Source organism: Agromyces atrinae, assembly GCF_013407835.1.
Classification (GTDB): domain Bacteria; phylum Actinomycetota; class Actinomycetes; order Actinomycetales; family Microbacteriaceae; genus Agromyces; species Agromyces atrinae.
The window spans coordinates 2,232,430-2,288,568 of record NZ_JACCBI010000001.1 but is presented as its reverse complement, the minus strand read 5'-3'; the positions used below and the strand labels follow the sequence as shown (position 1 = coordinate 2,288,568).

Sequence of the window (56,139 nt, the reverse complement as noted above, 5' to 3'; positions counted from 1 at the left end):
GCGCGCCCATCATCATCCAGTCGGCGATCGTCGCCGGTATCGCCATCGCGATCCAGTCGGGCCTCGAGTTCCTCGGTCTCGGCGACCTCTCAGTGCCGACCTGGGGAAGCATGCTGAGCGACGGCTTCACGAACATCTACAAGGCGCCGCTGCTCATGGCGTGGCCGTCGCTCGCGATCGCCCTCACCTGCATCGCCCTGACCCTGCTCGCGAACGTCATGCGTGACGAGCTCGAGCGCACGGTCGTCGTGCGCCGCAAGCGGAAGCGCGCCGTCGCCACCGCGACCGGCTCGATCGCCGCGGTCACCGAGTCGATCGGCGCCGTCGGCTTCGACGACGACCTGATCGTGGGTGTCGACCCGATCCGGCACGAGGATGACGCGCACGCGTCGTCTCGCGTCGGCGACGAAGTACTCCGGGTGCGCGACCTGCGCGTCGCGTACGACAAGGAGGGCGGAAAGTCGATCGAGGTCGTGCACGGCGTCGACCTCGACATCCGCCGCGGCGAGGTGCACGGCCTCATCGGCGAATCGGGTTCGGGCAAGACGCAGACCGCGTTCGCCGTACTCGGCCTGCTACCCCGCGGCGGCCACGTCTCGGGCGGAAGCGTCGAGTACGAGGGCACGCGCCTCGACGAGCTCGGGGAGCGCAAGTACACCGCGATCCGCGGCCGTCGCATCGGGTACATCCCGCAGGAGCCGATGTCGAACCTCGACCCCGCGTTCACGATCGGCAGCCAGCTCGTCGAGCCCCTGCGCGTGAGCCTCGGCCTGTCGAAGAAGGACGCCCGCGAGAAGGCGCTCGCGCTGCTCGAACGCGTCGGCATCCCCGACCCGAAGCGCACGTTCGCCGCCTACCCGCACGAGATCTCGGGCGGTATGGCCCAGCGCGTGCTCATCGCCGGTGCGGTGTCGACCGACCCCGACCTCATCATCGCCGACGAGCCCACGACGGCCCTCGACGTCACGGTGCAGGCCGAGGTGCTCGACCTGCTCCGCGACCTGCAGAACGAGCGCGGCATGGCTCTTCTGCTCGTCACCCACAACTTCGGCGTCGTCGCCGACCTGTGCGACCGCGTCTCGGTCATGCAGTCGGGACTCATCGTCGAGACCGGTCCGGTGCGCTCTATCTTCCAGCACGCCGAACACCCCTACACGAAGTCGTTGCTCGGGGCGATTCTCGACGAGGGCCCCGCACGGCCCCCGCTCGGAACCACCCGGACGGGAGGAAACCGATGACCGCCGCACTCCTCGACGTGAAGGACCTCGAGGTCTCCTACCCCGGGTCGGGATTCCGCGCCCAGCCGTTCCGTGCCCTCAAGGGCGTCTCGATCGACATCAAGCCCGGCGAGACCGTGGGTCTCGTGGGCGAGTCGGGCTCAGGTAAGACGACGCTCGGTCGCGCCGTGCTCGGCCTCGCGCCGGTCACGGGCGGCAGCATCCTCTACCGCGACCGCGAGATCGGTCACCTGAACCGCGCCGAGCGGCGGGAGCTCAGCTCCGAGATCCAGGTCGTCTTCCAGGACCCGTACTCGTCGCTCAACCCGTCGATGACGATCGAGCAGATCCTCATCGAACCGCTCACGGTGCGCGGCGTCTCGGCGGCCGACTCGAAGAAGCGCGTCGGCGACCTGCTCGACCAGGTGCAGCTGCCGACGGATGCCCGTCACCGTCTTCCCCGGGAGTTCTCGGGCGGTCAGCGTCAGCGCATCGCCATCGCGCGGGCCCTGGCGCTCGACCCGAAGCTCATCGTCTGCGACGAACCGGTCTCGGCTCTCGACCTGTCGACCCAGGCGCGCGTGCTCGACCTCTTCATCGACATCCAGGAGCAGACGGGCGTCGCCTACCTCTTCATCTCGCACGACCTCGCCGTGGTGCGGCACATCAGCCACCGCGTCGCGGTCATGTACCACGGCGAGATCGTCGAGTCGGGCGACGGCGACCAGGTCACCGCGCGCCCTCAGCACCCCTACACGCAGCGGCTCTTCATGGCCGCGCCGATCCCCGACCCCGATCGTCAGGGCGAGCGTCGCGCCCTGCGTCGCCGTCTCATCGACGAGCAGGCCGCGGCGACCGGCGCTGCCTGACCCGTTCACTCCGACATCCGCACCTCTCTTAAGGACCACCATGACCCGCTCCTCGGCTGAGCTCCGCGCCCTGCTCGACCAGCTCACCCTCGACGAGAAGGTCGCGCTCATCTCGGGCGCCGACTTCTGGACGACCGTTCCCCTTCCGTCGATCGGGCTGCGGGCGATGGTGCTCTCCGACGGGCCCGCCGGTGTGCGCGGCCCCGTGTGGGACGAGCGCTCGCCGTCGATCAACCTCCCGTCGGCGACGGCGCTCGCCGCCTCGTGGGACACCGACCTCGCCCACCGCTACGGAGCGGTCGCGGCGAGCGAGGCCCGCCGTAAGGGTGTCGACGTCGTGCTCGGCCCGACCATCAACCTGCACCGCTCGCCGCTCGGCGGACGCCACTTCGAGTGCTTCAGCGAGGACCCGTTCCTCTCGGGCGTGCTCGGTGCGGCGTATGTGCGGGGTCTCCAGGACAACGGCGTCGCCGCGACGCCCAAGCACTACGTCGCGAACGACTCCGAGACCGACCGCTTCACCGTCGACGTGCGCGTCGACGAGCGGGCGCTCCGCGAGCTGTACCTGCTGCCGTTCGAGCACACCGTCGAGGCGGGCGCGTGGGCGATCATGAGCTCGTACAACTCGGTCGACGGCGTCACCCTCACCGAGAACGACCTGCTCGAGACGCCGCTCAACTCCGAGTGGGGCTTCGACGGCGTCGTCGTCTCCGACTGGACGGCCGTGCGCAGCCTCGCGTCGGCATCCGCGTCGCAGGACCTCGCGATGCCCGGCCCGGCTCCCGCGTGGAGCGGCGACCTCGTCGAGGCCGTGCGGTCGGGGGATGTCTCTGAGGCCGACGTCGACCGCAAGGCGCTGCGTCTGCTCGCGCTCGCCGACCGCGTGGGTGCGCTCGGCGGCGACGAGCCCGTCGCGCCCGCCCCCGTCGACGGTGTCGCGTTCGCCCGCGAGGCCGCCGCGGCCGGCACCGTGCTGCTCACGAACGACGGAGTGCTTCCGCTCGAGGCATCCAGTCTCGGCCGCGTCGCCGTCATCGGCCACAACGCCCGCGAGGCCCGCACGCAGGGCGGCGGCAGCGCGACCGTGCTCCCCGAGCACGTCGTGAGCCCGCTCGAGGGAATCCGCGCGGCTCTGCCGGGTGTGACCGTCGACTACGCGGTCGGCGCCGTCGTGCAGGAGGGCGTGAGCGAGATCCCGCTCGAGCGCCTCACGAACCCCGTCACGGGCGAGCCCGGCCTCATCGCGCGCTTCGAGGCCGAGGACGGCACCGACCTCTTCTCGGAGGACCGCCGCTCGACGGCACTCGTCTGGTTCGGCGGCGACGCCCCGGTCGCTGCCGCCCACCGCCTCGTGCTGCACACGACGTACACGCCCGACGCGACGGAGAACGTCAAGCTCGGCTTCGCGACGTCGAAGCATGGCCGCGTCTTCGTCGACGGCGAGCTGCTCGTCGACGAGTCGCCCGTCGCCCTGGGCACCGACCTCGGCGCCGCTTTCCTCGCCCCGCCGTCGGCCACGGGCGCGATCGCCGTGACCGCGGGCGTTCCCCTCGACATCCGTGCCGAGTTCGACCTGCGCTCGTCGGGCGACGCCCTGCAGAACGCCTTCGCCGTCACCCTCGGGTTCGCGCCCGACGACTCCGACACCGACGCCCTGCTCGCCGACGCCGTCACCGCGGCGACCGGGGCGGATGTCGCGATCGTCGTCGTCGGCACGAACTCGCGCGTCGAGTCGGAGGGTTACGACCGTTCGTCGCTCGACCTCCCCGGCCGTCAGGGCGAGCTCGTGCGCGCTGTCGTCGCCGCGAACCCCAACACCATCGTGATCGTCAACGCCGGTTCGCCCGTCGCGCTGCCGTGGGTCGACGCTCCTCGTGCCATCGTGCTCGGCTACTTCGGCGGCCAGCAGATGGGGTCGGCCGTCGCCGACGTGCTCTTCGGAGCCGTCGAGCCGGGCGGTCGCCTCACGACCACGTGGGCCGCCGAGCTCGACGACGTGCCCGTCGTCGACGTCACCCCGACCGACGGTGTGCTCCGCTACGAGGAGGGCATCCACATCGGCTACCGCGCGTGGCTCCGCGGTGACATCGCCCCGCTCTTCCCCTTCGGACACGGTCTCGGCTACACGACGTGGTCGATCGACGAGGCCGCCGTGCACGGTTCGATCGCCGCGGGCGACGCACGCTTCGTCGGAACCGCGACGAACACGGGCGACCGTGCCGGCAAGCACGTCGTGCAGGTCTACGCCGAGCGCACCGATTCGGCGATCGAACGCCCCGAGCGCTGGCTCGTCGGCTTCGCCGTCGTGCGTGCCGGAGCGGGCGAGACCGTCGAGTGGGAGGTCGCGCTGCCGAAGCGCGCCTTCGCCCACTGGGCCGACGGCTGGCAGTACGAGGAGGGCACCTTCACCCTCTTCGCCGGCTCGTCGGTCGTCGACCTCGCCCGCACCGCGAGCATCGACGTCTGAGGTTCGCGATGACGACACCGACATCCGCTCGCATCGGCCGGCTCCGCGCGGAACTCCGCGACGACAGTGCGCTCGTCGCGACCCCGACGCCGCGTCTCACCTGGACCGTCGTCTCCGACGAGCCCGGCTGGACGCAGGCTGCGGTTGAACTCCGCTCGGGCGACGCGGTCGTGCGTCTCGACGGGGCCGACTCCGTGCTCGTCGACTGGCCCTTCGCCCCGCTCGAGGCGAGCGAGGTGCGCGAGATCGCGGTGCGTGCGTTCTCGGTCGACGGTCGCGAGACCGCGTGGAGCGCTCCCGTCGCCGTCGAGGCGGGCTTCCTCGCCGACGGCGCGTGGGTCGCCCGGCCCATCGGTCTCGCGAATCCTCAGCGCCCCGCGCAGCCCGTGCTGCTGCGACGCTCCTTCACGGTCGACCGGCCCGTCGCGAGCGCGCGCTTCTCCTGGACAGCGCTCGGCGTCGCCGAGCCCGAGGTCAACGGCATGCCGATCGACGACAGCGTGCTCTCGCCGGGGTGGACGAGCTACCGCGACCGCCTCGTGCACGAGAGCGTCGACGTCACCGACCTCGTCGTGCAGGGCGAGAACGTCGTCGGCGCGACCCTCGCCGGCGCCTGGTACACCGAGAAGTACGGCTTCTTCGCCTTCGCGGAGCGCGTCTACGGCGACCAACCCGCCTTCCTCGGCCAGCTCGTCATCGACTACGCCGACGGGTCGAGCGAGACGATCGCGACGGATGACGCGTGGAGCGCCACCGGCGACTTCGACGTCGTCGACAGCGGCATCTACGCGGGCGAGCACCAGGACGCGCGCCGCGCCGTCGAGGGCTGGAGCCGCGCAGGAACACTGCACGGCACGTGGACGCCCGCCGCCGTGCTGCCGATCGAGACCCCCGTGCCCGAGGCCCGCGTCGCGCCGCCCGTACGCCGCATCGACGAACTGTCGGTCGTGGAGGTGCTCGCCTCGCCCTCCGGCGGCACGATCCTCGACTTCGGACAGAACCTCGTCGGCCGGCTGCGCCTCCGCGTGACCGGGCCTCGGGGTACACGGCTCACCCTCCGTCACGCCGAGGTGCTCGACGAGGGCGAACTCGCGCTCCGGCCCCTCCGCAATGCGGCCTCGACCGACGTGTTCGAGCTCGCGGGCGACGGCGAGGAGGTGCTCGAGGCGCGCTTCACGTTCCACGGGTTCCGCTACGCCGAGATCGAGGGCTGGCCGGGAGCGTTCGACGCGTCATCCGTCACCGCCGTCGTTCTGCACACCGACATGACCCGCACCGGCTGGTTCTCGTCGTCGCACCACCAGCTCGACCGCCTGCACGAGAACGTCGTGTGGGGCATGCGCGGCAACTTCCTCTCGATCCCGACCGACTGCCCGCAGCGCGACGAGCGCCTCGGCTGGACGGGCGACCTGCAGGTGTTCAGCCCCACCGCGTCGTTCCTCTACGACTGCGCGGGCTTCCTCGAGTCGTGGCTGCGCGACCTCGCGCTCGAGCAGACGCACACCGACGGCAACGTGCCGATGGTCGTGCCGTCCGTGCTGCCGGGCTTCGCGGGCCCCGGTGCCGTCGCCGCGTGGGGTGACGCCGCGACCGTCGTGCCGTGGGTCATGCACGAACGCTTCGGCGACCGCGGCATCCTCGCCGCCCAGTACCCGAGCATGCGCTCGTGGGTCGACGCCGTCTTGCGCGTCTCGACCGACGGGCTCTGGTCGAACACCTTCCAGCTCGGCGACTGGCTCGACCCGGCCGCACCGCCCGACAAGCCCGGCGACGCGAAGGTCGACTCCGACATCGTCGCGAGCGCGTACCTCGCGCGATCGCTGCGCATCGTCGCCGACACAGCGGCCCTCCTCGGCGAGACGGCCGATGCCGCGCACTACGGCGAGCTCGCCGAGACGAGCCGTGCGGCCTTCGCCGCCGAGTACGTCACGCCCGCGGGCCGCATGATGTCGGACGCACCGACCGCGTACGCGCTCGCCCTGCGCTTCGACCTCGTGACGGATGCCGCCCAGCGCGCAGCCCTCACGAAGCGCCTCGCCGAGCTCGTGCGCAGCGGCGGCTACCGCATCGGCACGGGATTCGTCGGAACCCCGCTCGTGACCGACGCGCTCGCCGACGGCGGATACCTCGACGCGGCCGCGCGCCTGCTGCTGCAGACCGAGAATCCGTCGTGGCTGTACCCCGTGACGATGGGCGCGACGACCGTCTGGGAGCGCTGGGACAGCCTGCTCGAAGACGGCTCGGTGAACCCCGGCGAGATGACGTCGTTCAACCACTACGCGCTCGGAGCCGTCGCCGACTGGCTGCACCGCACGGTCGCCGGGCTCGCGCCCGACGCGCCGGGCTACCGCCGCCTCCGCATCGCGCCCCGGCCGCTGACGGAGCTCGACCACGCCGAGGCGACGCACGAGACGCCGTACGGACTCGCGTCGGTCGCGTGGCGCCGTGACGGGTCGACCATCGCCGTGACGGCGACCGTGCCCGCGAACACGACGGCCGTCGTTTCGCTCCCGGGCCTGCCCGAGACGATCATCGGCGCCGGCACCCACGAGTGGTTCATCGAGGATGTCGCGAGCGAGGCGCCGCGCGGCCCCTACGGACTCGACTCGACGACCGCCGCGATCATCGACGACCCGCGCGCCTACCGTGCGCTCCTCGACGCCGTCGCCGTGCACGACGCAGCGAAGGCCGACACGGTGCGTCGCGAGACGGTCTGGGCCGAGAGCCGCACCGTGCGCCAGTCGCTCATGTTCACCCCGCCCGATCTGCTCGCCGACGTCGAGGCCGCCCTCGCCGCCGTCGACCCCGCCTGACCGCTCACCCCGAGGAGACCCCGATGTTCGACCGCAGCTCCACCTTCGGAGAGACCCTCGACAGCCCTGCCGGGCGCGCGGTGCTCGAGACCTACCTGCCGGGAGTCGCGGCGTCGCCCATGGCGGTGCAGTTCCGCACGGCGCGTCTCGGTCAACTGAGTGCGATCGTGCCGACGCTCCGCGACGACCCCGAGACGGCCGAACGATTCTGGGCGGCCCTCGCCGAAGTGGGCGACGGCGTCGATGCGCGACCGCCGTACGCCCCCGCCGTCGAGGCCGACCCGGCGTATGAGAGCGACGACGTCGAGCGCGGCTCGGCGACCGTCATCCTGCCCGGTTCGACCCCGCGCTGGGGTGTCGTCGAAGTGAGCTTCGACGGCCCGTCGCACGGCAATCCGTACGTCGACGTCGAGCTCTCGGCTCGGTTCAGGAAGGGCGACCGAGAGCTCGTCGTGGGCGGCTTCTACGACGGGGACGGCACGTACCGCGTGCGGCTCCTCGCCGAAGAGGAGGGGGAGTGGGCGTTCGAGACGACCTCGACCGCGCGCTCGCTCGACGGCATCACGGGTGTCGTGCAGGTCGGCGCGCCCGCCGCCGGTGCGCACGGGCCGGTCGGAGTCGACGGATTCCACTTCACCCACGCCGACGGCACACGGCACCGGCCGCTCGGCACGACCGCCTATGCGTGGACCCACCAGCCGGCCGAACTGCAGGAGCAGACGCTCCAGACCCTCGCCGCCGCGCCCTTCACGAAGATGCGCATGTGCCTCTTCCCCAAGTCGTACCTCTACAACGCGAACGAACCCGAGCGCTTCCCGTTCGTCGGCTCGCTCGCCGACGGCTTCGACCTCGAACGCTTCGACCCCGAGTACTGGGCGAACCTCGAGCAGCGCATCGATGAGCTCGGCGCCCTCGGCATCGAGGCCGACCTCATCCTCTTCCACGCCTACGACCGCTGGGGCTTCGCCGATCTCGGGCCCGCCGTCGACGAGCGCTACCTCCGCTACGCCGTGCGCCGCCTCGCGGCCTTCGCGAACGTGTGGTGGTCGATGGCGAACGAGTACGACCTGCTGTGGGCGAAGGTGACGGATGACTGGGAGCGACTCGCCGCGGTCGTCGGCGAGGAGGACCCGCACGGGCACCTCAACTCGATCCACAACTGCCACGGGTTCTACGACTACTCGAAGCCGTGGATCACGCACGTGAGCGTGCAGCGCGTCGACGTGTACCGCACCTCGGAGAACACCGACGAGTGGCGCGAGCGCTGGGGCAAGCCGGTCGTCATCGACGAGTGCGCCTACGAGGGCGACATCGACCAGGGCTGGGGCAACATCACCGGCGAGGAGATGACGCGCCGCTTCTGGGAGGGCGCGATCCGCGGCGGCTACGTCGGCCACGGCGAGACGTACCTCAACGACGCCGAACAGCTCTGGTGGTCGAAGGGCGGCGTGCTCGAGGGGTCGAGCCCCGAGCGCATCGCGTTCCTCGAGCGCATCTCGGCCGAGTCGCCCACGGGCGTGCTCGACCCGCTGCCGTCCGACTGGGACGTGCCGTGGGGCGGCGTCGCCGGCGAGTACGTCATCGGATACTTCGGCTTCAACCGCCCGCGCTTCCGCAACGTCGTGCTGCCCGAGGGCCGCTTCGCCGTCGACGTGCTCGACACATGGAACTGCACCGTCGAGACCCTGCCCGACGTGCACGAGGGCACCGTGCGCGTCGATCTCCCCGGTCGTCAGTTCATGGCGGTGCGCCTCCGTCGCGTCTGAGGTTTCCTGTGCACGGATGCTGCGGATTGGCGTGACACGCCGCCCGTGGCGTCCGCCGCGCCGGTGGACGCCTCGTTTCGCAGCATCCGTGATCGCTCGGCGTCGCGTACGTGCCGACCGATAAGGAGATCCGGCCCGACGCGCCGCTCGCCGTCATCCGCCGCGCCGTGCGCGAGCCGATTTCTCCTTATCCGCCGCAGTGCGGAGAGGGCCCAGCGGAGGACGGGGAGGGGCGGATGACGCAAGGGATGACGATCAGAGGCGGATGACGGTGCGGGGCGTCACCGCCCGCGTCAGAGCAGGCCGGTCGAGACCGCGAGGTCGTCGAAGGCGATGAGGGCCGCGGGGTCGACACCCTCGTGGCGCCAGCGACTGACCGGAGCGAACGCGAGACCCGAGCGGTGCGCCACGAGCAGCTTCGCGGAGTTCGGGTATGCCGGGCCGACGACCTTCTCGGCGACCGTCAAGAGTCGCTGGGCCTCGTCGAGGCGCGCGTCATCCGCTCCGCTCGCGACCCGCGCCGCGAGGTCGGGGTAGGCGTTGACGGCCCAGCCCGAGACGCCGGCGCCGCCCGCGGCGATGACCTGCTGCGTGATCCCGGGCGCGGCGGCGAACACCTCGAGAGGCGTGCCGGATGCCGCGGCGACGCGCTCGGCGATGACGTCGATGCGACCGGTGGTCTCCTTGAAGAAACCGAAACGCCCACTCTCGGCGAGGCGCGCGACGGATGCCGTCGAGAGCGTGCGCGCGAACGGCAACGGACACTCGTAGATGCCGAAGTCGATCTCGGGGGCGAGGTGCGCGATGTCGAGCGCGATGTCGGTGGCGTCGGTCTCGGGTACGCCGGCCGGTGCGAGGAGCGGCGTGACGAGCACGACCTGATCGACTCCCGATTTGGCGAGGCGCTGAGCGGCATCCGCTTGCTCGCGCGCCGTGCCCGTCGTGATCGACGCGGCGACGACGGGAACCCGGCCGGCGGCGCGGGCCACGACGCGGCGCGCGACCTCGATGCGCTCCGCCTCGGTGAGCTCGTACATCTCGCCCGAGAGCGCGACGGGGAAGAGCCCCGCCGACCCCTGCTCGATGAGCCAGTCGGTGTATCCGTCGAGCGTGTCGAGGTCGATGCTGCGGTCGTCGTGGAACGGCGTGAGCATGACGGGCCAGGCGCCGTGCGGGGTGTTCATGTGACTCCTTCGTCGTGATGCGGTGTGCGCGGATGCTGCAGTCCGGCCCGACACGCCGGCGGTCGGGGTGCGACACGCGGGTGGCGGGCCGAACCGCAGCATCCGTGAACGGGTGCGGCGGGGGATGCCGCGGGCGGGGTTACTTCGCGGCCACCGGCTTCTTCGCGCGGGGTGCACGGGGCTTCGCGGGAAGGGCCTCCGCGGCATCCGTCGCCACCTTCGCGATCGGCGTGAGGCGAGCGAGCTGCGTGACGTGCTGCGGGCCGAGCTCGTCGAGCGTCGAGACGCCGAGGAGGCGCATCGTGCGCGTGATCTGCTCGCCGACGATGTCGATCATGCGGTCGACGCCCTCGCGTCCGCCGGCCATGAGGCCGTAGAGGTAGGCGCGGCCGAGCAGGGCGAAGTCGGCGCCGAGGGCGACGGATGCCACGATGTCGGCACCCGACATGATGCCCGTGTCGATGTGCACCTCCATGTCACGGCCGACCTCGCGCGAGACATCCGGAAGCAGGTGGAAGGGGATGGGCGCGCGGTCGAGCTGGCGGCCCCCGTGGTTCGAGAGCGTGATGCCGTCGATGCCCATCGAGGCGAGGCGCTTCGCGTCGTCGAGGTTCTGCACACCCTTGACGACGACCTTGCCGGGCCACTGGTCGCGGATCCAGGCGAGGTCGTCGAAGTCGACGGTCGGGTCGAACATCGTGTCGAGCAGCTCGCCGACGGTGCCCGACCACTTCGAGAGCGACGCGAACGCGAGGGGCTCGGTCGTGAGGAAGTCGATCCACCACCACGGGCGCGGGATGGCGTTGACGACGGTGCCGAGCGAGAGCTGCGGCGGGATCGAGAAGCCGTTGCGCTTGTCGCGGAGGCGCGCGCCCGCGACGGGCACGTCGACCGTCACGAGGAGCGTGTCGAACCCGGCCTTCGCGGCGCGGTCGACGAGCGCCATCGAACGCTCGCGGTCCTTCCACATGTAGAGCTGGAACCAGTTGCGACCCGTCGGGTTCGCGGCCTTGACGTCCTCGATCGACGTCGTGCCCATGGTCGAGAGCGAGAAGGGGATGCCGGCGGCTCCCGCAGCGCCCGCACCGGCGATCTCGCCCTCGGTCTGCATCATGCGCGTGAAGCCCGTCGGCGCGATTCCGAACGGCATCGACACGGGAGCACCGAGGATCTCGCGGCTCGTGTCGACCTTCGACACGTCGCGGAGGATCGACGGGTGAAACTCGATGTCCTCGAACGCCTGGCGTGCGCGGGCGAGCGACAGCTCGGCCTCTGCCGCTCCCTCGGTGTAGTCGAAGGCGGCCTTCGGCGTGCGGCGCTGCGCGATGTCGCGCAGGTCGTACACGGTGAGCGCGCCATCGAGGCGTCGCTTCTTGCCGTTGAGCTCGGGCTTCTTGAACTGCATCAGGGGGATGAGGTCGCGAGGGTTCGGAATCTGGCGCTTGACCATGGGGGCCTCCTAGGCGTCGGGGGTCGTCTCGGCGTAGTAATCGGTGATGTGGTGGTGGATGGCGCTCTGCGCGGCGGTCACGTCAGAGCGGCTGATGGCGGCGACGATGCCGCGGTGCTCGCCGCGGAGCCGTGCGGCTGTCGCATGCCAGTCGGCGACGGCGGCCGCGCCCGCGAGCGCGTAGCCCTCGATCGCCGAGCGCAGGCCTGCCATCGTCGCGACGACGACCTGGTTGCCCGCGGCCTCGGCGAGGCTCAGGTGGAACTCGGCGTCGAGCGCGAGGAACTCGGCGGGAGTGAGGGCTTCGTCCTCCATCGCGTCGAGCAGGGCCTCGGCTCCGTCGAGCGGGGCGGATGACGCGGCGAGACGACCCGCGACGGATGTCTCGAGCAGTAGTCGAGTGGCGACGACGTCGTCGACGGGAAAGCCCTGGGCGGCGACCTGGAGTCGCATGAGCACCGACATTCCGCCGCGGGGAGTCGCGATGATGATGGCGCCCGCGTTCGGGCCGGAACCGGTCTGCGTGCGCACGAGCCCGAGCACTTCGAGGGCGCGTACGGCCTCGCGCACGCTCGAGCGGCCGACGCCGAGGTCGAAGGCGAGCATGCGCTCGGGAGGCAGGTGATCGCCGGGCTTCAACTGTCCGTCGAGGAGAGCGCTTTCGATGTGGGAGAGCACGACCTGCCAGGCGCGCGGCGACGTCTCTGTCACGCTCCACCCTCGCTTCCTGTGGTCAGACCACACCGTCGCACGAGACTCTACCCTGTGGTCAGACCACATTCAAGCGGGGGTACGGGGTTTCGTGGCGCGCGCGATCGCGGCATGCTGGGGGTCATGAGCGGATACTCGAACCCCGAACGGCCCGACGAACGCTTGAGTACAGCGGAACGCGACGCCGCGGTCGGCCACCTCGCCGAAGCGCAGTCGGCCGGTCGCCTCACCGCGGCCGAGTTCTCGGAACGATCGGCGGCCGCACGCGCGGCGGTGACGCGCGCCGATCTCGTGCCCCTCTTCGCCGACCTCCCCGAGTCGGCGCCCGCCGAGGCTCAGCTGCCGCCCGCCGGGGCGATTCCCGGAGCGGGTTTCACCTCGGGCCCGGGTGCGCCGTACGGCTACGGAGATGCGTCCGTCCCGTCATCCGGTCGGGGCGGCACACGAGCGCTCGGCGGTGCCGTCGGGGCGACGATCATGGCGCTCGTGCCGATCGTCGCGTTCGCGCTCTTCATGATCTTCGGCTTCGTCGGGAGCTTCACCTGGTCGTGGGTGTTCTTCCTGCTGGTGCCGATCGCGGGCATCGTCATCTACGGCCCGGGCTCGGCGGAGCGACGCTCGCGCTGACTCTGGGGTCAGGTCCGGGGGTCGGGCCTGGGGGTCGGGCCTGGGGCTCAGGCCTTGGTGTCGGGCCGCAGCCGCATCATGCGCGACGATGACGACTCGTCGAGCTCGACGCGCGCCGACTGCGACTTCACGAATCCGCTGAACGACGAGAACCCGAGGGCGCGCTCTTCGAACGTCGGGTCCATGCGGAGCATCTGGTTCTTGACGGCGCCCGAACCCTGCCACTCCTCGTCGTTCTTCGCGACACCGAGACGGATAGCCCGTTCGAGAAGATCGCCCGCGGCATCCTGCGCCGAACGCTCCTTGCGCGTCTTCGGGGCGCGCTTGCTCGGCTCGGAGTCTGTCGTCGGAGCGGGCGAGGCGGCCGGCAGCGGCTCGACGCCGGGCAGGGCGTCGTACGAGGCGAACTCGTTGCAGGCCGAGGCGAGGGCACGGCTCGTCGCGCCGGCGACACCGATGCCGATCACGTAGCGGCCGAGCACCTTCGCGCGCTGCGCGAGCGAGATGTAGTCGGAGTCGCCCGCGACGATCACCACGTGCGTGAGGTCGGGCAGGCGCATGAGGTCTTCGATGACGTCGACGGCGAGACGGATGTCGGCGCCGTTCTTCATCGAGGCGACGACGGGGAAGAGCTGCACGAGGTCGACCGCGCGCTCGACGAGCTGCTTGCGGTAGTTCGCGTTGATCGGTGCCGACCAGTCGGCGTAGGCGCGACTGATCGCGACCGTTCCGAACGACGAGGCGTAGTCGAGCACCGCCCCGAGGTCGACCGTCGCCTCTTCGACGCGTTTGCCGAGGTCGTCGGCCGGCTTCGCCCCGGTCGTCACGCTGCGGGCGCCGTCTTTCTGGAAGGCGCCGCGGCGGTGCACCTGGTCGTATCGGGAGATGACGATGTTGTCGAAGTCGATGTAGACGGCGACACGTGCTTCGGCTGATCCGTTCATGGCGGCCCTTCTCGCTGGCTTCGATCCTACGGGGCGCCCCTGACACGGGGCCTGTCAGTTGTTTACACCGGCAACTTCCGCATGATTCCGCGGTTCGAACTTCATGCGACACGCGGTGACTGCAAGCGCTATCATCGTCGAAGTGGGCCGCGCGCGGGCCACGACAACCCTGAGGAGGAACTCGTGGGCATCGCTGATGACGTCGCCACGATCCGCACCCATGGGTGGCGCACGATCGCCGTGCTCGTCACCGTGATGGAGTCGGAGATCGAACGCGCCCTCGGTGCCGCCGTCGGTCTCTCGCTCGTCGAGTACACGGTCATCGATGTGCTCGGCCGCCACGACGTGCCCGTGCGCATGCGCGACATCGCCCTCGAGGCCGGTCACAGTCCGAGCTCGACGACGCGCCTCGTCTCACGGCTCGAAGACCGCGGCTTCGTCACGCGCGTCGCGGCGAGCGACGACCGGCGCGGGGTCGCGAGCGAGCTGACCGCCGAGGGGCGCCTGCTGTGGGAGACATCCCGCCCCCTTCACGACGAGATCGTCGCGAGCGTGCTGCGCGAGGCCGACGTGCGCCGCGATCTCGCGCCCGTCGCCGACGCGTTCCGCGCGGTCGGCGCTTTCTAGGCGCGCTGCGTCGCTCGCGTCGCTTTGGTGTCGCCCTCGTGTCGCCGAGAGGTCGATCTGACGGGGTGCGGGGCGCGCGCGACTGTGCGCGATTGACCTCTGGGTGCGGGGGGGGGCGAGCGGATGGCGGCGCCGAGCTCATCGAAAGGGCGATCTGACGCGGTGCGGGGCGCCCGCGACCGTGCGGGATTGACCTCTCGGTGCGGGGCGAGCGGATGACTTCGACGAACTCATCGAAAGGTCGATCTAACGCGGTGCGGGGCGCCCACGACCGTGGGGGATTGACCTCTGGGTGCGGGCGGGCGAGCGGATGACGGTGCCAAGCCCATCGAGAGGTCGATCTGGCGGGGTGCGGGGCGCCCGCGACCGTGGGGGATTGACCTCTCGGCGCGGGTGGGCGCGCGAGCGGCGCCGGGAACCTAAGCCTTGCGCCGGTCGCGGAGCGCCTTGAGGGCGAGCTGCACCGCGGCAACGACGAGGAGTGCGGCGAAGAGGTACGACGAGACCGCGGGCGACATGAGGAACGCGAGCCACACGCCGGCGAACGATGCCGCCGTCGCCGCGACTCCGACGATGAGGCCGGCCCGCAGGTCGACGAGCCTGCCGCGCACGTTCTGGACGGTGCCCGTGATCGACGTGGGGATGAGCATGAGGAGGCTCGTGCCCTTCGCCGTCAGGTCGCCCATGCCGAAGATCGTCATGAGCGCCGGCACGGCGATGACGCCGCCGCCGATGCCGAAGAGGCCCGAGGCGAAGCCGATGAGCAGGCCGAGGAACACGAGTCCGACGCCCGCCCAGACCGAGTAGTCGAGCGAGCCCTCGGCGCGCGGCGGCAACAGGATGAGCATGCGCACGGCGATGAGCAGGACGAATCCGATGAACAGCCAGCGCAGCCATCCGAGGGGCAGCTTCTTCAGCAAACGGGTGCCGGCCCAGCTGCCGGCGACGCCGCCGACGGCGAGCAGGATCGCCGCGACGTAGTCGATGCGCCCTGCGGCGAGGTAGGTGATCGAGCCGACGATCGCCGTCGGCACGATTGCGGCGAGGGATGTCGCGGAGGCTCGGCGCTGATCCATGCCGGCGAGCGTCACGAGCAGCGGGACGATGAGGATGCCGCCGCCGACGCCGAACGCGCCCGAGAGCACACCGCCGATGACGCCGACGATCGCGAGAATCCACCAGGATTCCCGGGCGGACACGGGCTCGGTCACGGGATTCGACACCCGAGAAGCCTACGCCGCGCGGTGCCGACGGCGGATTCCCACGGTTTGTTTGACAGATGGTCTGACCATAGGTACCGTGTTCACATCGTGATGGTCTGACCATTGACCCAAGGGTCCGGTCGCCTCGATCCGGAGTCATACAAAGGAGTACACCGTGAACCTCTTCACGCTCATGCAGCAGCGCACCGCAGAGGCAGGCCCCATTCGCGTGGGCGTCATCGGAGCGGGCAAGTTCGCGTCGATGTTCCTCACGCAGGCGGTCGGCAGCGACAACATCCACGTCGTCGGAGTCGCCGACATCGATGTCGCGAAGGCCCGCGCTGCACTCGCCCGCACCGGTTGGCCGTCGGCACGCTACGCGGCGGCGAGCGTCGACGAGGCGCTCCGCACGGGAGGCACGGCCGTCGTCTCCGACTCGCTCCAGCTGCTCACGAACGACCGCGTCGAGGTGATCCTCGAGATCACCGGAAACCCGCTCGTGGGCACGTACCACGCCGTCACCGCGATCGACCACGGCAAGCACGTCATCATGGTCAATGTCGAGGCCGACTGCATGGTGGGCCCGATCCTGCAGCGTCGTGCCCAGGCCGCGGGCGTCATCTACGCCATGGCCTACGGCGACCAGCCCGCCCTCATCTGCGAGCTCGTCGACTGGTGCCGCACCGTCGGGTTCGACGTCGTCGCCGCGGGCAAGGGAACCAAGTACCTGCCCGAGTACAACTACTCGACGCCCGACACCGTGTGGAACTACTACGGCTTCACCGACGAGCAGCTCGCGTCGGGCGACTACAACCCGAAGATGTTCAACTCGTTCCTCGACGGCACGAAGTCGGCGATTGAGATGGCCGCCGTCGCGAACGGCACAGGACTCATCCCGCAGGAGGAAGGGCTGCTCTTTCCCGCCGCGAGCAAGGACGATCTGCCCACGGTCTTCCGCGAGAACCGGTTCGAGGGGGGAAGCCTCACGCGTCGCGGCACGGTCGAAATCGCGTCGAGCATGTACCGCGACGGAACCGAGGTGCCCGACAACCTGCGCTGGGGCGTCTACGTGACGTTCGAGGCGACGACCGACTACGCCGTGCAGTGCTTCCAGGAGTACGGCGTTCACACCGACTCGACCGGCCGCTACGGCTCGCTGTATCGCCCGTACCACATGATCGGCCTCGAGCTCGGGGTCTCGATCGCCGCCGCGGTGGTCCGCGGAGAGGCCACCGGAGCGCCGACCGGCTTCCGCGGCGACGTCGTGACGACCGCGAAGAAGGACCTCCGTGCCGGCGACACGCTCGACGGGGAGGGCGGATACACCGTCTTCGGCAAGCTGGCGCCCGCCGCTCGGTCGCTCGACGTGCACGCCCTGCCCCTCGGTCTGGCTCACGGTGCCAAGCTCATCCGCGATGTGCCCCGCGACCAGACGGTCACGTGGGACGACGTCGAGGTCGACGAGACGCAGTTCGCCGTCCAGATCCGTCGCGAGCTCGAGGCCGAGTTCCGTGCCGAGCACGCCGCCGCCCTCTGATCCACGGTCTGACCGTCTGACTACGGAAACTACGATGGACGAACAACACGCCACGCGTCGTGGCGATGGGCGACCGGAGGAGCAGATCCGTGGGGACGACGAGCGATCCGTGGGAGCCGGTGCAGCGCATTCGCACCTACGAGCAGGTCATGGCACAGATCGAGGAGCGGATCCTCGACGGGCGGCTGAAGGCGGGCGACCGACTGCCGAGCGAACGCGAGCTCGCGATCTCGCTCGGAGTCTCGAGGCCGTCGCTGCGGGAATCCCTGCGCGTGCTCGAGGCCCTCGGGATCGTCGAGATCCGGCGGGGCGGCGGGCCGGACGGCGGCGCAGTCCTCGTCTCGACCCCCGGCGACGGGATGGTCAACCTCCTCAAGCTGCAGATCGCTCTGTCGCACTTCAGCTGGAGCGACGTGCTCGAGACGCGCCTCTCGCTCGAGGCCTGGAGCGTGGAGGAGGCCGCTTATCGATCGAATGACGACGATCACCGCGCCCTCGCCGAGATCCTCGACCGCATGGATGACCCGGGCATCGACTCCTCGGAGTTCAACAGTCTCGACGCGGCCTTCCACATGCGGATCGCCGAGTCCACCGGCAACGCCCTGACCGCCCACTTCATGGGATCGCTCCGCACGGCGATCCACCGGCAGATGGTCGAGGTGTACGCGAATCTCGACGACTGGCGCGAGACCGCTCGCACGGTCCGAGCCGAGCACCGAGAGATCTTCGACGCGATCGTCGCCGCAGACGGTCCACGAGCGAGCGAGCTCGTCACCCGGCACATCGCCGACTTCTACAACATCGACACGCAGAGCGGGAGACAACCCCGGGCCTGAAGGTTCGGCTCCCGCGCTGGAGGCCTCGACTGGCTTCATCATCAAGGGAGATATGAACCGACATGACGACCATCACCAACGAACGCGCGCAGCGCGCTGAACACGGATCGCCCGACAAGCTCCGCACCGCCATCGGCAGTGCCGTCGGTACGACGATCGAGAACTACGACTTCCTCGCGTACGGCACCGCAGCCGCGCTCTACTTCAACACCGTCTTCTTCCACGCCGAAGACCCCGTCGTCGGCGTCCTCCTCGGCTTCGCGACATTCGGGATCGGCTTCGCGATGCGCCCGCTCGGCGGGCTCATCGGCGGGTACCTCGGTGACAAGATCGGCCGGAAGCCCGTTCTCGTCGGCGCCCTGCTGCTCATGGGCATCTCGACCGTGCTGATCGGTGTGCTGCCGACGTACGCGCAGGTCGGCATCCTCGCGCCGATCCTCCTGACGCTCATCCGCGTCATCCAGGGCATCGCCTTCGGAGCCGAGTGGGGCGGCGCGATCCTCATGACGTTCGAGCACGCACCGTGGAAGAAGCGCGGTCGGTACACCGCGATCCCGCAGGCGGGCGTTCCGCTCGGCCTCCTCCTCGCCAACCTCGTGTTCCTCTGGTCGAGCAACCTCGACAGCGAGCTCGCGTGGCGCCTCCCGTTCCTGCTGTCGGCCGTGCTCATCATCGCGGGCCTCATCATCCGCGCCAAGGTCTCGGAATCGCCCGAGTTCGTCGACACGAAGACCGCGGGCCTCGTCGTGAAGAACCCGCTCATGGAGGTCTTCAAGAACGACTGGCGCACCATCCTCCGCGTCATCGCCCTCCGCCTCGCGGAGTCGGGCGGCTTCTACGTCATCGTGACCTACATGCTGTCGTACCTCACGACCGGCGACGAGCCCATCACCGACCGTGCCACGGCGCTCACCGGCCTCATCATCGCGGCCTGCATCGGTCTGTTCACGACGATCCTCTTCGGAGCGCTCTCCGACAGGATCGGCAGGAAGCCGGTCTACCTCGTCGGCACGCTCGCCCTCATCGCCTTCGCCTTCCCGATGTTCCTCCTCGTCAACACCGGGGTGCCGTACCTGATCGTGTTCGTCTACATCATCGGGATGTCGATCATCCACGATGCGCTCGCCGGAACGCAGGGGGCCTGGTTCTCCGAGCTGTTCAACACCAACACCCGATCATCGGGCGCATCGGTCGGCTACCAGTTCTCGGCCGCCATCTCGGGCTTCATCCCCCTCATCGCGACGGCGGTCGCCGTTCCCCTCGGATGGGGCGGTGTCGCGTGGGTCTACATGGCATGCGGCGCTCTCGGCCTCATCGGCACCCTCGTGACGCGTGAGACGTGGGGCGCGAAGAACCGTGCCGCGGTCGACGCGGTCATCGCCAGCCGCTGAACGACCGGCCGCTCAGGCCACGTGCGGGCGGGGTGAACCCGCCCGCACCTCCGACCTCTGAAGGAGTCACACCCATGAAAACCATCGTCCTCGACGACGACCCGACGGGTACGCAGTCGGCATCGGGCGTCACCGTGCTGCTCGGCAGCGACGTCGACATCCTGACCGAGGCTCTGCGCACGGTCGACTCCGTCTACGTGCAGACCAACAGCCGTGCATTGTCCGAGGGTGAGGCCGTCGAGCTGGCGCGCCGCATCCTCGCCGATGGCACCGCCGCGTGCGAGCGCCTCGGCGAGCCCGTGCGCTTCGTGTTGCGCGGCGACTCGACCCTCCGCGGCCATGTCTTCGCCGAGACCGAGGTCTTCCTCGACGACGACGGCGTGATCCTCTTCGTGCCCGCGTTCCCCGACGGCGGCCGCACCACGCGAGACGGCGTGCACTACGTGCGCGTCGCCGGGGTCGACGTTCCGGCGCACGAGAGCGAGTACGCGGATGACCCCGTCTTCGGTTTCGGCACGGGCGTGCTCGTCGACTACGTCCGCGAGAAGTCGGGACGGCCCGCGGTTCCCGTGAGCCTCGACGTCGTCCGTGACGGCGGCCTCGGAGCGGTGCTCGCCGCAGCCCCCGCGGGAAGCGTCGTCGTGCCCGATGCCGTCGACGCCCGCGACATCGTCGCCATCGCCGACGCGGTCGATGCTGCGCTCGCCGAGGGTGCGCGCGTCGTCGTGCGATCCGCCGCGCCGTTGGCGGCCGCGCTCGCGGGTGTCGCGAGCACGCGACTGCTCGACACGCCGCTCATCCCGACCCCGCAGCCGGTGCTGCTCGTGTGCGGTTCGCACACGCACGGAGCCACGGCTCAGCTCGCGCCCGTCGAGGCGGCGTGGGGTGCGGCATCCGTCATCGACACCGTGCGCGCACTCGAGGCGCCCGGGGATGCCGGCCACGATGCGAGCCGGGCGGCGGGCGATGCGCTCGCGAGCCGCGGCCTCGCGATCCTCGCCACCGAACGCGCGCGTTCGGCCGAACACGACACGCTCGCGCACGGCGAACTCGTCATGACGGCGCTCACGACCGCGGTCCGCGACCTCCTGCCCCACGTGGGCGTCGTCGTCTCGAAGGGCGGCATCACCTCGGCCGACGTCGCTCGGATCGGGATCGGGGCGACCTCGGCGACCGTCGTCGGGCAGGTGCTCCCCGGCGTCTCGGTCTGGACGATGACGTCGTACGATGGCCGGGAGATCCTCTACGTCGTCGTTCCCGGCAACGTCGGTGAGCCCGACACCCTCGTTCGTGTGCTCGCCGCCCTCGGTCTCGAAACGGAGAGTGCGGCATGAGTGTTGTGGTCACGGCGATCTTCGTGCCCCGCGATGGGCAGAAGGACGATATGGTCGCCGCCATGCGGCGGGGGATCGAAGCGGTTCACGGTGAGGACGGCTGCGAGCTCTACGCGATCCACGACGCCGAGGACGGCACGATCACGATGATCGAGAAGTGGACGTCGCGCGAGGCGCTCGCGGCGCACGCCGAGGGTGATCCCGTCACGCTTCTGAACGCCGACATCGCCGAGCTCATCGCCGAGCCGGTGCGCGTGACGCTGATGGACGCGATCCCCGTCGGCGACGCGGTGCGCGGCGCGCTCTAAGACGCCCGCGCCGACCGGCGACCGCCCTACGCGCGAGACGCCCCGAGCACGGCGGTCACGAAGCGGGCCGCACCCGCCTCGTCGACGGTCTGCCGGCTGAGCGCGCGCAGGATGAGCGAGCCGACGAGCGCCTCGCCGATCTCGGCGAGTGGGGCGTCCGCCCGCAGCTCGCCGGCGTCGATCGCACTGCGGAGCCGGTCGGTGAGCGACGACTCCATGCCGAGGCTCGCGTGCAGGCGTTGGCCGACCTCGACGTTCTCGGCCGCGGCGGCGATGAGCGAGCGGAGCAACGATTCGCCCGCGCGGTCGAGCACGCGGAAGATCGTGGCGATCCACGACGTGAGGTCAGCCCGCACGTCACCCGTGTCGGGCAGAGTGAGCTGGTCGGGGAGCAGACGCCGCTCGAGCAGGCAGTCGGCGATGAGTGCGCCCTTCGACGGCCACCAGCGGTAGATCGTCTGCTTCGAGACTCCGGCCTCGGCGGCGACGCCCTCCATGGTCATGTGGTCGTAGCCGCGGGTCGCGAAGAGCCGCGCGGTCGCCTCGAGTACCGCGATGCGAGCGGCTTCGCTGCGCACGGGACCCTGACGGTGGTCGGACATCTTCACATCTTATGGACATCTTCGTAGACGAGACGTTGCGTATGATCTAACCCGACCGTCTCGAGAGGACATCTGTTGGCCGAGCTTCTGTACCGTCTGGGAACCTTCTCCGCGAGGCGCATCGGCGTCGTCATCGGCGCGTGGTTCGCCGTGCTCGCTCTCGCCGTCGGCGGGTTCCTCGTCGGCTTCGGCGGCCTCACCTCGAGCTTCGACGTTCCGGGCACGGCATCGGGCGACGTCATCGAGGAGCTGCAGGAGCGCCTGCCCGAGTTCAGCGGCGCATCGGGAACCGTCGTGCTCACGACGACCGACGGCGAAGCCTTCACCGACGAGCAGAAGACGGCGATCGGCGAACGGATCGCCGACGCGCGAGACCTGCCCGACGTCGCCGACGTCATCGATCCCTTCACCTCCGAAGTGCAGCGCGCCGATCAGGCCGCGCAGCTCGAGGACGGCCGCGCACAGCTCGACGCCGGCGCCGCCCAGCTCGAAGCGGGCCAGGCCCAGCTCGACGCGGGTCGTGAGCAGCTCGCCGCCGGTCAGGCCCAGCTCGACGGCGCTCGCGCTCAGGCGGTCGCCGCCGGCACCCCCGCCGACATGCTCGGAGCATTCGACGACCAGCAAGCCGCTCTCGACGCGCAGGTCGCCGCTCTCGACGCGCAGCAGGCGCAGATCGACTCGTCGCGTGACGAACTCACCGTCGAGAGCACCCGGCTCGAACGCGGAAGCGAACTGCTGAGCCTCGCCTCCGGCATCCGTCTCGTCTCGGACGACTCGTCGGCCGCACTCGTCAACGTCGCCTTCACCGAACCGCGCCTCGAACTCTCGGAGGAGTCGAAGCAGGCCGTCATGACGCACTTCGAGTCCGACCCGATCGACGGCGTCGAGGTCTCGTTCTCGACCGACATCGCGCAGGGCGTTCCCGAGATCTTCGGTGTCGGCGAGGTCGTCGGCGTCGCGATCGCCGCCGTCGTGCTGCTCGTGCTCCTCGGCTCGGCGCTCGCCGCCGTGCTGCCGCTCCTCACCGCCATCATGGGCGTCGCGATCGGCGCCGTGAGCGTGCTCGCGTTCTCGGGCGTCGTGCAGATGGCCTCCGTCACCCCGATGCTCGGTGTCATGCTCGGCCTCGCGGTCGGCATCGACTACTCGCTCTTCATCATCAACCGGCACCGCAAGCAGTTGCTGCAGGGCGCCGACGTGCACGAATCGATCGGGCTCGCGAACGGCACCGCGGGCAACGCGGTGGTCTTCGCCGGTGCGACGGTCATCGTCGCCCTCCTCGCCCTCAACGTCACGGGCGTCCCCTTCCTCGGCCTCATGGGCACGGCGGGTGCCGTGAGCGTCGCGATCGCCGTGCTGATCGCGATCACGCTCACCCCGGCCCTTCTCGGACTCGTCGGCATGAAGCTCCTCAGCCGTCGCGCGCGGGCGCGCATCGGCCAGGACCCGGCGACGGATGACACGGCGAAGCGATCCCGTCCGAAGCGCGAACTCCGCCCCATGTCGACGCTCCGCGCGATCGTCACCGTGCTCGCGAGCGCCGCCGTGCTGCTCACCATCGCGATCCCCGCTCTCTCGATGCGCGTCGGCCTGCCCGACGGATCGTCCGAGGCGGAGGACTCGTCGTCGTACCGGGCGTTCACCGTCATCGAGGACCAGTTCGGCGCAGGCTCGAACGGCACGCTGCTCGTCACCGCGACGCTGCCCGACGGCCTCGATGAGGACGGCGTGCTCGAGAACCAGGTGCTCGTCGCCCAGACGCTCGCCGACCAGACCGACGTCGTCGCCGTCGCGCCCATCGCGGTCTCCGACGACTCGTCGCTCGCCGCCTTCCAGGTCGTGCCCGTCGAGGGGCCGAACAGCCTCTCGACCGAACGCCTCGTCGTCGACCTGCGTGAACTGTCGACGCTGCCCGACGGGATCGAGCTCGGCGTCGCCGGTCAGGCCGCGATCAACATCGACATCAGCGAGGGGCTCGCCGACGTGCTGCCGCTCTACCTCGCCGTCGTGGTCGGGCTGTCGCTACTCATCATGATCCTCGTGTTCCGGTCGCTGCTTGTGCCGCTCATCGCGACGGGCGGGTTCATCCTGTCGCTCTTCGCGACCTACGGCGCCGTCGTCGCGGTGTTCCAGTGGGGCTGGTTCGGCGAGGTGCTCGGCCTCCACAGCACGGGACCGATCCTGAGCTTCCTGCCCGTCATCCTCGTCGGCATCCTCTTCGGACTCGCGATGGACTACCAGCTGTTCCTCGCGACGGGAATGCGGGAGGCGTATGTGCACGGGTCGTCGGCTCGGCTCGCGGTCGTGCAGGGCTTCCGCGCCGGTCGCTCCGTGGTCATCGCCGCGGCGCTCATCATGGTGTCGGTCTTCGGCGGGTTCGTCTTCTCGGAGGCGACGATCATCCGCTCGATCGGCTTCGGCCTCGCGTTCGGTGTGCTGCTCGACGCATTCGTCGTGCGCATGCTGCTCATGCCCGCGATCATGCACCTGCTCGGCAGGTCGGCGTGGTGGATGCCGCGGTGGCTCGACCGTCTGCTGCCCGACGTCGACGTGGAGGGCGCGAAGCTCGAGCGTCGTCACCCGATCGCGTAGGGCGCGCGTCCTCACCCCGCCCGCCGGCGCTCGGCCCATCCGGGTTTGTCGCTGCGCCCGTCCGGATTTGTAGGGGAAACGGCCCTGCGTAGGCGATGTGCGCGACTTATCGCCTTACTTCGGCGCTTTCCCCTACGAACGTGAGGGCGCGTGAGAAGGTGATCGGGTGAATGACGACCGCACGCGAACGCGACGCCTCATCATCGTGCTGTCGCTCGTCATCATCGCGGTCGGCCTCGTCGTCACGAGCGGTGTGCTGGGCCTCATCTTCGACCCTTGAGGTGACCTGCCCTCGTCATCCGATCGCGGAGGGGACGGCGGCGCGGGCCGCTCGCGCCGACAGTTCGGCGAACGCGTCGATGAGTTCGGGAGGCTCGACCACGTCGAGCTCGGCGTCGAAGCGCAGGAGTGACGCCGCGAGCGCGATCCACGACCACGACCCCGCCGTGAGCCGGGTACGGTCGGGGCCCGCGTCTTCGACGATGCCGTCGCCCGCGAACGGCAGCACCTCGGCAGCGGGGCGGTGAAGGATGACGGTGCCGGTGCATGGCCACGCGGTCGACGTCGATCCGCGGAACTGTGCCTGGAGATAGGCCGCGACGTCGTCGGTCGGAAGAGCTCGCGGCTCGAAGCGAGGCCCCGTCGGCGTGCGGGGCGTGAGTCGGTCGACGCGGAAGGTGCGCCACGCGTCGCGATCGCGATCCCACGCGACGAGATACCAGTGGCCTGCGTGGGTGACGAGGTGTTGCGGCTCGACGCTGCGCGAAGGTCGATACGCGCCGTCATCCGTCGCCTGCACGGCGTAGTCGAACCGCAGCACCTCGCGCGCACGGATGGCGCTCGAAATCGTCACCAGCACCTCGGGCTCGACCCGCGCGCGATCGCCGTCCGCGCGGGGCACAGCCGTGAACTCGAGCGCGTCGAGGCGATGCCGCAGTCGCGAGGGCATCACTTTCTTCACGGTCGTGAGAGCCCGGAGCGATGCGTCCTCGATGCCGACGCCCGAGACGGTCGCCGACCGCAACGCGACGGCGATCGCGACGGCCTGATCGTCGTCGAAGAGCAGCGGCGGCAGCTCGGAACCCGCTTCGAGACGGTAGCCGCCGTCGGGGCCCATGGTCGCCTCGATGCGATATCCCATCGCTCGGAGGCGTTCGACGTCGCGCCGCACCGTTCGATGACTGATGGCGAGGCGATCGGCGAGCACCGCGCCGGGCCAGTCGCGCCGCATCTGCAGCAGCGACAGCAGCGTGAGGAGGCGCGAGGTCGTGTTCACGTGTTCGATGCTAACCACGGTCGAGGACCGAAACTGTCCTGCATACCTGTGAGTGTGGGTCTCGCCGGGACGAGCCCGGCTCACGACCTCTGAGGAGCACCCATGAGCATCACGACAACGACGCACCTGAACTTCGCCGGAACCGCCCGCGCGGCGCTGGAGTTCTACCACGAGGTCTTCGGCGGCGAGGTGACGATCGCGACGTACAGCGACTTCGGCATGCCCGCGGATGCGCCCGGCGCCGACGGGGTGGTCTTCGGCCAGGTCGTCAGCGCCGATGGCTTCCGAGTGATGGCCTACGACATCCCCGGCGCGGTGTCGAACCCGGCGGATGACGCGGGCACGACTCGACGCGAGAACGGCGTCACACTCACCGATGCGGCCTTCTTCGTGTCGGTTCGAGGTGAGAACCTCGCCGAGGTCGAGGGCTACTGGTCGGCCCTCGCCGAGGGCGGTTCGATCGTCGAAGCGCTCGCCGCCTCGCCGTGGAGCCCGGGCTTCGGCATGCTGACCGACCGCTTCGGGGTGACCTGGGTCATCGACGTCGCCGCTGGGTAGGGGGTACGGACCGGGGAGGCGGCGAACACCGTCTCCCCGGCCACGCTTGCGGTCACTGCACGGACTCCGGGAGGCCGAAGCGGGCGAACAACCGAGCATCGAGGAACGAGTAGATCGACGCGATCCGGTCACCACGCGGCACGAGCACGGTGATCGACCAGGGTCGGTGCTTGGGGTTCTCGCCATCGCCGAGGAAGAACGCGACCGCGGGGTGACCGTTCGCGACGAGCAGTCGTGTGCGCCAACTCGGGCACTGCGTCATCGGCACGGCCTGCGCGAACGCGGCCACCGCGCGTCGCCCCTCGTACCACTCGGCCAGGGGAGGCATCTCCCACGTGACATCGGGCGTGAGCAGGTCGACGAACCCGTCGAGGTCGGCGTCGGCGAGGGCTGCCGCGAAGCGTCGAGCGAGAGCGACCGTCTCGGAGGATGCCGGAGGAGCAGCTGTCTCGGAACCCGATCGTTCCCCGAGCGCCCGACGTGCTCGCGCGAGTGCGGAGTGCACGGAGGCCGTCGTCGTCGACATCATCTCGGCGACCTCGGGAGCGCTGTATCCGACCACATCGCTGAGGAGGAAGGCGGCGCGCTGGTTACCATTCAACCGCTGGAGTGCAGCGCTGAAAGCCAGCTCGATGGTGTTCCGACGCTCGCTGGCATCGACCGGATCGGGGTAGGGAGTGATCCAGCGCACATCATCGTGCGGTGCGAGGTGTGCCGGGCCGACCTCGGTCGAGGGCCCGAGATCGACCGGGAGTGCGCGACGCCCGCGCGACGTCGACGCGTCGATGCACACACGGGTCGCGATCGTGTAGACCCAGGTGCGCACAGAACTCCGGCCGTCGAACCGTTCGAAGGACCGCCACGCGCGTAGCAGTGTCTCTTGCACTGCGTCATCCGCGTCGAAGGCGGAGCCGAGCATCCGGTAACAGTGGGCGTGCACCTCGCGCCGGAGGGGGTCGACGACTCGGCCGAACTGCTCATCGAGCGACTCGTCGCGGGTTTCGGCGAACGAAATCTCGGTCATGCGACGATTCTGCCCGGTCTCGGCAGTCTCACTGGGTGAGAGTTCTGTACAAAGGAGAAAGCCATGACACGCGAACCGACCGCGCTCGACCACACGTTCACCGCTCGGATCGGGGTCGAGGTGAAGGGCGAGACCTGGGCCTGCGTCGAGATGCCCGACTCGGCCGCCTTCTTCGGCACGGGTAGGGCGGTGCGCGTCGATGCGACCGTCGACGACGTCGACCTCATGAACGTCGGGCTGATGGTCACCGGTCGAGGAGGGCACATGCTCTCGCTCAATGCAGCCACGAGAAAACGCCTGGGCAAGGACATCGGCGACGTCGTCACCGTCCACCTGTCACGCCGGCTCAGCTGAGCGGAGTCGGCCGGTGCTGTGAGGGCACCGGCCTCCCGCGCGGCTCTCGCGATGCGCTCGGGGCCGCGCGTCGACGTACCCTGATGAGGGATGACGGCGACGGGAGAGTGCTGATGACGGAATCGGGCGACGGGCGACGGGCGTCGCTGACGGCGATGATCGCCGATGACCCCGGGCGGTTGCGGCGGCGCAGCATCTCGCTCGGCGTTCCCCTCGACGATGCCGACGACGTCGCGCAGATCGCCCTGCTGCGCGCGTGGCGCTCGATCGAGCACCTGCACGCTCCCGAGCCTGGCCAGATGTGCGCGTGGCTCGACACCATCGCGAGGAACGCGGCCATCGACCTCGCCCGCCAGCGATCCCGCCGGCCCGCGGTGGCGCTCGATGACGACGTGGCCGACACCCAGAACGTCGTCAGCGACGTCGAGATGCGGGTGATCCTCGACGGCGCCCTCGAGGCGCTTCGTGCGCTGCCCGAGACGCTCCGCGAGCCGCTGCTCCTGCATACCGTCGACGACCTCTCGACGGCAGAGATCGCCGATCGGCTGGGCCTCACACCCGCGACCGTGCGCCAGCGCATCGCCCGGGGCCGCAAGGCACTCGCCGCATGCAAGCAGTCGGGTATGTCAGATCGGGCCGAGAACCCGGCATCCTGACCGTTCGAAAAAAATCGGATGCGGCATGTCACACATTCCGTTTCACAGCGTCTTTCTCCTTAGAGGCCCGCACCGTGCCGGCCCGGATGGAAGGACAACCCATGACTGTGACCGCTCTCGACCAGCTCAACGTCGCGTTCGCCGATCGTTTCAACGCGCGTGACCTCGACGGACTCGTCGCGCTGAACACCGACGACGTCGTCTTCGTACCCGCTCCCGGCACGCCGGTAACCGGTGCGGAGGCCGTGCGCGGCGCGCTCGAGCAGTTCCTCGGACTCAACCTGCCGATCACGATGACCGTGCGCCACGTGTTCCAGTCGGGGAACACCGGCCTCGCGATCGCGGACTGGACGATCACCGGAACGGCCCCCGACGGCTCCGAGATCAACCTCGCCGGCACCACGGCCGACGTCGCCGTCTTCGACGAGCAGCACGGCTGGCGCTACGCGATCGACAACCCCTTCGGCACCGCCTGATCGGCGGTTTCCGCACGGGTGGGGTGGCGTCGTGCGCGCCGCCACCCCGCCGTTCTCCCCTGATATTTCGAGGCTGAGCGAGTGCTCGCCTCGTGTCTCTCCCCAGAAGGAGTTGTTATGAAGGTCTTGATCATTCCCGGAAGCGCCCGCCCCACGACTGCCGGCACCGAGCTCGTTCGCTTCATCGAAGCGGAGCTCGCCGCACACGAGGGCGTGTCCGTCGATGTGGCCACTCTCGACGACATGACGCTGCCGTTCGTCGACAGCCCGATCGTGCCGGCCTTCGACGGCTACACGATCACACATGATGCGGTGCAGAAGTGGACCGACAAGGTCGATGAAGCGGATGCCTTTGTGTTCGTCGTGCCCGAATACAACGGTGGAATGACCGGGCTCCAGAAGAACGCGATCGACTGGGTGTACAAGCAATGGAACGGCAAGAGCGCCGTCGTCGTCACCTACAACTGGTACGACAAAAAGAGCGCCGTCGAGGTGTTTCAGAACACCTTGCGCGTGATCCAGGTGAACATCATCGAGCCGGTGGTGGGCCTGAAGTTCGGCGAAGAGCTCGCTCCCGATGGCGCAGTGGCCGACGAGTCGGCGCTTCGCGCGAAGATCCAGCACGCCGTCTCTGCGCTCTTCGCGGCTGAGCGCGCGGAGGTCTGAGATGTCGAAGCCCCGCATTCAGGTGGAGTTCTTCCACGACGTCATCTGCAGTTTCTGCTTCCCCATGTCGTACCGCATGCGTCAGCTCGTCGAGAGCATGCCGAACGTCGACATCGTGCATCGGTCGTTCGCGCTCGTGTCGGAGCCGCGCGACTTCGACCGCATGTTCGGCTCGCGCGAACGTGCGAAGGGCGAGATTCTCTCGCACTGGCGCGCCGCCAACATGAACGACGATCTGCACCGCTTCAACATCGTCGGCATGCAGAACTCCGACTTCCCGTTTCCGACATCGTTGAACGGGCTCCGCGCCGCGAAGGCGGCCTGGTTCGTCGGCGGCGAAGCGGCGTACTGGGATGCGTTCGATGCCCTGCAGGCCGCGTTCTTTATACAGAGCAAAGACGTCGGGGATGACGGTGTGATCCGTTCGGCGATCGCGGGCTCGGGTATCAATGTCGACGCCTGGTCGGCGCATTACGAATCGGACGCCGTCGCCGATGCCGTGACGGCTGACCTGTCGCGAGCCGCGCAGTACGGGGTGCGCGGCGTGCCCGCACTCGTGGTGAACGGCGAGCACCTCATCTCGGGAGCCCAGCCGCTCGCGGCGCTGAAGGACGCGCTCACGAGAATCGGCGACGAGATGCCCGACGAGGCATCCGTCGGCGTCTGCACTCCCGATGGATGCTGAGAGCCGAGAAAGAGAACCTATGGAGACGCTCCTCGTCGTAGCCCTTGCGGTCGCCGTGGTGGCGATGGGCCTCGTGGCCGGGTACGTGTTCGCCTACGGCAACTCGGTCATGTCCGGACTGCGAAGCGCGGATGATCGAACGTTCGTCGTCGCTAGCCAGAAAATGATCACGGCGGTGCCCAATCCGATCTTCATCGGCCTCAGCAACCTGCCGGTTCTCGCGTTGGGCGCTGCGTTGATCGCCGGGGCGCTGTCGGGGGCGGGATGGGTGGCGATGCTGCTCATCTCGTCGAGCCTGGCGCTCTACGCAGCGACCCTCGGCATCACGTTTCTCGTCAACGTGCCGTTGAACAATGCCCTGCTCTCAGTCGGAACAGCTGTTGTGGAGCTCGCACAGGCGCGGTCGGGATTTGAGGAGCCGTGGACGCGAGCCAACGCGTGGCGTTCGGCGACCGCCGTCGCCGCCGTCATCACCTCTCTTGTTGCGCTGGTACTTCTTTCATGAGGAGTGCTGGCGCGGCAGCCGAGGAAGTGCCTTCGATCTCGGTGGTCGCGGGATGATCCGGCGGGAGCAAGCAGCCGTCGGGGCCGCAGATTCCGTCGGCACCCGCCGCGGTGAGTAGCTGAATGTTGTCGGTCATGCGGCGGATCGTTCTTCCCAGGCCGTCTGCAGGGCGTTGACGATAGCTTCAACGCTCTGGGCGCCGGACATGCCGTACTTGCGGTCGATCACGAGGAAGGGAACCCCCTGCGAGCCGAGCGCGAGTGCTTCGGCGTGGTCTTCTTCGACCTGGCCGCGGTAGCGCTGAGCACTCAGGGCCGCTCGTGCGCCCTCGGCATCGAGCCCGAGTCGCGGTGCGAAGGCGGCGAGTTCGTCGGTGGTCCAGATCTCTGCCCTCTCCGCGAAGTTCGCATGGAAGAGGAGGTCCCAGGCCTCACGGTGCATTCCCTGCTCGGTCGCCCACGCGAGGAACTCGTGTGCAGCTGTTGTGTTGCCGATGGTGTTTCCCATCACGTGATACGCCTCGATGCCGTCAGCCTGAGCGATACCCTCGACCCGCGCAGCGAGCTGTTCGACCTGAGCTCGCGGCACCCCGCGCTGTTTCGACATGTACTCAGTGAATTCGAACCCTGTGCCGTCAGGTAGATCGGGGAGCAGGCGGAAAGATCGATGCACCAACTCGATCTCTCCGATTGGAGCGAACTGAGCCACTGCCTCGTTGACGCGCTTATTCGCGATCCCGCACCACGAGCAGACAATGTCGGCCCACATCTCAATCTTCATCGGATGTCCTTTCGTCGATCGAGTCTAACATCCGAGTCCGGATGATCTTGTTTCGGATGAAATAGAATGGCTGCATGCTTCCTGACGTCGACCTCGACACCCCAGCGCTCAAGCCGTGCGCCGCGATCGACGATCCGTTCTCGTCGGACCTCACCTGGTTGGTGCATCGTGTCGAACGCTCATTGACCGGGGAGTTCGATGCTGCCTGCCGCGCGGTGGGCCTGAAAGACATGCGCGACACGCTTGTTCTCGCGGTTGCTGGCGATGGCGTGGCGCGCACCCAGATCGAGATCGCGCAGACGCTCGGCCTCGACAAGACGACGCTGGGCGCGATCATCGACCGACTCGAGGAGCGATCCTTCCTCGTCAGGGTCGTCGACCCGTCCAACAAGAGAGTTCGTCGTCCTCGCACCACCGACGCCGGTTACGAGATTCTCGACCGCGCATTGGCTGCTCGCGACGAGGCGGTCAACCAGAGCCTGCAGGGATTCACCACCGACGATATTGCGTCGTTGCGAACACTGCTATGGAGGGTCGCCACCCGCAGCGCCGAGGGGTAACAGGTCGATGAGATTGTCGTCCGTCTGAGTAGAATGGCGACCGGGAATATTCCGAGACGACAGGTCCGAGAGTTCCGCTCCCGCTGAGGTGTACTCGGCGGGGCAGCGAGAAGATCGGATTCGTATGTCCATTGCCACCCTAGTTCTCTTGGCGGCCGCCACTCTCTCCATCGGCCTCGTTGCCGGATACGTTCTCGGCTATGCCAACTCGGTGATGCCCGGACTGCGGCACGCCGACGACCGCGTTTTTGTCTCCGCCAATCAGCACATCAACGAGGCCGTTCACAATCCCGTCTTCATGGCTTTGTCGAACATCGGGCCTGCGGCTCTTCTCGCTGCGACGATTGTGCAGTTCTTCGCGTTCGACGGATGGCTCGTGCTGGTACTGACCCTCCTGAGCCTTGTGCTCTATGGGGTGACTCTTGTGCTCACGCTGGGTATCAACGTGCCGATGAACAACCGCCTCATCGCCCTCGGTGATATCCATGATGCAGCTCAACTTGCAGAGGCGCGTGCCCAGTTCGAGAAGCCCTGGACGCTGATGAACACAGCGCGCACATGGACGACGTCCTTCTCGGCGATAGCTGCCCTTGTTGCGGTAGTGCTGGTCGCCGCGGCCTAAGAGCTGAGAGTCACAGCCTCTTCGCCGCCCGGGCTCAGTCGCGCGAGAGCGCGGCGTGAGTGATCAGCGAGAGGTCTTCATTGACGCCGTGGTGGGTGGCCGTGATGCCGTCGATGCCGAACGACTGCAGGCGACCCGTGTGGAACTCGACGTAGCGGTCGGCCGCCGCCCGGTCGGTGAACAGGTAGACGCCGCCGGCGGTGCCGGCCGCTGCATCCTCGGTCCAGACCTTCCAGATGATGCCCTCCTGCTGCGCGATGTCGAGCGCGAGTTCGCCGAAGGCAGCGGCGGCGTCGCCCCCGAAGGGGCCGGCGGAAGGGAAGTCGAAGACGACGAGGTGGGCCATGAGTAGTCCTTTCGGGTGGTTCGTCTCAACCTAGTAATCCGGTGTTCCCGGAGCGGTTTTGTGAACGGATGTTTCGCCGCAGCCGGGCCACGGCCGGGCCGCGGCCGGTGCCGTGTCGCACGAGGTGCGAACGTAGGCTTGCACGGTGGACACCGTCACACCCCGAGCGCTCACCCCGCGCGAGCGCGGCGCGCTCGAGGCGCTGATCGGTTGGGGAACGACGAACGATGGGCCGGTCACGAGTGCTGATCGCGCCCGTTGGCTCACGCAGGCCGCCGGCACGTGGGCAGGGGATGCCTGCGGGTGCGGCACCTGTCCCACCATCGAGCTCACGGATGCCGCGGGCGCGACCCCGCGCTCAGCGTAACGGCGGGTGGTGCTCGACGCGTGGTCAGAGGGAGCGATGCTGATGCTCTTCATCGACGACGATCGCCTTAGCTACCTCGAACTTGCTCCGACGGAACCTGACGGTAGCTTCGCCGAGTTTCCGTCGACCGACGCGATCGTGACGTAGAGCGGCAACCCGCGCGTCGCGTTACGGGCGAAGGCTGCTCAGAACCCAGGTCATCGCGAAGATGACGAAGGTGAGAATCACAAAGAGCCAATCGGTCACGATGAGGAACGCGAGGCGGCGGCCGCGCGGTCGGGCGTCGTCGCGTGCCTCGAGCGGCTCGACGATCTCGTCGGCGTCTCGGCTTCGGAGGGTCACGATGGTTCCCACGATCGACATCACGACGAGCGCGCTCAGCGTGCCGATCATGAGTGGGAGCGCCGAGATCACCAGCCAGGCGTCGGCGGGGGATGACGGTGAGAAGAGTGTCGCCAGTGCGCCCGAGCCACCCGCGACGAGCACGAGGATCACGGGGAACCATCGCAGCCGGAGCACCGATCGCGGATAGAACGAGAACATCACCGTCAGCAGGATCGGAACCGCGAGAAGGAGCGCCTGCGGCACCGACAGCAGCAGGAGGTCGTCGTTGAAGAACGCCGTGCTCGCGAGCGAGAAGACGAGGAACGCGAAGAGCCCGAGCACCGGGAGGAACACGGTCTTCAGCGCCTGCTGCCGAATGCCCATCACCGGTAGTGCGAGTGAGGCCGCGTACTGCCGGGCGGGGCCGAACTCCTCCTCGGCGCTCTGCCCCGAGTCGGCCATCAGCTCGCGCACGCTCGCGACGGCATCGCCGATCACCGCGCCGGGCACACGCCGCATGCGTAGTTCGAGGGTGAAGAGGTCGATCCAGGTGTCGTTGTTCATCGTGGTCTTCATGACAGTCGTCCTCACTGCTCGCGTCGGGTCAGGTAGTCGTTGCTGGTCGTGCTGAAGCGCGACCATTCGTCTCGCACTCGATCGAGTTCGCGCCGCCCGAGGTCGGTGAGCGCGAAGTACTTGCGCCCGGGGCCCGCTTCGCCGGGGCGCCACTCGACCGTGACGAGGCCGGCCGACTCATACCGGGTCAGCAGCGGGTAGAGCGTGCCGCCCTTGACGGTGCCCAGCCCGTTCGCCTCGAGGTCGGTGATGATCGCGTAGCCGTACGACGGCCCGCGCTCGAGCGCGCGCAGGGTGAAAGCGCCGAGCATCGCCCGCATCCAGTCGCTCGGCCACGCGGCCGCGCCCTCCGGCTGTTCTGTCTCCATAACTAGATTGTCTGTCTATCTAGTAAGGGTGTCAAGTGTGCGTCACCCTGTGCACGGATGCTGCGAAAACGGATGACACCCCGCCCGCGTCATCCGCCGCACCGCGTGTCGCCGTGATTCGCAGCATCCGCGCACGCGGCTCGCGCATCGACGGGTGCGGGATGACGCGCGCGCGCCAGATCGCAGATGGCTGACGGATAAGGAGATCCGGCCCGACACGCCGCCCTGCGTCATCCGCCGCGCCGCGTGTGCCCCACGATCTCCTTATCCGCCGCCCTGCGCCGCGAGCCCGCGGCACCGTCAGACGACGCCCGACACTCCGAGTAGCGATCCGATCGCGAAGGTCGCGACGAGTGCGAGCGCACCGCCGATGACGACGCGAAGGGTCGAACGCAGTGGCGGACTACCGCCGATCCTCGCGCTCGTGTAGCCCGTCGCCGCGAGGGCGAGCAGCACGACGACGAACGTCACCGGAACCCGCACGTCGGCCGGTGGGAGCAGGATCGCGAGCAGCGGCAGCAGCGCACCGACGGTGAATGCGAGGGCCGACGCGCCCGCGGCGGCGAGAGGGCTGACGACGCTGTCCTCGGTGATGCCGAGCTCTGTCTCGAGGTGCGCGGCGAGCGCGTCGTGCGCGGTGAGCTCGGCGGCGACCTGTCGTGCGGTGTCGGGAGTCAGCCCCTTCGCCTCGTAGAGCCCGGCCAACTCGGCGAGTTCGATCTCGGGCATCTCGTCGAGTTCGCGCTTCTCCTTCGCGATGAGTGCGCGCTGGCTGTCGCTCTGGCTGCTCACCGAGACGTACTCGCCGAGCGCCATCGAGATGGCGCCTCCGACGAGGCCCGCGATTCCGGCCGCCAGGATCGGTGCCGATTCGGCCGTCGCGCCGGCGACACCGACGACGAGCGAAGCGACCGACACGATGCCGTCGTTCGCACCGAGCACCCCGGCTCGGAGCCAGTTCAGGCGCCCCGAGAGGTCGCCGCGGTGGGGTTCGCCCGGGTGGATGCCGGAGGCTGTCGTCTCGCTCATGCGCTCATGCAACCACTCGCGGTCGCCGTTGGCTATGCCGGGTTGCCCGCGGTCGACTCGGCGGAACACGCGTGTGACGCAGCGTGCGCCGCGTGAGAAGGGTTCGACGGATAAGGAGATCGGGCCCGACATGCCGCCCTGCGTCATCCGCCGCGCCGTGCGCGCCCCGTGATCTCCTTATCCGCCGCCGCGAGGGGGCGGGAAAGGAGAGGGGGAGGAGCGGCGGATGACGCGAGGAGACCTATCCCCGCGCGGCGAGAGCCTCCACGACGGCAGCCGTCACGGCTGCGCTCGACTGCGGGTTCTGGCCCGAGATGAGGTTGCCGTCGATGACGACGTGACTCGACCACGCGGGGCCCGACTGGATGATCGCGCCGGCCTTCCGCAATTCGTCCTCGACGAACCACGGGGTGTTCTCGCCCGTGCCGCCCTGGCGCTCCTCGTCGTCGGTGAAGACCGTGAGTCGACGGCCAGCGAAGGTGAAACCGGAGTCGGTGCGGGTCGACAGCAGCGCCGCGGGCCCGTGGCAGAACGGAGCGATGATGGTTCCCGCGTCATCCGCCGCCTTCAGGATGCTCGCGGTGACGTCGTCGAAGGCGAGGTCGGTCATGGGGCCGTGACCGCCGGGGATCACGACGGCGTCGAAGCCGCCCGGGTGCACGTCGGCGAGCACGGTCGGCACGGCGAGCACATCGTCGATCGACACGAGGTAGCTCGTGAGCTCGGCGGTCTTCTCCCCGGCTGTGCTCTCGGCGAGGCTTCCCGCGTCGACCGTGGGGCGCACGCCTCCGGGCGTCGCGAGTGTGATCGTGTGGCCCGCGCGCGTCAGGTCGCGGTGTGCGACGACGAGTTCCTCGGCCCAGAACCCCGTCGGGTGCTCGGTGCCGTCGGCGAGGGTGAGCGAGTTCGCTCCCGTCACGATCATCAGGATGTGGCTCATCGGGTTCTCCTCCATGTGCTGTCTTCCGACCGGACGGGTGTCGCCTCTGCGTCGGAGGAGCTACACGATAGCGCCCCCATCCGAGAGGGGGCACTGACAGTGCCTGGAACCGGTGCTGTCGGCGTGGTCGACTAGAGTTCGGAGGCCGTGATCCGCCGGCCCTGAACTCCCGAGGACACCCATGAAGACTGTCAACGCCTACGCCGCGCCATCGGCCACCGAACCGCTCATCCCGACGACGATCGAACGACGGGACGTCGGCCCCCGCGACGTCCTCATCGAGATCGCCTACGCGGGCATCTGCCACTCCGACATCCACACCGTGCGCGGTGAATGGGGCCCCGTCGCGTACCCGCTCGTCGTCGGTCACGAGATCGTCGGTGTCGTGACGGATGTCGGCTCGGAGGTCACCCTGCACGCGGTCGGCGACCGGGTGGGCGTCGGCTGCATGGTCAACTCGTGCCGCGAGTGCGCCAACTGCCTCGCCGGTGCTGAGCAGTACTGCCTGAAGGGCAACATCGGCACCTACGCCGCGACCGACCTCGACGGCATCATCACGCAGGGCGGCTACTCGACCCACGTGGTCGTCGTCGAAGACTTCGTCGTGAAGGTTCCCGAGGCCATCCCCTACGAGGCTGCAGCCCCGATCCTCTGCGCGGGAGTGACGACCTACTCGCCGCTCGTGCACTGGAAGGTCGGCCCGGGCTCGCGCGTCGCCGTCGTCGGTCTCGGCGGCCTCGGCCACATGGCCGTGAAGATCGCCCACGCGATGGGTGCCCACGTGACGGTGCTCTCGCAGACGCTCAGCAAGGCGGACGACGGTCGCCGATTCGGCGCCGAAGCCTACTTCGCGACGAGCGACCCCGAGACGTTCTCGACGCTCGCGAGCTCGTTCGACCTCATCGTCAACACCGTGAGCGCGCCGATCGACCTCGACGCGTACCTGTCGCTCCTCGCGCTCGACGGCACGATGGTCAACGTCGGGGCTCCGCCCGAGGCGCTGCCCGTGCACATCTTCACGCTCTTCGGCAACCGCCGCTCGTTCGCGGGCTCGGGCATCGGCAGCATCGCCGAGACGCAGGCGGTGCTCGACTTCTGCGCCGAGCACGGCATCGCACCCGAGGTCGAGGTCATCGACGCGAGCCAGATCAACGAGGCCTACGAGCGCGTGCTCGCCTCCGACGTGCGGTACCGCTTCGTCATCGATTCGAGCACCCTGAGCTGAGCCGTTCGGGCCGTCGGGTGCTGGTGCGCTCGGCGGCGCGGTGTCGGCTGCCCGGCTCCGCTGCGCGGCGCTGCCCGATTAGTGACGCCGCGCCGCTACGTGCGCGGAACGCTGATGCGGCCGTGCGAGAGCAGTCGCGCGACGCCGCCGAGGGGGATCGACTCCCAATCGGGGCGATTGCGGTGCTCATAGACCGCTTCGTAGATCGCCTTATCGAGCTCGAACGCGTCGAGGAGCACGCGGTTCGCCCGCAGGTCGTTGCCCGAGACGCGGATGTATCCGTCGAGGAACGCCTTGCGCGCTCGGCTCGCCCACTGCCGCAGGTGCGGCGCCGAGTGGGATGCCGACGTCAGCGCGAGAGAACCGGCGACGTAGTCGAACGAACGCAGCATGCCGGCGACGTCGCGGTGCACGAGGTCGGGCTGGTCGCGTTCGGTCATGGGCCGCAGCGGCTCGCCCTCGAAGTCGAGGAGCACCCAGCCGCGGTCGGGGGCGAAGAGCACCTGGCCCAGGTGGTAGTCGCCGTGGATGCGCTGCAGGTCCGACCAGGGCACGCGCACCGCCGCGGCGTGCACCCGCTCGATTCCGGCCCGGTACTCGCCGAGAGCCGGTACCTCGGCGACGCACGCGTCGAGACGCCGCGCCCAGAGCGCGGCGCGCTCCTCGAGATCAACGGCATCGGGTCGGCGGGTGGGGAGCACGCGCGCGAGGGTCTGGTGCACGAGAGCCGTCGTCGCACCGAGGCTGCGCGCACTGTCGACGAAGTCGACCTCGCTTTCGGCGGCGACGAGCGCGACGCGCCATGCGTCGGGCGCTCCGTCGAGGAACTCCTGCGCGAACACGAGGTGACCGTCGGCTCGTCCCGATGCCCGGCCGACGTCATCCCACTCGCCGCGGATGTCTCCGACGCTGAGCGGCACGTGCGGGGAACCCGCCTCGGCGAGCGCCGACTGCAGCACGACGTCGGGGTTGTCGCCATGGTGCAACTGTCGGTAGACCTTGGCGATGACGGGAACGCCCGTCGCGAACTCGAAGATGATCGACGTGTTCGACTGCTCTCCGGCGAGGACGTGCGCCGTGACATCCTCAGGCCGGGGGATCGGGCGTCCCTCGTCGGCCGGCGAGTGCCGACCGGTGGCGGCGACGCCGAGCGGGATCGCATCGCGCTCGCCGAGGATCATGCTGATGAGCGCGTACGTCCAGACGGGGTCGTGGACGCCGTCGATGAGGAACTCGCCCGAGTGCAGCTGGCCGATGACACGTGAGCCGAAGAGAGGCGACGGCCGGCGCACGACGGGAATCTGGTAGAGCACCGCGGGCTCGGGTGCGTCATCCATCACGAGCAGCGACGACGCGCTGACACCCGGCTCGGTGACGCCCGGCAGCTCCCACTCGCCGAGCAGGCGAAGCGACGGATGCCGCCCTTTGCCGGCGAACCAGCGCTGCCCCGAGATCCACTCGGAGACGAGCGCCAACGTGCTGTTCATACTGCGACCGTAAGGCACGCCGCGCCGCCGCGGAACATCTGCGGGCGGGGAGTTTCGCCGTGTGGCGCCGAGCGGCCGGGCGTCACGTCGTGACGACGACGTTGCGGGGCTCGTCGCCCGCGAGCATGAGCTCGATCTGCGAGCGCAGAAGCGCCGCCATGCGGGGCATCATCGCGTTCGAATCGCCGCCCACGTGGGGGCTGATGAGCAGGTTCGGCGCGCTCCACAGGGGGTGGCCGGTCGGCAGCGGTTCGGGGTCGGTGACGTCGAGGGCGGCGCGCAGGCGACCCGAGGTGAGCTCGGCGAGGAGTGCGTCGGTGTCGACGACGGGCCCGCGCGCGATGTTCACGAGCAGGGCGCCGTCGGGCATCGCCGCGAGGAACTCGGCGTCGACCATGCCGCGCGTCTCGGGCGAGAGCGGCACGCCGATGACGACGATGTCAGCTGTCGGAAGCAGCTCGGGCAGTTCGTCGAAGGCGTGCACGTGGCCGCGCTCGTCGTCGCGCGCGGTGCGACCGGAGCGCACGACGTTCGTCTCGAACGGCAGGAGGCGGTCTTCGATCGCGTTGCCGACACCGCCGACGCCGACGAGGAGCACGGTGCGGTCGGCGAGGCTCGCGTGCCGCGACGGTCGCCATTCGCCCGCGTCGCCCGCGCGCACGAAGCCGGGGATGCCGCGCTGCACGGCGAGGATGAGGGCGAGCGTGAGCTCGGCGGTCGACGTCTCGTGCACGCTCGACGCGTTCGCATAGACATGACCGGCGGGCAGGATGCCGGCGATGCCGTCGTAGCCGATCGACTGCCCCTGCACGAGGCCCGTCGAGACGCCCTCGAGGATTCCGAGCTTGTCGGCGAGGCCCATATAGGGCGGCACGACGATGTCGATATGCGCCGCGGGCGGCGGGGTCTCGAGGTCCCACACGACGACGTCGACGCCGTCGGGCGGAGTGCCGAGAGCATCGAAGAGGGTCTGGCCGGGCACGGTCACGAGAAGGCGGTCGCTCATCGCTCCATCCTCCCGCACTCGGGCTAGGCTCCCCTCTCATGGGCGCCCATTCGAACGACATTCTCATCGGCAGCTATACCGAACGGATGCCGCACGTCGACGGCCGCGGCTACGGCATCTCGCACGTGGCGTTCGACCCGGCAACCGGTGAGCTCGGCGACGTGAAGCCGCTCGCGGCGACGATCAACCCGTCGTACCTCGCCGTCAACCGCGCCGGCACGCTCGTCGCCGCGGCGCTCGAGGTCGGCGAGTACGACGGAGTCGCCGGGGGAGCAGTCGCCCTCTACCGCCGCGACCCGGCTTCGGGTGCGCTGACACTTCTCGCGACGCAGTCGACGGGCGGGGCCGATGCGTGCCACGTCGCCTTCGCCGCCGACGAGTCGTTCGTCGTCGCAGCGAACTACAGCGGCGGGTCGATCGCGGTCTTCCCGCTCGACGACTCTGTTCTCGGGGCACGCTCGGCGCTCGTGCAGCACGCCGGCTCGGGCCCGAACAGCGATCGGCAGGAGGGCCCGCACGCCCACCAGGTCGTCGTCGACCCCGTCACGGGGAACGTGCTCGTCGCCGACCTCGGCCTCGACGCCGTGTTCGTCTACGCGGTCTCGGCGGGCGGCGCTGTGGTCGAACGGCAGCGCCTCGCACTCAACCCCGGGTCGGGTCCACGCCACCTCGCGTTCGCGGAGGACGGCGGCGAGTTCGTCGTCGTCGGCGAGCTCGACGGCACGGTCACGCGCGTGCGTCGAGCGGATGACGCGTTCGTCGTCGGCGAGACCGTGCGGGCGGCGGTCGTCGGCACGAGCCAGCCCGCCGCCGTACGTTTCTCGGGCGACCGCGTGCTCGTCGCGAACCGCGGCGTCGATGTCGTGTCGACGCTCGGGGTCGCGGACGACTTCGCCCTCATCGCCGATGCGCCCGTCGCGGGGCGCACGCCGCGAGAGTTCATCGTGAGCGCCGACGGTCGCTTCGTGATCGTCGCGAGCCAGGACGACGACCTCATCGTGAGCTACGCGTACGACCGCGAGACCGGTGCGCTCGCCGAGGTGTCGCGCGCGGTGACCGAGAGTCCCGTCGCGCTCGTTCTCGCGTAGTTCCTTCGGGCGCGGGATGTGCCGCGCCCGCGTCATCCGTCAGCGGCCGGCGATGATCGCGTTGTCGAGCTCGTCGGCGTCGACGCCGGGGCGCGTGCCCTGGTTCGTGAGCAGCACGTAGGCGACGCCCGCGCTCGGGTGCACCCAGAACTCGGTGCCCGACCATCCGCCGTGGCCGAAGACGTCGCGGTCGATGAGGCCCGGCGCGCGGCTGCGGAGGTTCCAGGCGAAGCCCCAGTCCTGACCGCGTTCGGCGGGATACGGCTCGAGCCGCGGGATGTCGCCCGTGAGCGGCCGCAGCATCATGGCCGCCGTCGCGGGGTGCACGACGGTGCCGTCGTTGCGGAGCAGCGCCGTGCCGAGGGCGAGGAGGTCGGCGGCTCGTCCGATCGCGCCGGCACCGGGATGACGGAGGCGGGCCATCGCCGCGATGTCGAGGCCGTTCGCCTCGGCGTCGACGACGGTGTGCGGATCGGTCGACTCGTCGAACGTGAAGGTCGCGCCGATGTCGTCGCCGAGCGCTGCGAGCCCGGCCTCCCAGGTCTCGCCTGTGGCGTGCTCGATGAGCGCCGCGACGCCGTCGAACGCGACGGACGAGTAGCGCGAGGCCGCGCCCGCTGCGAAGTCTCGGCTCGGCTTCAGCAGCTCGGTACGGAGGTCGGCGACGTCGAGCGCGGGCTCGCGCACGCCCGACGTGTGGCTCACGAGGTGCGAGAGGCGCACGATGTCGTCACGGTTCGCGCCGAAGTCGTGCAGCGCCGTCGTGAGCGGAGTCTGGGGGGTCAGGAGGCCGCGTTCGATCGCGCGCAGGGCGACGAGGCCGGTGAGCGGCTTCGTGATCGAGAACAGCCGGTAGTGGTCTTCGGTGCGGGCCGGGCGGCCGCTCGTCGCGCCGAAGGCGTCGAGCGCGACCGTGCCCTCGGCCGTCGCGATGCCGAGCACGGCGGTCGGCAGGCGACCCTCGGTCACGGTGCGGCGGGCCCAGTCGAAAGCAGCGGAGTACGCGGTCATGGGTTCAGCCTAGGGGTCGGCGGGGCGCACGGGTAAGGGCTTTCCGGGCGGCGTTGGGGCGGGTGGTGGTGCGCGGCGGTGTGATGGTGCGCCGGTGCAGGGTATGCGTTCGTAGGGGAAACGCGGCTCTGTAGGGGATGACGCGCGCCACCGCCCTACACACCGCGAAAGTTCCTACAAACCGGGGTGCGGTTCTGGTCGGGTGGCGTGCACCGCGTCGGGTGGCGTGCTCCGCGTCATCCCTCGCGGTTTGCCGGAACTTCGCCGATGCGACGGACGGTCCTCGCGAAACGCTCCTCCGCGTCGCCGAAGTTCCGGCGAACGACGCCGCGGGACGGGCGTTCGTAGGGGAAACGCGGCTCTGTAGGGGATGGCGCGCGCGACCGCCCTACACACCGCGAAAGTTCCTACAAACCGGTGCCCGGAGCGGAGCGGATGTGCCCGAAGCGGAGCGGGGCGGACCGGAGCGGAGCGGCGCCGCGCGGCGCGCCGGCCTCAGGCGCGCGGGGCGAAGCGGCGCGGCGCGAACGCCTGCGCGACGAGGGCACGGAGCGCCTCGAGGTCGCCCTCGACGAAGCCCTGCGCGCGCGCCTGCACGAGCACGTTGCCGATCGCGGTCGCCTCGACGGGGCCCGCGAGCACGGGCAGCCCCGAGCGGTCGGCGGTCACCTGGCAGAGCAGCTCGTTGAGCGATCCGCCTCCGACGATGTGGATCGACTCGACCGTGCGTCCCGACAGCTCGGCCGCGGTGTGCACGGCATCCGCGAACGCCTGCGCGAGCGACTCGACGATGCTCCGCGCGAACTCGGCGTGCGAGGTCGGCACCGGGGCGCCGTTCTCGCGGCACCACTCCGCAATGCGCTCGGGCATGTCGCCGGGCGCGATGAACCGCGGATCGTTGGCATCGAAGACGGCGACGGGCGCCGTGACATCCGCCGCGGCTGCGAGCAGCGTGGGCAGGTCGATCGTGTCGCCGCCCCGCTCCCACGTGCGCACCGACTCCGAGAGCAGCCAGAGTCCCATGACGTTGTGGAGGAACCGCACCCGCCCGTCGACGCCGCCCTCGTTGGTGAAGTTGGCTTCGCGCGCGGCATCCGTCAGTACGGGGGTCTCGAGCTCGACGCCGACGAGCCCCCACGTGCCGCACGAGATGTACGCGGCCGACTCGGCCTGCATGGGAACGGCGACGACGGCCGAGGCCGTGTCGTGCGACCCGACGGCGACGACGTCGATCGCGCGATCCGTGCCGAGCTCGCGCCGGGCGTAGGGCAGCAGCGAACCGACGCGCTCGCCCGCACCGACGAGGCGGGGCAGGATGCCGGTCGGGATGCCGAGGCGGGAGGCGAGTTCGGTGTCCCACTCACCCGTCGATACGTCGAGCAGGCCCGTCGTCGAGGCGTTCGTGCGCTCGGCGACCGACTCTCCCGTGAGGAAGTACCCGATTAGGTCGGGCACGAGGAGCATCATGTCGGCGAGGTCGAGCATCCCGCCGTGCTTCTCGGCGGCGAGCTGGTAGACGGTGTTGAACGGCAGGAACTGCAGGCCGTTGCGGCGGTAGAGCTCGTCGAAGGGAACGACCGCGTGGGTCGCCTCGACGCCCGCCGCCGACCGCTCGTCGCGGTAGTGGAACGGGGTGCCGAGCATCCGCCCGCCGCGGAACAGGCCGTAGTCGACCGCCCACGAATCGATGCCGATCGAGGCGATCTGCGGCTCGGTGCGCACCGCCTCGGTGAGGCCGCCGACGACGCCGCGGTAGAGACCGAGGAGGTCCCAGTGCAGGCCGTTGACCGTCTCGACCGGGCGGTTCGGGAAGCGGCCGACCGTCTCGAGATCGAGTTCGTTCGCGCCGACGCGCCCGACGATGACCCGGCCGCTCGTGGCGCCCAGGTCGACCGCGGCGACCGCTCCCGTACTCATCGGAGGAACGCCGCTGCGACGCCCGCGTCGACGGGGATGTGGAGGCCGGTCGTGTGGCTGAGCTCGGGGCCCGTCAGCACGATGACCGCGTTCGCGACGTGGTCGGGAAGCACCTCGCGCTTGAGGATGGTGCGCTGCGCGTAGAACGCGCCGAGGTCCTGCTCGTCGATGCCGTAGGTCTTCGCGCGGTTCGCACCCCAGCCGGAGGCGAAGATGCCCGAGCCGCGCACGACGCCGTCGGGGTTGATCCCGTTGACCTTCACGCCGTGCTCGCCGAGCTCGACCGCGAGGAGGCGCACCTGGTGTGCCTGGTCGGCCTTCGTCGCCGAGTACGCGATGTTGTTGGGGCCCGCGAACACCGAGTTCTTCGAGGAGATGTAGATGATGTCGCCGCCGAGGCCCTGGTCGATGAGCACGCGCGCGGCGGCCTTCGACACGAGGAACGAGCCCTTCGCCATGACGTCGTGCTGGAGGTCCCAGTCGGCCTCGGTGGTCTCGAGGAGCGGCTTCGAGAGCGAGAGGCCCGCGTTGTTGACGATGAGGTCGAGCCCGCCGAACGCGAGGACGGCGTCGTCGATCGCGGCCTGCACGGCCGCGGCATCCGTCACGTTGGCCTGAACGCCCACCGCGACATCCGTGTTGCCGAGCTCGGCAGCGGCGGCCTGGGCCTTCTCGAGGTCGAGGTCGGCGATGACGACGCACGCGCCCTCGGCCACGAGACGCGTCGCGATGGCCTTGCCGATGCCCGAAGCGGCGCCCGTGACGAGTGCGACGCGCGTGGCGTGCGACTTCGGCTTCGGCATGCGCTGGAGCTTGGCCTCTTCGAGAGCCCAGTACTCGATGTCGAACTTCTCGGCGTCGCTGATGGGCGCGTAGGTCGAGAGCGACTCGGCGCCGCGCATGACGTTGATGGCGTTGATGTAGAACTCGCCCGCGACGCGAGCGGTCTGCTTGTTGGCGCCGTACGAGAACATTCCGACACCGGGGATGAGCACGATGAGCGGGTCGGCGCCGCGGATCGCGGGGCTCTCGGGCGTCGCGTGCGCGTCGTAGTAGGCCTGGTAGTCGGCACGGTACGCCTCGTGCAGTTCCTTGAGTCGGGCGATCGAGTCATCGATGGAGGCATCGGCGGGCAGGTCGAGCACGAGCGGCTTGACCTTCGTGCGCAGGAAGTGGTCGGGGCAGCTCGTGCCGAGGGCCGCGAGGCGGGGGTGCTCGCTCGCGCTCAGGAAGTCGAGCACCTCGGGGGCGTCGGTGAAGTGACCGACGACGGGGCGGTCGTGGCTCGCGATGCCGCGGATCGTCGCGGCGAGGGCGGCGGCCTTCGCGCGGCGCTCAGCCTCGGGGAGGGCGCCGTAACCGTCGAGAGGGGTTCCGAACGGGTCGGCCGCGCCGTGCTCGGCGATGTAGTCGGTTGCGGTGTCGATGATCCAGAGCGAGTTCTTCTCGCTCTCCTCGCTCGTGTCGCCCCACGCCGTGATTCCGTGGCCACCGAGGATGCAGCCGATGGCCTGCGGGTTCGCGTCCTTGATGGCGGCGATGTCGAGGCCGAGCTGGAATCCGGGGCGACGCCACGGCACCCAGACGACTTTGTCGCCGAAGATCTTCGTCGTGAGTTCTTCGCCGTCGGCCGCGGTCGCGATGGCGATGCCCGAGTCGGGGTGGAGGTGATCGACGTGCGCGGCGTCGACGAGGCCGTGCATGGCGGTGTCGATCGAGGGGGCTGCGCCGCCCTTGCCGTGGAGGGCGTAGTCGAAGGCCGCGACCATCTCGTCTTCGCGGTCGACGCCGGGGTAGACGTTCTTCAGCGCGCGCATGCGGTCGAGGCGCAGCACGGCGAGGCCCTGCTCGGTGAGCGTTCCGAGGTCGCCGCCCGAGCCCTTGACCCAGAGCAGTTCGACGGGCTCGCCTGTGACCGGGTCGGTCTCGGTGCCCTTGGCCGACGTGTTGCCGCCCGCGTAGTTCGTGTTCTTGGGGTCGGCGCCGAGTCGGTTCGATCGAGCGATGAGCTCTGCGGCGGTCTGGTTCGTCATCGGGGCCTTCCCACGGTTGTGTTGCGTCTTGTTAACTTCCCAGAATCTAACAGGGGCGGTGTCGCCGGTCAAGAACCTCTCGCGCCCGTCATCCGCTGTTCACCCGCCCGTGCGCGCCTTCCCTGCCAGTCTCGGCGTCACGACACGCTGGGTAAAGCGCGAGTTTCCAGCGTGTCGTGACGCCGAGACGGGGGATCGTGGGGTGGGACGAGCGGCCGAGGGCGCTGCGCGCGTCAGAGGAGGTCGGTGAGGGGGCGGAAGGGCGCGAGGCGCTCGTCGGCCGGGTCGAGATCGGTGATCATGACGTCGATCGTCGACCAGTCGAGGGCGTGGGCGAGCGCGCGGCGACCGAGCTTCGACGAGTCGATGAGCAGCACCGTCTCGTCGGCGACGGCAGCGAAATCGAGCTTCACCTGGGCTTCGTCGAGCGAGACCTCGCTCGTTCCCGTCGCGGGGTCGACGGCCGACGCCGATGTGAAGAAGCGCTCGTATCCGAGGCTGCGCGCGGCGCGGCCGGCGACGGGGCCGACGTAGCTTCCCGAGCTCTCGTCGAGCTCGCCTCCGACGAAGATCGAACGGATGCCGGACGAGCGCCGCGCCGCTGCCGCATTGTCGAACGAGTTCGTCGCGATGACGAGGCCGTCGGCGTCGTCGATGAGGGAGATGAGCATGCCGCTCGTCGACGACGCATCGAACGCGACGGCGCCCGAGCGCGGCACGAGGGCGAGGGCCTTGCGGGCGATCACGGTCTTCGCGGGCGACCGGGTCTGCACGCGCTCGCCGAAGGTGCGCGGCGCGATGACCGAGACGGCGCCGCCACGTACGCGGCGCAGCAGGCCTTCGGCTTCGAGGCCTTCGAGGTCGCGGCGCACGGTCATGGCCGAGACGGCGAGGGCGTCGGCGGCCGACTCGAGTCGCACCGAGCCGTGCTGCTCGAGGATCTCGAGCAAGCGTGCACGGCGCTCCGATGCGAGTAGCGCTGCCATCCGTCCTCCTTCGTCCGGGCCAGCGTAGCGGCGAGCGGTGTGTGGCATCGGCACGCGGCATCCGGTCGAGGGGTCGATCCGCAGGGGTGCGAGCGCCCGCGCACCCCGAGCGATCGACCTTTCGGCGAGACCTGGGTGAGGAGGGAGAGCGGCGAGCGCGCCCCGTACAATGCGTGGGAGACGCCCGCGCTGTTCGCCGGCGTCGTCAGCAATCGAGGGGGAGCGCGGTGACGATCGTCGGCATCCGTGACGTCGCCGAGCGCGCCGGAGTCTCGCTCAGCACCGTGTCGAACGTGCTCAATCGCCCCGAGCGCGTGTCGCCCGAGCTGCAGGAGCGCGTGCGCGAAGCCGTCGCCACCCTCGGTTACGTGCCGAACGCCGCGGCGAGTCAGCTGCGCGCCGGTCGCAGCCACACGATCGGCATGGCCGTCATCAACATCACGAACCCGTTCTTCGCGGATGTCGTGCTCGGCGCCGAGCAGGGCGCCGACGCTGCGGGGCTCTCGGTGATCGTCGGCAACACCTACGACTCCGATGCGAAGCAGAAGGGCTACCTCGGCATCTTCGAGCGCCAACACCTCGACGGAGTGCTCGTCGCCCCGCTCGGCAGCGACCGTGCGCCGCTCGAGCGGCTCATCGGACGCGGCATCCCGGTCGTGCTCGTCGATCGCGTCGACGATCTCGGCGTCATCTCGTCGGTGTCGCTCGACGACGTCGCGGGTGGGCGGCTCGCCGCCGAGCACCTCATCGGGCTCGGGCGCACTCACCTGTGCTTCGTGGGCGGTCGCGAGTCGCTTCCGCAGATGCGTGATCGTCTGCGCGGCTTCCGCGAGGCGATCGAGGATGCCGGCGGCGTGCGTCTCACCGTGATCGACACCGTGACTCTCAACACGGGCCTCGGGCGGTCGATCGGCGAGTCGCTCGTGGCGCTTCCCGTCGAGGAGCGGCCCGACGCGGTGTTCTCGGGCAACGACGTCGCGGCGCTCGGGCTGCTGCAGGCATTCGTGCACGCCGGGCTCGACGTTCCGGGCGACATCGCGCTCATCGGCTACGACGACATCGAGTTCGCGTCGGCCGCCGTCGTGCCGCTCACGTCGATCCGCCAGCCGGCCCACGAGATGGGGATGCGGGCGGCCGAACTGCTCGTCGCGCGCATCGGCGGGGCGACGACGGAGTACGAGTCGATCGTGTTCCAGCCCGAGCTCATCGCTCGGGCGTCGACGGTGGGGGCATAGGGCGGATCGCCTGTCTGACGTGCGGCGTCGGGTCGCGCCTGCCCGGGGCGCGCCCGCTGGCGTCGGGTCGCTTCGTCGAATCGGCGGAGTGCCGTTCCCGCGCGCGAGTGCCGAACGTGCGGTACTCCCATGCAGGTGCGGCACTCCTGCGAGGAGGAACTCGAGAAGCCCGACGCGGAAAACGGTTGCCCTGTTAGGCTCAGAAAAACGTTCCACAGCCGGTGGGGTGCTACGCGCCCGGCCACCCCAGGAGTTCGATGATGCACTACGGCGGCGACTACAACCCCGAGCAATGGCCCGAAGAGGTGTGGCCCGACGACGTCATCCGTATGCAGGAGGCGGGGGTCACGATGGTGAGCCTCGGTATCTTCTCGTGGGCGCGCATCCAGCCCGCCGAGGGCGTCTTCGACTGGGGCTGGCTCGACCGCATCATCGACCTGCTGCATGCGGGCGGCATCGCCGTCGACCTCGCCACGGCGACCGCATCCCCGCCGCCGTGGGCGACGACGGCGTACCCCGAGATGCTGCCGCAGCTCGCCGACGGCACGATCCTGTGGCCGGGCAGTCGTCAGGCGTTCGCGCCGAGCTCGCCGGTGTACCGACGCCTCGCGAGCGAGCTCGTCACGGCCCTCGTCGAGCGCTACAAGGACCACCCCGCCGTGGTCATGTGGCACGTCAACAACGAGTACGGATGCCACGTCAACTACGACTACTCCGACAACGCGCGTGACGCGTTCCGGGTCTGGCTGCGCGGCCGCTACGGCTCGATCGACGCGCTCAACGCCGCGTGGGGCACCGCGTTCTGGTCGCAGATCTACACCGACTTCGACCAGATCGTGCCGCCGCGGTCGATGCCGTACAGCCCGAATCCCGCGAGCGTGCTCGACTTCAAGCGCTTCACGAGCGACACCCTGCTCGAGCTCTTCCTCATGGAGAAGGCGATCATCCGCGGCGCGGGCGCGACCCAGCCCGTGACCACGAACTTCATGGGCGCCTTCCCGCCCGCCGACTACTGGCGCTGGGCGGCCGAGATGGATGTCATCTCCGACGACTCGTACCCCGACCCGAACGACCCCGAGTCGTTCCGCGCGTCGGCGTTCGCGCGCGACCTCATGCGCAGCTTCAAGCCCGACACCCCGTGGATCCTCATGGAACAGGCGTCGAACGCGCTCAACTGGCGACCGACCAACGCTCCGAAGGCCCCCGGCCAGATGGCCGCGATCAGCATGCAGGCCGTGGCTCGCGGTGCCGACGGCATCCTCTTTTTCCAATGGCGGCAGTCGAAGCGCGGGAGCGAGAAGTTCCATTCGGCGATGCTGCCGCACGCCGGAACCCGAACGCGCACGTGGCGCGAGATCACGGGCCTCGGTGCCGAGCTCGCGGCCCTCCCGCCGCTGCCCGCCGGTTCGCGCGACGCTCGCGTGGCGCTCGTCTTCGACTGGCAGAACTGGTGGGCGATCGAGAACCGCGACCACCCCATCGCGCTCGACTACCCGGCGCTCGTGCAGCGCTGGTACGCGGCGATGCATGCCCTCCACATCCAGGTCGACATCGTGCACCCGGGCTCCGATCTCAGCGGATACCGCGTCGTCGTCGCGCCCGAGCTGTACCTCCTCGACGAGGCCGGCGCCGCGAATCTTCGGGCCTTCGCCGAGGGCGGGGGGCACCTGCTCGTGACGGCGTTCTCCGACGTCGTCGACGAGCACGACGCCTTCCGCGACGGCGGATTCCTGACCCAGCTCGGCTCGACACTCGGCGTCTGGATCGAGGACTTCGGCGCGCTCGTTCCGCCCGCGGGTGGCGCGTCGTCGGGTGACTCGGCGGGCGCGACCGGTCACGGGCCGGCGTCGTCGCACGGCCCCGGCCAGGTCTACTCGCCGTTCGAGCTCGACGGCGTCACCGTGCAGGGAACGCTGCTCGCCGAGGAGGTGCACGCCGACGACGCCGACGTGCTCGCGGCATACACGTCGGGTCGGCGCGCAGGCGACGCCGCGTTCACGCGACGCTCGGCGGGTGCCGGCACGGCCTACTACCTCGGCACGATTCCGGATGCCGCGGGGGCCCGCACTGTCATCCGTCATGTTCTGGACGCCGCGGGTGTCGCGCCCGTGCTCTCCGATCTCCCCGAGCGCGTCGAGGCCGTGCGCCGCGGCGACGTTCTCGTCGTCATCAACCACGGCGCGACCGCGACGATCGACCTGCCGGCGGGTGAGCTGCTCGCCGGCGAACGTCGTGAGGCCGGCCCCGTCACCCTCGAACCGTTCGATTACCTCCTCCTCCGCCTCGATCAGGAAGCGACACCCGCATGAAGTACACCCGCCTCGGCCGCTCGGGCTTGAACGTCAGCCGCATCTGCCTCGGAACCATGAACTTCGGACCGGTTATCGATGAACATGCCTCGATCGGCATACTCGATGCCGCAGTCGCCGCGGGCGTCAACTTCATCGACACCGCCGACGTCTACGGCGGCCCGCCGTGGGGCCCGTACAACGGCCAGACCGAAGAGATCGTGGGGCGCTGGATCGAGTCGGGCGGCTCCGCGCGACGCGAGAGCATCGTGCTCGCGACCAAGGTGCACGGCACGATGGGCGATGGGCCGAACGAACGCGGGCTCTCGGCGCTGCACATCCGCCAGGGTGTCGAGGCGTCGTTGCGTCGCCTCAAGACCGACTACATCGACCTCTACCAGATGCACCACATCGACCGTGCGGTGCCGGTCGACGAAGTGCTCGAAGCATTCAGCCTGCTGAAGCAGCAGGGCAAGATCGTCTACCTCGGCTCGTCGAACTTCGCGGGTTGGAACATCGCGCAGTACCAGGAGCTCTCGCGCATCGCCGGGTCGACCGGACTCGTCAGCGAGCAGTCGCTCTACAACCTCGCGCAGCGCACGCTCGAACTCGAAGTCATCCCGGCGGCCGAGCACTACGGCCTCGGCATCCTGCCCTGGTCTCCGCTCGGCGGCGGCATCCTCGGCGGAGTGCTCGCGAAGGCCGACCGCTCGCGCTCGGCCGGAGCCGTCGAGAAGCTCGGCGATCGCCTGCCGCAGGTGGAGCGGTACGAGGCGTTCGCGGCGCGACTCGGTCACGGTGCGGGCGACCTCGCGCTCGCGTGGCTGCTGCACCAGCCGGCCGTCGCCGCCCCGATCGTCGGCCCTCGCACGCTCGACCAGCTCGAAGGCGGGCTGCGCGCGCTCGAGATCGACCTCACCGACGCCGACCTCGCCGAGCTCGACGAGATCTGGCCCGGCCCCGGTGGCGCGGCCCCCGAGGCCTACGCCTGGTAGTTCGATCTCGACTGTGAGTTGCCGCTTTCGGCCCGTGTGGGGCGCGTTGCACGGGCCGATTCTGGCAACTCGCGGATGACGGTTTGCGCGCGCTCTCGGGTGCGTGTTGCCAACGATGGTGGGTGTGAGGCGCCGTCGACCCGCCACGAGTGGCAACATGCCGTGCGCGCGCCACGCTCGCGTCCGCGTGACGGGGTGAGTTGCCACTTGTGGCCCGTGTGGGGCGTGTCGCACGGGCCGATTCTGGCAACTCGCGGATGACGGGGCGGGGCGGATGACGCAGAGAAGGCCTCACGGAGGGCGTGTCGGTGGTTGCTGAGATGATCTCAGCATGTCCGAAGCAGTGAGAATCGTCGAAGGCCGGGAGGTCCACCCCGGCGATGTACTCGTGAGCGCGCAGGGTTCAGGCTTCACCGTCACGAAGACGAAGCGCGTGGGTCGTGGCATCCGCGTGTTCTACGAGCGCCCCGACGGCGGCGCGGCGTACATCACGGTCGCGCCCGACTCCAAGGCGCGCGTCGCCCGCGTGCGCGGCATCATCGGCGAGTAGCGCCCGCCCTCGGCATCCGTTGCGCGCTCGCGCACGCTCGCGCTCGTGCGAGCCCCGGCGTGCGCGAGGTCGTCCGCTGCGCGCGGCGTGCGCCCGCAGCGGCGCGGAGGAGTGCCGCTAGCGCGGGGGAGTGCCGATCGAGTGGCACTCGGGCGCAGGAACGGTACTCCGGCGGGGGATGAGGGGGATGAGAGGGATGAGGGGGATGAGTGGGATGAGGGGGATGAGGGGGATGAGGGGGATGGGTGCTGGATGCCTGACGCGGTGCCCGTCGTCGCGCGCGCATGGCGCGGCGGAGTGCCGCTAGCGCGGGGGAGTGCCGGTGGAGCGGCACTCGGGCGCGCGAGCGGCACTCCGGCGATCAGAAGGTGGCGATCCAGTCGGTGACGCGGGCGATGGTCCGGGCGGCCGCCGGCTGCTCCGGGCGGTTGAGGTGGCCGTGCTCGGTGCCGGGCTCCAGGGAGATCTGCACCGGAACTCCTGCGGCGCCGAGTGTGCGCGCGAAGTCCTCGGCCGAGACGCGCAGCTCGTCGGCCTCGCCGGTCACGATGAGTACGGGCGGCAGCGAGCGCACGTCGTCGGCCGTTGCGAGACCGGGCACGGCGAACACGGGAGCGCCGTCGACGGGGCCGCCGAGGTACCCCTCGTACATGGTGCGCACCGCGTCCGGGCCGAAGCGGTCGGCCTCGGGGTTCGCGTCGAGCAGGGCGCGGAGCGACTCCGAGGGCGCGGACTGCACCGCGTGCAGCGTCGGATACGCGAGGAACAGCGCGCGGGGCGCAGCAGCGGTCGCCGCGACGCGCAGCGCGACACCCGCGGCGAGGTTGCCTCCCGCGCTCGCTCCGGCGAGCACGATGCGGTCGGGGTCGATGCCGAGGGATGCCGCGTGCGCACGCGTCCACGCGAGCGCGGCCTCGACATCATCGGAGGGCACGGGGTAGTGCACGCTCGGCGAGGCCAACCGGTAGTCGACCGAGATCACGTGGATGCCGCGCGACGCGAACGCCCGAGCGACCCAGTCGGCCTCGGGCATGTCGAGGTCGCCCCACTGGAACCCTCCGCCATGCGCCCAGACCACACCCGCGGAACCGGAACCGGAACCGGCACCGGCCCGGGCACCGGAACCCCCGGCTCCCGCGTCATCCGCCCGGTACACCCTCACCGGTACCGGGCCGTGCGGGCCCGGTACCGTGAGGTCGTCGATGCGCAGGGTCACGCGCCCCAGCCGGCCTGGGTGCCGCCGACGCGCTCTTCGGCGATCGTCGCGAGATAGCCCGAGGCGGCGAAGGCGGCCATGGGGTCGCCCGCGAGGCCGCGCGATTCGCGCCACTCGGCGAGGGCCGGGCGCACGTCGGTGTAGAAGGCGTCCATGAAGACGGCGTTCGCGGCGAGCACGTCGCCCGACTTCTGCGCGATGCTCAGTGCGGCGGTGTCGACGAGCAGGGCGCGCGCCGTCATCTCCTGCACGTTCAGCACCGAGCGGATCTGGCCGGGGATCTTGTCCTCGACGTTGTGGCACTGGTCGAGCATGAACGCGACATCCGGGTTGCCGTAGCCGCCACCGCGGATGACCTCGTAGATGATGCGGAACAGCTGGAACGGGTCGGCCGCGCCGACGATGAGGTCGTCGTCGGCGTAGAAGCGCGAGTTGAAGTCGAACGAGCCAAGCTTGCCGAGGCGCAGCAGCTGCATGACGATGAACTCGATGTTCGTGCCGGGCGCGTGGTGGCCGGTGTCGAGGCAGACGAGCGCCTTGTCGCCGAGGGCGGCGACCTGCACGTAGCTCGTTCCCCAGTCGGGAACATCGGTGTGGTAGAACGACGGCTCGAAGAACTTGTACTCGAGCACGAGGCGCTGGTCGTCGCCGATGTGCGCGTAGATCTCCTGCAGCGACTCCTGCAGGCGGTCCTGGCGTCCGCGGATGTCGGCCTGGCCGGGGTAGTTCGAGCCCTCGGCGAGCCAGATCTTGAGGTCACGCGAACCGGTCTGGTTCATGATCTCGATGCACTCGAGGTGGTGGTCGATGGCCTTGCGGCGAACGGCGGGGTCTTCGTTCGTGAGGGCGCCGAACTTGTAGTCGTCGTCCTGGAACGTGTTCGAGTTGATCGTGCCGAGCTCGACGCCGTGATCCTGCGCGAAGCGGCGCAGCTCGGAGTAGTCGGAGACCTTGTCCCACGGGATGTGCAGGGCGACGCTCGGGGCGAGCTTCGTGTACTTCTGCACCTGCGCGGCATCCGCGATCTTCTCGAAGGGGTCGCGGGGCGTGCCCGGCGTGCCGTAGACCTTGAAGCGCGTGCCGGAGTTGCCGAACGCCCACGAGGGCAGCTCGATGGCCTGCTTCTCGAGCTCGGCGAGGATGTCGGTGCTGAGTGTCGTCACGAGTCGCTGCTTTCTGCTGTGTCGCCGAGGCCGGCGAGCTGGTGTTCGAGGTTGAAGACTTCGGAGAGGGTGATCGCCGACTGGTCGGGGCGTCCGCCGGGGGCGACGAAGAACTCGCCCATCTCGGCCTCCCATGCCGCTGTGCGCGGGTCGTCGGCGAGGCGCCGCTGCGACTCCGCGTCGGAGTCGGTCTCGTAGTAGCCGACGAGGAGGCCGGACTCATCGAGGAACAGCGAGTAGTTGCGGCGGCCGGAGTCGGCGATCGCGCGGAGCATCTCGGGCCACACGGCGGCGTGGCGTTCGCGATACTCGGCGAGCCGGTCGGGCTTCACCTGGAGGCGGAAACAGACACGCTCAGGTGTCGGTGGGCTCGTCATCGAGTCGAGTCTCCTTGTTCGGGCGGTCGGGGTCGATCGCCAGGATGGAATCCACACAGAAGTGAATCGTTTCATTATAGGCTGAGCGTGCCGGGATCTGGCAACCAGACGACTCAACGAGGAGCGCCGCATGACCGAACAATCCCCTGACAGCCCCCAGGATCGGGCGCTCGCCGCCTACCTCGAATCGGTGACGGACGATCCGGATGTGCTCGCCGTGATCGCCGTCGGTTCGCACGCGCGCGGCACGGCCCGCATCGACTCGGATGTCGACGTGTACCTCATCACGACGGACGACGCCTTCGAGAAGGCGATCGCCGCCGACCGCATCGCCTGGATCGACCGTCACGACGTCGACTACCCCGGCGGCTACATCGACATCAAGCTCGCGTGCCCCGCCTATCTCGCCGCGGCCGTCGAGCGCGCCGACGATCCGACGCGCGCGTCGTTCGAGGGTGCGCGCGTGGTCTTCGAGCGGCCCGAAGCGGTCGGCATCGCCGCGCTCATCGCCGAGATCGCGACGCTGCCGGCATCCGCGTGGGACGGCCGCATCCGCTCGCACGTCGCGCAGGCCCGGCTGCACGGGCGCTACTTCCTCGGGCAGGCGGTCGCGCTCGGCGATCCGTTCCTCACACAGCACGCCGCGTCGCACCTCGCGCTCGCGGCGGCGCGGGCCGCCTTCGCCGCGAACCGCACGCTGCTGCGGGGCCCGAAGTACGTCTCGGCGACGCTCGCCGCGGTCGAGACCCCCGCGGGATTCGTCGAGGCCTGGGATGCCGTCGTCGAGCGTTCCACGGTCGACGAGCTGACGGCCGCGAACGGCCGAGCCCTCGTCGCGATGCTCGAGGAGTGGCTCGGCGACCGGGCCCCGGGTGAGAACGCGCTGTCGACGTTCATCTTCGACAACGAACTCGCGTGGCTGAGAGGCACGGTTCCGGCCGAGTACTTCTGAGCCGGCCCGGCCCCGGCGCCC

At 69.6% G+C, this 56,139-nt stretch carries 54 protein-coding genes (1 of these 54 only partly in view); 31 read left to right on the top strand and 23 right to left on the bottom strand.

Going from position 1 to position 56,139, the window contains the following annotated elements:
* The 5 genes in view from BJ972_RS10650 to BJ972_RS10630 are tightly spaced (at most 40 nt apart) and all read left to right on the top strand, a layout consistent with a single transcriptional unit that may run on beyond the window.
* Positions 1-1,238: the 3' portion of a dipeptide/oligopeptide/nickel ABC transporter permease/ATP-binding protein gene (locus tag BJ972_RS10650; protein WP_129172463.1), read on the top strand. The gene continues 622 nt to the left of window position 1, outside the view; 1,238 of the gene's 1,860 nt are visible here — the last part of the coding sequence; its start codon lies off the left edge, out of view; it ends in the stop codon at positions 1,236-1,238.
* Complete coding sequence (locus BJ972_RS10645) at positions 1,235-2,086, top strand: ATP-binding cassette domain-containing protein (RefSeq protein WP_129172464.1); 852 nt, start codon at positions 1,235-1,237, stop codon at positions 2,084-2,086. Before BJ972_RS10650 ends, BJ972_RS10645 begins: the two co-directional genes overlap by 4 nt.
* Before the next feature lie 40 nt (positions 2,087-2,126).
* Positions 2,127-4,553 carry a beta-glucosidase family protein gene (locus BJ972_RS10640; protein ID WP_129172465.1) on the top strand — a complete coding sequence of 809 codons (2,427 nt, stop codon included), beginning with the start codon at positions 2,127-2,129 and terminating at the stop codon, positions 4,551-4,553.
* Positions 4,554-4,561: 8 nt separating this feature from the next.
* On the top strand, positions 4,562-7,366 hold the full coding sequence (locus tag BJ972_RS10635) for a family 78 glycoside hydrolase catalytic domain (RefSeq protein WP_129172466.1): 2,805 nt from the start codon (positions 4,562-4,564) through the stop codon (positions 7,364-7,366).
* 23 nt (positions 7,367-7,389) lie between these two features.
* Complete coding sequence (locus BJ972_RS10630; protein ID WP_129172467.1) at positions 7,390-9,132, top strand: DUF5605 domain-containing protein; 1,743 nt, start codon at positions 7,390-7,392, stop codon at positions 9,130-9,132.
* A 293-nt stretch (positions 9,133-9,425) separates the two neighbouring features.
* On the opposite strand, the gene BJ972_RS10625 is transcribed toward BJ972_RS10630, so the two are convergent.
* From BJ972_RS10625 to BJ972_RS10615, 3 genes are all read right to left on the bottom strand, one after another.
* Positions 9,426-10,316 (bottom strand): dihydrodipicolinate synthase family protein, encoded by an 891-nt coding sequence (locus tag BJ972_RS10625; protein WP_164989864.1) that lies wholly within the window; start codon positions 10,314-10,316, stop codon positions 9,426-9,428.
* A 139-nt stretch (positions 10,317-10,455) separates the two neighbouring features.
* Entirely contained in the window at positions 10,456-11,766 is a 1,311-nt protein-coding gene (locus BJ972_RS10620) for an alpha-hydroxy acid oxidase (protein ID WP_129172469.1), read from the bottom strand.
* A gap of 9 nt (positions 11,767-11,775) precedes the next feature.
* A complete protein-coding gene (locus tag BJ972_RS10615) occupies positions 11,776-12,477 on the bottom strand; it encodes a FadR/GntR family transcriptional regulator (protein ID WP_129172470.1) in 702 nt (233 codons plus the stop codon).
* 123 nt (positions 12,478-12,600) lie between these two features.
* Here BJ972_RS10615 and BJ972_RS10610 point away from each other — a divergent pair, with 123 nt between their 5' ends.
* Positions 12,601-13,104, top strand: coding sequence for a DUF1707 SHOCT-like domain-containing protein (locus BJ972_RS10610; RefSeq protein WP_164989865.1), 504 nt, complete (start codon positions 12,601-12,603; stop codon positions 13,102-13,104).
* 47 nt (positions 13,105-13,151) lie between these two features.
* On the opposite strand, the gene BJ972_RS10605 is transcribed toward BJ972_RS10610, so the two are convergent.
* Positions 13,152-14,048: an NYN domain-containing protein gene (locus tag BJ972_RS10605; protein WP_129172472.1), complete on the bottom strand. Its 897-nt coding sequence runs from the start codon at positions 14,046-14,048 to the stop codon at positions 13,152-13,154.
* A gap of 183 nt (positions 14,049-14,231) precedes the next feature.
* On the opposite strand from BJ972_RS10605, the gene BJ972_RS10600 reads away from it, so the two are divergent.
* A complete protein-coding gene (locus tag BJ972_RS10600; RefSeq protein ID WP_129172473.1) occupies positions 14,232-14,675 on the top strand; it encodes a MarR family winged helix-turn-helix transcriptional regulator in 444 nt (147 codons plus the stop codon).
* Positions 14,676-15,094: 419 nt separating this feature from the next.
* On the opposite strand, the gene BJ972_RS17695 is transcribed toward BJ972_RS10600, so the two are convergent.
* Positions 15,095-15,898, bottom strand: coding sequence for a sulfite exporter TauE/SafE family protein (locus BJ972_RS17695; protein WP_241830700.1), 804 nt, complete (start codon positions 15,896-15,898; stop codon positions 15,095-15,097).
* Positions 15,899-16,052: 154 nt separating this feature from the next.
* Between BJ972_RS17695 and BJ972_RS10590 the strand changes: the two genes are divergently transcribed.
* From BJ972_RS10590 to BJ972_RS10570, 5 genes are all read left to right on the top strand, one after another.
* A complete protein-coding gene (locus tag BJ972_RS10590; protein WP_129172474.1) occupies positions 16,053-17,414 on the top strand; it encodes an NAD(P)H-dependent oxidoreductase in 1,362 nt (453 codons plus the stop codon).
* Between the two features lie 89 nt (positions 17,415-17,503).
* Positions 17,504-18,250, top strand: a complete 747-nt coding sequence (locus BJ972_RS10585; protein WP_206736462.1) for a FadR/GntR family transcriptional regulator — start codon at positions 17,504-17,506, stop codon at positions 18,248-18,250.
* 62 nt (positions 18,251-18,312) lie between these two features.
* Entirely contained in the window at positions 18,313-19,641 is a 1,329-nt protein-coding gene (locus BJ972_RS10580; RefSeq protein WP_129172476.1) for an MFS transporter, read from the top strand.
* A 74-nt stretch (positions 19,642-19,715) separates the two neighbouring features.
* Entirely contained in the window at positions 19,716-20,975 is a 1,260-nt protein-coding gene (locus BJ972_RS10575; protein WP_129172477.1) for a four-carbon acid sugar kinase family protein, read from the top strand.
* Positions 20,972-21,283, top strand: a complete 312-nt coding sequence (locus BJ972_RS10570) for a putative quinol monooxygenase (protein ID WP_129172478.1) — start codon at positions 20,972-20,974, stop codon at positions 21,281-21,283. Before BJ972_RS10575 ends, BJ972_RS10570 begins: the two co-directional genes overlap by 4 nt.
* Before the next feature lie 26 nt (positions 21,284-21,309).
* Here the strand turns inward: BJ972_RS10570 and BJ972_RS10565 are convergent, their stop codons facing one another.
* The gene (locus BJ972_RS10565) at positions 21,310-21,885 is read right to left on the bottom strand and encodes a TetR/AcrR family transcriptional regulator (RefSeq protein ID WP_129172479.1); all 576 of its coding nucleotides are present in this window, start codon (positions 21,883-21,885) and stop codon (positions 21,310-21,312) included.
* A gap of 75 nt (positions 21,886-21,960) precedes the next feature.
* On the opposite strand from BJ972_RS10565, the gene BJ972_RS10560 reads away from it, so the two are divergent.
* On the top strand, positions 21,961-24,477 hold the full coding sequence (locus BJ972_RS10560) for an MMPL family transporter (RefSeq protein WP_129172480.1): 2,517 nt from the start codon (positions 21,961-21,963) through the stop codon (positions 24,475-24,477).
* A gap of 295 nt (positions 24,478-24,772) precedes the next feature.
* Here the strand turns inward: BJ972_RS10560 and BJ972_RS10555 are convergent, their stop codons facing one another.
* Complete coding sequence (locus tag BJ972_RS10555) at positions 24,773-25,753, bottom strand: helix-turn-helix transcriptional regulator (protein WP_129172481.1); 981 nt, start codon at positions 25,751-25,753, stop codon at positions 24,773-24,775.
* Between the two features lie 102 nt (positions 25,754-25,855).
* On the opposite strand from BJ972_RS10555, the gene BJ972_RS10550 reads away from it, so the two are divergent.
* Entirely contained in the window at positions 25,856-26,311 is a 456-nt protein-coding gene (locus BJ972_RS10550) for a VOC family protein (protein ID WP_129172482.1), read from the top strand.
* A 52-nt stretch (positions 26,312-26,363) separates the two neighbouring features.
* On the opposite strand, the gene BJ972_RS10545 is transcribed toward BJ972_RS10550, so the two are convergent.
* Complete coding sequence (locus BJ972_RS10545; protein ID WP_129172483.1) at positions 26,364-27,335, bottom strand: RNA polymerase subunit sigma-70; 972 nt, start codon at positions 27,333-27,335, stop codon at positions 26,364-26,366.
* A gap of 63 nt (positions 27,336-27,398) precedes the next feature.
* On the opposite strand from BJ972_RS10545, the gene BJ972_RS10540 reads away from it, so the two are divergent.
* The 6 genes from BJ972_RS10540 (at position 27,399) to BJ972_RS10515 (ending at position 30,677) form a co-directional block, all read left to right on the top strand.
* Entirely contained in the window at positions 27,399-27,689 is a 291-nt protein-coding gene (locus tag BJ972_RS10540; protein ID WP_129172484.1) for a DUF1905 domain-containing protein, read from the top strand.
* Positions 27,690-27,802: 113 nt separating this feature from the next.
* Positions 27,803-28,345: an RNA polymerase sigma factor gene (locus BJ972_RS10535; RefSeq protein WP_206736463.1), complete on the top strand. Its 543-nt coding sequence runs from the start codon at positions 27,803-27,805 to the stop codon at positions 28,343-28,345.
* 101 nt (positions 28,346-28,446) lie between these two features.
* Positions 28,447-28,821: a YybH family protein gene (locus tag BJ972_RS10530; RefSeq protein ID WP_129172486.1), complete on the top strand. Its 375-nt coding sequence runs from the start codon at positions 28,447-28,449 to the stop codon at positions 28,819-28,821.
* Between the two features lie 117 nt (positions 28,822-28,938).
* On the top strand, positions 28,939-29,487 hold the full coding sequence (locus BJ972_RS10525; protein WP_179419944.1) for an NADPH-dependent FMN reductase: 549 nt from the start codon (positions 28,939-28,941) through the stop codon (positions 29,485-29,487).
* A gap of 1 nt (position 29,488) precedes the next feature.
* Positions 29,489-30,172: a DsbA family oxidoreductase gene (locus tag BJ972_RS10520; protein ID WP_129172488.1), complete on the top strand. Its 684-nt coding sequence runs from the start codon at positions 29,489-29,491 to the stop codon at positions 30,170-30,172.
* A gap of 19 nt (positions 30,173-30,191) precedes the next feature.
* Positions 30,192-30,677: an anthrone oxygenase family protein gene (locus BJ972_RS10515; protein ID WP_164989866.1), complete on the top strand. Its 486-nt coding sequence runs from the start codon at positions 30,192-30,194 to the stop codon at positions 30,675-30,677.
* A 132-nt stretch (positions 30,678-30,809) separates the two neighbouring features.
* Here BJ972_RS10515 and BJ972_RS10510 read toward each other — a convergent pair whose 3' ends face one another.
* Entirely contained in the window at positions 30,810-31,457 is a 648-nt protein-coding gene (locus tag BJ972_RS10510) for a DsbA family oxidoreductase (protein ID WP_129172490.1), read from the bottom strand.
* Between the two features lie 74 nt (positions 31,458-31,531).
* Here BJ972_RS10510 and BJ972_RS10505 point away from each other — a divergent pair, with 74 nt between their 5' ends.
* The gene (locus BJ972_RS10505; protein WP_129172491.1) at positions 31,532-32,017 is read left to right on the top strand and encodes a MarR family winged helix-turn-helix transcriptional regulator; all 486 of its coding nucleotides are present in this window, start codon (positions 31,532-31,534) and stop codon (positions 32,015-32,017) included.
* Positions 32,018-32,141: 124 nt separating this feature from the next.
* Complete coding sequence (locus BJ972_RS10500; RefSeq protein ID WP_129172492.1) at positions 32,142-32,639, top strand: anthrone oxygenase family protein; 498 nt, start codon at positions 32,142-32,144, stop codon at positions 32,637-32,639.
* 34 nt (positions 32,640-32,673) lie between these two features.
* On the opposite strand, the gene BJ972_RS10495 is transcribed toward BJ972_RS10500, so the two are convergent.
* Positions 32,674-32,985: a monooxygenase gene (locus BJ972_RS10495; protein WP_129172493.1), complete on the bottom strand. Its 312-nt coding sequence runs from the start codon at positions 32,983-32,985 to the stop codon at positions 32,674-32,676.
* Between the two features lie 145 nt (positions 32,986-33,130).
* Here BJ972_RS10495 and BJ972_RS10490 point away from each other — a divergent pair, with 145 nt between their 5' ends.
* Both BJ972_RS10490 and BJ972_RS10485 read left to right on the top strand, forming a co-directional pair.
* Complete coding sequence (locus BJ972_RS10490) at positions 33,131-33,352, top strand: hypothetical protein (protein ID WP_129172494.1); 222 nt, start codon at positions 33,131-33,133, stop codon at positions 33,350-33,352.
* Between the two features lie 6 nt (positions 33,353-33,358).
* Positions 33,359-33,499 (top strand): hypothetical protein, encoded by a 141-nt coding sequence (locus BJ972_RS10485; RefSeq protein WP_164989867.1) that lies wholly within the window; start codon positions 33,359-33,361, stop codon positions 33,497-33,499.
* 21 nt (positions 33,500-33,520) lie between these two features.
* Here the strand turns inward: BJ972_RS10485 and BJ972_RS10480 are convergent, their stop codons facing one another.
* From BJ972_RS10480 to BJ972_RS10465, 4 genes are all read right to left on the bottom strand, one after another.
* Entirely contained in the window at positions 33,521-34,252 is a 732-nt protein-coding gene (locus BJ972_RS10480) for a hypothetical protein (protein WP_129172495.1), read from the bottom strand.
* A gap of 11 nt (positions 34,253-34,263) precedes the next feature.
* Positions 34,264-34,620 (bottom strand): PadR family transcriptional regulator, encoded by a 357-nt coding sequence (locus tag BJ972_RS10475; protein ID WP_129172496.1) that lies wholly within the window; start codon positions 34,618-34,620, stop codon positions 34,264-34,266.
* Between the two features lie 300 nt (positions 34,621-34,920).
* Positions 34,921-35,649, bottom strand: coding sequence for a VIT1/CCC1 transporter family protein (locus BJ972_RS10470; RefSeq protein ID WP_129172497.1), 729 nt, complete (start codon positions 35,647-35,649; stop codon positions 34,921-34,923).
* A 241-nt stretch (positions 35,650-35,890) separates the two neighbouring features.
* Entirely contained in the window at positions 35,891-36,589 is a 699-nt protein-coding gene (locus BJ972_RS10465) for a type 1 glutamine amidotransferase domain-containing protein (RefSeq protein WP_129172498.1), read from the bottom strand.
* Between the two features lie 181 nt (positions 36,590-36,770).
* Here BJ972_RS10465 and BJ972_RS10460 point away from each other — a divergent pair, with 181 nt between their 5' ends.
* Positions 36,771-37,814, top strand: a complete 1,044-nt coding sequence (locus tag BJ972_RS10460; protein WP_129172499.1) for an NAD(P)-dependent alcohol dehydrogenase — start codon at positions 36,771-36,773, stop codon at positions 37,812-37,814.
* Positions 37,815-37,909: 95 nt separating this feature from the next.
* Here BJ972_RS10460 and BJ972_RS10455 read toward each other — a convergent pair whose 3' ends face one another.
* Together BJ972_RS10455 and BJ972_RS10450 are read right to left on the bottom strand one after the other, a co-directional pair.
* Complete coding sequence (locus BJ972_RS10455) at positions 37,910-39,301, bottom strand: maltokinase N-terminal cap-like domain-containing protein (RefSeq protein ID WP_129172500.1); 1,392 nt, start codon at positions 39,299-39,301, stop codon at positions 37,910-37,912.
* Positions 39,302-39,383: 82 nt separating this feature from the next.
* Complete coding sequence (locus BJ972_RS10450; RefSeq protein ID WP_129172501.1) at positions 39,384-40,307, bottom strand: 2-hydroxyacid dehydrogenase; 924 nt, start codon at positions 40,305-40,307, stop codon at positions 39,384-39,386.
* Between the two features lie 38 nt (positions 40,308-40,345).
* Between BJ972_RS10450 and BJ972_RS10445 the strand changes: the two genes are divergently transcribed.
* Entirely contained in the window at positions 40,346-41,395 is a 1,050-nt protein-coding gene (locus BJ972_RS10445; RefSeq protein ID WP_129172502.1) for a lactonase family protein, read from the top strand.
* A 39-nt stretch (positions 41,396-41,434) separates the two neighbouring features.
* Here the strand turns inward: BJ972_RS10445 and BJ972_RS10440 are convergent, their stop codons facing one another.
* The 4 genes from BJ972_RS10440 to BJ972_RS10425 form a co-directional block, all read right to left on the bottom strand.
* Positions 41,435-42,406, bottom strand: a complete 972-nt coding sequence (locus BJ972_RS10440) for a serine hydrolase domain-containing protein (RefSeq protein ID WP_129172503.1) — start codon at positions 42,404-42,406, stop codon at positions 41,435-41,437.
* A 495-nt stretch (positions 42,407-42,901) separates the two neighbouring features.
* Positions 42,902-44,323, bottom strand: a complete 1,422-nt coding sequence (locus tag BJ972_RS10435) for a rhamnulokinase (protein ID WP_129172504.1) — start codon at positions 44,321-44,323, stop codon at positions 42,902-42,904.
* Complete coding sequence (locus BJ972_RS10430; protein WP_129172505.1) at positions 44,320-46,356, bottom strand: bifunctional aldolase/short-chain dehydrogenase; 2,037 nt, start codon at positions 46,354-46,356, stop codon at positions 44,320-44,322. Before BJ972_RS10430 ends, BJ972_RS10435 begins: the two co-directional genes overlap by 4 nt.
* A gap of 233 nt (positions 46,357-46,589) precedes the next feature.
* Positions 46,590-47,342 (bottom strand): DeoR/GlpR family DNA-binding transcription regulator, encoded by a 753-nt coding sequence (locus tag BJ972_RS10425; protein WP_129172506.1) that lies wholly within the window; start codon positions 47,340-47,342, stop codon positions 46,590-46,592.
* 227 nt (positions 47,343-47,569) lie between these two features.
* Between BJ972_RS10425 and BJ972_RS10420 the strand changes: the two genes are divergently transcribed.
* From BJ972_RS10420 to BJ972_RS10405, 4 genes are all read left to right on the top strand, one after another.
* Entirely contained in the window at positions 47,570-48,577 is a 1,008-nt protein-coding gene (locus BJ972_RS10420; RefSeq protein WP_241830701.1) for a LacI family DNA-binding transcriptional regulator, read from the top strand.
* A gap of 257 nt (positions 48,578-48,834) precedes the next feature.
* Positions 48,835-50,886, top strand: a complete 2,052-nt coding sequence (locus BJ972_RS10415; protein WP_179419943.1) for a beta-galactosidase — start codon at positions 48,835-48,837, stop codon at positions 50,884-50,886.
* Positions 50,883-51,860 carry an aldo/keto reductase gene (locus BJ972_RS10410; protein ID WP_129172508.1) on the top strand — a complete coding sequence of 326 codons (978 nt, stop codon included), beginning with the start codon at positions 50,883-50,885 and terminating at the stop codon, positions 51,858-51,860. The genes BJ972_RS10415 and BJ972_RS10410 overlap by 4 nt, the downstream gene beginning before the upstream one ends.
* Positions 51,861-52,191: 331 nt before the next feature.
* Entirely contained in the window at positions 52,192-52,410 is a 219-nt protein-coding gene (locus BJ972_RS10405) for a hypothetical protein (RefSeq protein WP_129172509.1), read from the top strand.
* Positions 52,411-52,771: 361 nt separating this feature from the next.
* On the opposite strand, the gene BJ972_RS10400 is transcribed toward BJ972_RS10405, so the two are convergent.
* Genes BJ972_RS10400 through BJ972_RS10390 form a run of 3 tightly spaced genes read right to left on the bottom strand, consistent with a single transcriptional unit; the run spans position 52,772 to position 55,166 of the window.
* Complete coding sequence (locus BJ972_RS10400; RefSeq protein ID WP_241830702.1) at positions 52,772-53,626, bottom strand: alpha/beta hydrolase; 855 nt, start codon at positions 53,624-53,626, stop codon at positions 52,772-52,774.
* Positions 53,623-54,789, bottom strand: coding sequence for an L-rhamnose isomerase (gene rhaI / locus BJ972_RS10395; RefSeq protein WP_129172511.1), 1,167 nt, complete (start codon positions 54,787-54,789; stop codon positions 53,623-53,625). Before rhaI ends, BJ972_RS10400 begins: the two co-directional genes overlap by 4 nt.
* The gene (locus tag BJ972_RS10390; RefSeq protein WP_129172512.1) at positions 54,786-55,166 is read right to left on the bottom strand and encodes an L-rhamnose mutarotase; all 381 of its coding nucleotides are present in this window, start codon (positions 55,164-55,166) and stop codon (positions 54,786-54,788) included. The genes rhaI and BJ972_RS10390 overlap by 4 nt, the downstream gene beginning before the upstream one ends.
* 130 nt (positions 55,167-55,296) lie before the next feature.
* Here BJ972_RS10390 and BJ972_RS10385 point away from each other — a divergent pair, with 130 nt between their 5' ends.
* The gene (locus tag BJ972_RS10385; protein WP_129172513.1) at positions 55,297-56,118 is read left to right on the top strand and encodes a nucleotidyltransferase domain-containing protein; all 822 of its coding nucleotides are present in this window, start codon (positions 55,297-55,299) and stop codon (positions 56,116-56,118) included.
* The last annotated feature ends 21 nt before the right edge of the window (positions 56,119-56,139 follow it).

Coding starts and splice junctions, on each gene's coding strand:
- BJ972_RS10645 (WP_129172464.1), top strand. CDS start 1,235: ATGACCGCCGCACTCCTCGACGTGAAGGACCTCGAGGTCTCCTACCCC.
- BJ972_RS10640 (WP_129172465.1), top strand. CDS start 2,127: ATGACCCGCTCCTCGGCTGAGCTCCGCGCCCTGCTCGACCAGCTCACC.
- BJ972_RS10635 (WP_129172466.1), top strand. CDS start 4,562: ATGACGACACCGACATCCGCTCGCATCGGCCGGCTCCGCGCGGAACTC.
- BJ972_RS10630 (WP_129172467.1), top strand. CDS start 7,390: ATGTTCGACCGCAGCTCCACCTTCGGAGAGACCCTCGACAGCCCTGCC.
- BJ972_RS10625 (WP_164989864.1), bottom strand. CDS start 10,316: ATGAACACCCCGCACGGCGCCTGGCCCGTCATGCTCACGCCGTTCCAC.
- BJ972_RS10620 (WP_129172469.1), bottom strand. CDS start 11,766: ATGGTCAAGCGCCAGATTCCGAACCCTCGCGACCTCATCCCCCTGATG.
- BJ972_RS10610 (WP_164989865.1), top strand. CDS start 12,601: ATGAGCGGATACTCGAACCCCGAACGGCCCGACGAACGCTTGAGTACA.
- BJ972_RS10605 (WP_129172472.1), bottom strand. CDS start 14,048: ATGAACGGATCAGCCGAAGCACGTGTCGCCGTCTACATCGACTTCGAC.
- BJ972_RS10580 (WP_129172476.1), top strand. CDS start 18,313: ATGACGACCATCACCAACGAACGCGCGCAGCGCGCTGAACACGGATCG.
- BJ972_RS10575 (WP_129172477.1), top strand. CDS start 19,716: ATGAAAACCATCGTCCTCGACGACGACCCGACGGGTACGCAGTCGGCA.
- BJ972_RS10570 (WP_129172478.1), top strand. CDS start 20,972: ATGAGTGTTGTGGTCACGGCGATCTTCGTGCCCCGCGATGGGCAGAAG.
- BJ972_RS10565 (WP_129172479.1), bottom strand. CDS start 21,885: ATGTCCGACCACCGTCAGGGTCCCGTGCGCAGCGAAGCCGCTCGCATC.
- BJ972_RS10550 (WP_129172482.1), top strand. CDS start 25,856: ATGAGCATCACGACAACGACGCACCTGAACTTCGCCGGAACCGCCCGC.
- BJ972_RS10545 (WP_129172483.1), bottom strand. CDS start 27,335: ATGACCGAGATTTCGTTCGCCGAAACCCGCGACGAGTCGCTCGATGAG.
- BJ972_RS10540 (WP_129172484.1), top strand. CDS start 27,399: ATGACACGCGAACCGACCGCGCTCGACCACACGTTCACCGCTCGGATC.
- BJ972_RS10535 (WP_206736463.1), top strand. CDS start 27,803: ATGACGGAATCGGGCGACGGGCGACGGGCGTCGCTGACGGCGATGATC.
- BJ972_RS10530 (WP_129172486.1), top strand. CDS start 28,447: ATGACTGTGACCGCTCTCGACCAGCTCAACGTCGCGTTCGCCGATCGT.
- BJ972_RS10525 (WP_179419944.1), top strand. CDS start 28,939: ATGAAGGTCTTGATCATTCCCGGAAGCGCCCGCCCCACGACTGCCGGC.
- BJ972_RS10520 (WP_129172488.1), top strand. CDS start 29,489: ATGTCGAAGCCCCGCATTCAGGTGGAGTTCTTCCACGACGTCATCTGC.
- BJ972_RS10515 (WP_164989866.1), top strand. CDS start 30,192: ATGGAGACGCTCCTCGTCGTAGCCCTTGCGGTCGCCGTGGTGGCGATG.
- BJ972_RS10510 (WP_129172490.1), bottom strand. CDS start 31,457: ATGAAGATTGAGATGTGGGCCGACATTGTCTGCTCGTGGTGCGGGATC.
- BJ972_RS10505 (WP_129172491.1), top strand. CDS start 31,532: ATGCTTCCTGACGTCGACCTCGACACCCCAGCGCTCAAGCCGTGCGCC.
- BJ972_RS10500 (WP_129172492.1), top strand. CDS start 32,142: ATGTCCATTGCCACCCTAGTTCTCTTGGCGGCCGCCACTCTCTCCATC.
- BJ972_RS10495 (WP_129172493.1), bottom strand. CDS start 32,985: ATGGCCCACCTCGTCGTCTTCGACTTCCCTTCCGCCGGCCCCTTCGGG.
- BJ972_RS10480 (WP_129172495.1), bottom strand. CDS start 34,252: ATGAAGACCACGATGAACAACGACACCTGGATCGACCTCTTCACCCTC.
- BJ972_RS10475 (WP_129172496.1), bottom strand. CDS start 34,620: ATGGAGACAGAACAGCCGGAGGGCGCGGCCGCGTGGCCGAGCGACTGG.
- BJ972_RS10470 (WP_129172497.1), bottom strand. CDS start 35,649: ATGAGCGAGACGACAGCCTCCGGCATCCACCCGGGCGAACCCCACCGC.
- BJ972_RS10465 (WP_129172498.1), bottom strand. CDS start 36,589: ATGAGCCACATCCTGATGATCGTGACGGGAGCGAACTCGCTCACCCTC.
- BJ972_RS10460 (WP_129172499.1), top strand. CDS start 36,771: ATGAAGACTGTCAACGCCTACGCCGCGCCATCGGCCACCGAACCGCTC.
- BJ972_RS10455 (WP_129172500.1), bottom strand. CDS start 39,301: ATGAACAGCACGTTGGCGCTCGTCTCCGAGTGGATCTCGGGGCAGCGC.
- BJ972_RS10450 (WP_129172501.1), bottom strand. CDS start 40,307: ATGAGCGACCGCCTTCTCGTGACCGTGCCCGGCCAGACCCTCTTCGAT.
- BJ972_RS10445 (WP_129172502.1), top strand. CDS start 40,346: ATGGGCGCCCATTCGAACGACATTCTCATCGGCAGCTATACCGAACGG.
- BJ972_RS10440 (WP_129172503.1), bottom strand. CDS start 42,406: ATGACCGCGTACTCCGCTGCTTTCGACTGGGCCCGCCGCACCGTGACC.
- BJ972_RS10435 (WP_129172504.1), bottom strand. CDS start 44,323: ATGAGTACGGGAGCGGTCGCCGCGGTCGACCTGGGCGCCACGAGCGGC.
- BJ972_RS10430 (WP_129172505.1), bottom strand. CDS start 46,356: ATGACGAACCAGACCGCCGCAGAGCTCATCGCTCGATCGAACCGACTC.
- BJ972_RS10425 (WP_129172506.1), bottom strand. CDS start 47,342: ATGGCAGCGCTACTCGCATCGGAGCGCCGTGCACGCTTGCTCGAGATC.
- BJ972_RS10415 (WP_179419943.1), top strand. CDS start 48,835: ATGATGCACTACGGCGGCGACTACAACCCCGAGCAATGGCCCGAAGAG.
- BJ972_RS10410 (WP_129172508.1), top strand. CDS start 50,883: ATGAAGTACACCCGCCTCGGCCGCTCGGGCTTGAACGTCAGCCGCATC.
- BJ972_RS10405 (WP_129172509.1), top strand. CDS start 52,192: ATGTCCGAAGCAGTGAGAATCGTCGAAGGCCGGGAGGTCCACCCCGGC.
- BJ972_RS10390 (WP_129172512.1), bottom strand. CDS start 55,166: ATGACGAGCCCACCGACACCTGAGCGTGTCTGTTTCCGCCTCCAGGTG.
- BJ972_RS10385 (WP_129172513.1), top strand. CDS start 55,297: ATGACCGAACAATCCCCTGACAGCCCCCAGGATCGGGCGCTCGCCGCC.